Below are 57,671 nucleotides of genomic sequence, written 5' to 3' on the forward strand. Positions count from 1 at the left end.
CCTGAAAAAGAAGCACTCGGTTTCTTTTTAATACCAAGAGAATCTGAAGGTTTATCAATAGCAGAGAATTGGAATATGGTAGGTATGCGTGCTACTGAAAGTCATGATTTAGTGTTAGATGATGTTAAAGTACATGAGAAATACTTAGTAGAAGTTGCGAATGGCCCAAGAGGCAATAATATCAACCCGTGGAATTTACATATTCCAGCAGTATACTTAGGTATTGGCCAAGCAGCACGAGATTATGCTGTTGATTTTGCAAATGAATATAGTCCTGGAAGTATCGATGGCGTAATTGCTGATATTCCAGCTGTTCAACAAAATATTGGTCAGATGGAATTAGAATTAACGACAGCAAGACATTATATATATAGTGTAATCAATAAATATTTAAATCCTTCTATAACAGATGCAGTTATAGATGTTGAATTAGGTGCAGCTAAACATGTTGTTGTGAATCACTCTATTAAAATCATCGATATCGCGATGAGAATTGTAGGTGCGAAAAGCTTACAAATGGAAAGGCCATTGCAACGCTATTATAGAGATATAAGAGCTGGCTTACACAATCCGCCGATGGATGATGTAACCATTACAAAATTAGCTAAAAAAGCTAGAGAAGAAAGAAGTAAACTTAAATAAAAGGATTGGGTTGGGACATAACATCATGTCTCAACCCAATTTTTTATTATAATTGATCTGTTTGTATGACTTTTTTACGTTTTTTACGTCTTGGTTTCATGCCTACTGACATATATAGTACGACAACCAAGATGACAATCATGCCAATAAGTTGCCACAATCCAAATGGTACTTTTAACCATAGAACAGAAGATATAACTGCTGTTACGGGTTCAAGCACACCAAATAATGCAGTTGTTTGTGGGCTAATATACTTCACGCTTTCTAAATACATCCAAAAAGCAAACATCGTTCCGAAAGTGATCACAAAGATGAAATAAATCACACCTTGAACATCTAATAAATGCCAAGGAAATGAGAAGTCTAAGTTGATAATTGAAAGTGCAATACCGCCAATAAACATTGACCAACCGATAACAACAAGAGATGGCCAATTTAAAAATAATTTAACAGCATATACAGTATAAAAAGCAGCTGCACAAGCTGTTAATAATCCCCATACGATTGCATTTGGAGGGACTGATAATGTGGCATAATCACCATTTGTTAATAATAAGCTCGTTCCAAATAGTGAACACACAATAATGATGATATCTGTTATTCTAAATTTGCTTTTTCTAGTGATCAGTAAATATAGTAATATGACGACTGGTGCTAAAAATTGTAACAAAGTAGCGATTGCAACATTACCTTTATCAATTGTCGCCATAAATGTGTATTGCACACCTAACATGCCGAATAAAGCATATATAATCAATTGAAATAATGAATGTTTGACTCTAAATATATTTGTTAAAGGATGTTTCTGAATTAATTTTGCAATGAGCAAAAGGAAAAATCCACTTAATATCAATCTTTCAGCTACAAATAATGAAACAGGTAAATGATATTCTGTAAATAACTTTTCAGTAACTGTTCCACCTAATCCCCAAAAAGTAGCGCCAAGCATCACTAATAAAGTACCTTTTAGTTGTTTGTTTTGCACTTATAAGCCCCTCGATTCTAAAAGATGTTAATTAATTAATTTTAGCATTTGATAAATTATTAAACAATAAGTTGAAATGTTTTACTTGCAATTTTATAATATGCGTTCTTATAATGAACATAATGAGTTAAAAGTGAGGTTTCCGCATGAAATTTGTATTAATATCAGTTGGTATACTTGCTACTATATTAGGATTTGCTGGCGCTGTATTGCCGTTATTACCTACAACACCTTTTATATTATTAGCAGTATTTTGTTTTGCTAAAAGTTCAGATAAATTCCATAGTTGGTTAGTAAGCACAAAAGTTTATAAAGAATATGTAGAAGATTTTCAAAAATATAGAGGGTACACTTTAAAGAAAAAATTCGAACTGCTTATAAGTGTATATATCGTAGTAGGCTTTTCAATTTGGATGGTTGATCATTTTTATATTCGCATAGGTCTTTGCATCATGCTATTCTTCCAAACTGTTGTATTATTCACTTTTGTTAAAACTTTACCAAGTAAAAATAAATCATAATATTAAAATATCGATAAAATGACGTAACGTCTTTTATCGGTATTTTTTTGTTGTATTTGCATACATCATTATTATTGTAAAATAGAATAAAAAAGTTATATAAATTTAAAAATTCTATTGCTATATATATTGAAGGGTTATATAATAGACAAAGATGAAAATGAGAGTCATTATCAATTGGGAGGATAATTATGAAGAAACTTTTAGTGTTTATTATGGCTTTAGCATTAGTTGTTGCTGCTTGTGGCAATAAATCTGATGAGAAAGAGAGCAGCAGTAAAACAAAATCAAGTAAAGAGACAGTAAGTTATAAATTAGACGACGGTAAAAAAATAGATATCCCGAAAAACCCTAAACGTATTGTTGTACTAGCACCATCATACGTTGGTGGCTTATTACACTTAGGTGTTAAACCTGTGGGTGTACCAGCTTCTACAGATCAAACACCAATACTTAAAGATAGAATTAAAGGTATTGAAAAAGTTAGTGAAGACAATGTTGAACAAGTAGCTAAATTAAAACCAGACTTAATCATTACATATAACGCAGATAAAAACTTAAAGAAATATAATAAAATCGCTCCAACAATTCCTTATGACTATGCAAAACACAATTACTTAGACATGCAAGTAGAATTAGGTAAATTAGTTGGTAAAGAAGATAAAGCTAAACAATGGGTAGAAAAATGGAAGAAAGAAACTTCTAAAGACGGGAAAGAAATTAGAGATAAAATCGGCGAAGATACTACAGTATCAGTTATTGAAGCATTCCAAAAAGACATCTATACTTACGGTGAAAACTGGGGTAGAGGAACAGAAGTATTATACCAAGCATTCGGTTTAGCAATGCCAGAAAGCATTGAAAAAGATGTTAAGAAAGACGGTTGGAAAAAAATCTCTCAAGAAGAAATTGAAAAATATTCTGGAGATTACTTATTCTTACCAGTAACAAAAGGACAAGCAAAACCAGAATTCACTAAAACTGAATCATGGAAATCAATTCCAGCAGTTAAAAATGATAAAGTCATCGAAATTGATGCACAAACATTCTGGTATAACGATCCATATTCATTAGAAATGCAACGTAAATACTTAAAAGATGAAATTCTTAAAAAAGCTGAATAATCAATAGCAAATGCTATAACACCGATTCTCATTATCAGAATATAAAAAGCAGGGACGTCAGTCTCTGCTTTTTTATTGTCTTAAAAATTTACATATGTTTAAACATATGTTTTAGTGGTGATATAATATAAGTAAAAAATGAGATAACAATAGAAGTAATATAATAGGAGTGGATGATATGAAATACCATTTTTATGCCTTATTAGAAAAAGAAGATAAATTTTACAATGTTTCATTTCCTGATCTGCCTGGAGCTAATACTTTTGGTGAAAATATAGAGGATGCTATTGATATGGCTTCTGATGCTCTAGGAGGTCATTTATTAGTAATGGAGGATGACCATGATTATATTCCTAATCCTACTAACTATCATGATCTTGCAAGAAATTTAAAAAGTCAGCAACAACTTCAGCTAGTTAAAGTAGACACAAATATTGTGAGGTTACGTGAAGAAAATAAGACGGTAAATAAAATGGTAACTCTCCCTAAATATATGGTAGAGTTAGGCAAAAAAAAGAAAATTAACTTTAGTCAGACTTTACAACGTGCACTTAGAAAGGAATTAGAATTAGGGGAAGGTCATAAAGAAGATTAAAGAACATTATATAAAAAATAAAAAATAAAAAGCAGGGACCCCGATGTCCCTGCTTTTAATATAGTTCATTATTTTGTTTCTTTCACGTATTGATCGTTAATTGTATGAATGGTTAAGCCTACGATATTCTTGTTGTGTTTTGCGAATGGTAAGCTTGCTAAGTAACCTACAATAAATGCGATAAAGAAACCGATAACGGATACTGTAAATGGTGTGATATCTGTTTTTCCTACAAAGTAAGAAACGATTGCTGCGACGATTAGTCCGATGATAACACCATAAGTATTGGCTTTCTTAGTGAATATACCTACTGCAAACACGCCGGCGATTGGTACACCGAATAGTCCTGTTACAAGTAAGAATAAATCCCAAGTTTCGTTTGTTTTTTGATTAATTAAGTATAATGATGCTAATGTACCAAAGACACCTGCAAGAATAATGATGATTCTTGCTAATAATACATCATTTTTAGCGTTATTTGTTTTAGAAAATCTTTGTTTTAAATCGACAACCACACATGCTGAAATTGAGTTCAAGCTTGAAGAAATTGTTGATTGTGCTGCAGCAAATATAGCAGCGATTAATAATCCTCCAACAAATGGTGGAATTTGAGTCAGAATGAAATAAGGTACGATAGCTGATGTATTAAATCCTTCTGGTAAAGATGTAACATTATTATAGAAGGAATACAACACAGTTCCCATTCCATAGAAGATAGGGATTGTAATAAATGCTAATAACCCGTTAGTCCATAACGATTTGTTTGTTGATGATATTGAACCAGTTGTTTGATAACGTTGAACGATATCTTGGCTGGCAGTATATTGGTGTAAGTTATTAAAGATAGAACCAATAAATATAATTGGAATTGCAGCGGCAGCAGTCCCGAATTTCCAGTTATCCACTGAGATAAACTTCTTATCTTGTACAGCTTCATTTAAGACTGTACCGAAGTTTCCATCAATTTGGAAAGCACCTAAGAAGATAACGGCAACAGCACCACCTAATAAGATAATACCTTGAATAACATCGCTCCAAATAACCCCTTCTATACCGCCCATAAACGTATAGATAACACATAATAATCCAACTAACGCTGCGATTAAATATGGGTTAATATCTGAAACGGAAGTGATTGCTAATGTTGGTAAATAAATAACAATCGCAACACGACCAATATGGAATAATGTAAATGCTAGAGATCCAATAACACGCATTGTGATACCAAATCTTTCTTCCAAATATTCATAAGCTGTTGTTACATCAAGCTTTCTGAAGAATGGAATATAGAAATAAATCAGTAATGGAATGATCGCGATAATGGCGATATTTCCAGCTGCATAAGACCAGTCTGTATTAAATGCTCTTTCTGGTGTTCCCATATAAGTAATCGCACTTAAAGTTGTCGCATAAATTGAGAATCCAACTGCCCATGCAGGGACTCTACCTTTTGCTTTGAAGAATGCGTCTGTATCTTGACCAGCTCTTTTTGTAAAATATACACCTACTAATAACGTTGCAATTAAATATAGAATTAATGCAATCCAGTTTCCTGTACCAAATCCTACTTCATTCATAATATGACATCCCCTTTGTACATCAAATAATTATAAATTGTATTTAGAAACAAGTTCTTTAACTTTTTTGAGTGATGCTTCATCTAATGGCGCGAGTGGTCGTTTAGTTGTACCAGCCTCAATACCATTTTCATTTAGTACAGCTTTCAAAGTAGGGTAAATACCTAAAGCTAATACTTGCTCAATAATATCGTTTGTTTCATGTTGAATTTCATATGCTTGTTCAATTTTGCCTTCTTTAGCTAAATTAAAGATTTGTCTAGCACGTTGTCCATTGATGTTATAAGTTGAACCAATCGCACCATCTACACCTGACACAGCAGCTTGAATAAGCATTTCATCAAAGCCAGAAAGTATTAATTTGTCTGGGAATGCTTTTCTAATTCTTTCTAATAAGTAGAAGTCAGCTGCAGTATATTTAATACCGATGATTTTTTCATTTTCGAAAAGTTCTTCAAATTGTTGTATAGATAAGTTAACACCAGTTAATGCTGGAATTGAATAAATAATCATTTCATTTCCAGTAGCTTCAATGATGGCATTGTAGTAATACTTAATCTCTTCGAATTTGAATGGGTAATAAAATGGTGTTACAGCTGATAATGCGTCATAGCCTAATTCTGTAGCATATTTACCTAATTCAATTGATTCGTTTAAATCTAATGCACCAACTTGTGCGATTAATTTAGCGTCTGATCCTACTTCGTCTTTAACAATTTCAAAGACTTTCTTCTTCTGTTCAGTATTCATTAAGAAATTTTCACCAGAACTACCATTTACATATAAACCATCTACTTGTTGTTTATCGATATTTTGGCGAATGATTTGTCTTAAACCTGATTCTAAAATATTGCCTTCCTCATCAAATGGTACGAGTAATGCAGAATATAATCCTTTCATTTAAAAAAACTCCTTTATATTTATTAATTGATAATATTGTCAGACCAATTTATAATCATATTGTAAGCGAATACATATTCTTCTGTCAATCGTTTTATTATTTGATACATCACTTATGATAAAATAAATAATTAAGAGGAGGTAGGTAAAATGATGAAACGAACATCACTCGTTGATGTGGCTGTTGAAAAATTAAAAGAATATATAGCAGAACATCAATTTGGTAATGGAGATAAACTACCTTCAGAGAAAATGCTTGTCGAACAATTAGGGGTGAGTCGCACAGTTGTGAGAGAAGCGATTAGTCGCTTGCAACAAAGTGGTCTCATTCAAGTTAAATCAGGAAGTGGCATGTTTATAACAGAGAAGAATAAACATTTATCAATGCTTTTTGAGTCACATATGAAAGTGCATGGCTTTAAAATTAAAGAATTACTGGAAGTGCGTAAAATATTAGAACTTGGTGCGATACGACTTTTAATAGAAAATAAAATCATAATCGATGCGAATAAACTAAGAGATTTGAATGATATTTATTATGAGTCTTTCAACAAATCTCAAAAATTCGCGCATTATGATTCAGCCTTTCATGAAACGATTATTATCTTTACTGAAAATCAAACATTAATCACGATGAGTAAAGTTATTAAAGAGTATTTCGATAAGAACCAGTTTAATCAAATCGTTGATAAAGAAGATATAGAAAAATCTTACAAAGAACATGCTGATTTAATAGAAGCAATTGAGAAACAAAATTTAACTTTAGCACATGACATTATTAATAAACATCTGTCTAGAGTCGTTGAGTGGATAGAAGAATTGGAGCAAAAATGATGGGTAAATTAGATAAGATTGAAGTCCAAAGTTTGAAGTCGCAAGTATTACAAGAAATTAAACAATATATTTTGGATAAAGGCATGACAGAAGGGGATCGCTTACCGACAGAACGTGCGTTTACTGAAATGTATGGCGTGAGTCGTTCAGTTGTAAGAGAAGCTTTGAGTTATCTCGAACATACAGGTGTGATCGAAACGGTTCAAGGAAGAGGAACGGTAATCAAAGCACCAGATATCTCTAGTTTAGTTGAAGGATTTCTATTTAGTTTTCAAGTCGCAAATGGTTCGAAAAATGATTTACTGTCATTGAGAATTATTTTTGAATGTGCAGCTATTGAAGAGATCGTTAAATTGGATAAGGATATCAGTGAATTAAAAGCAATTGTAAATGAAGATGTTATCAATCATTATGAGAATGATAAGGCATTTCATCAAACGTTATTAAGTACTACAGGAAATGTATTATTCGAACAATTAAGCTCTGTTATTCAGTCTTACTTCTATCATATTGAAGAAGAAGGGAAAGAAATTAATTATATTCAAACGAATGAAATGCATAAGAAAATTATCGAAGCAATTGCCAATAAAGATGTTCAATTAGCTAAAGAACTTATGACGACACATTTGTCTATTTAGGAGGATATTATGAAAATTGCAATTGATATAGGTGGTACATTTATTAAAGCTGGTGCAATTGATGATCACCACACAATACATAGTTATCAAAAAATTGAAACACCACATAATAAAGATGGGGGTATTGTTGAAGCAGTTAAGGGAATCGTTGAATCATATACAAAAGAATTTAACTTAAATAAACCTGAAGTTGGTATTTCTACTGCAGGTGTTGTTGATTCACATAAAGGTGAAATTACATATGCTGGCCCTACGATACCATATTATAATGGTACAAATTTTAAACAATCATTAGCAGATATTGCTGGTAAAGTAGCGGTTAATAATGATGTATCATGCGCGTTACTTGGTGAATTGTTAACGTTTGATAGAGCAGTTCAATCGATATTTTTAATGACAATTGGTACGGGTATAGGTGGCGCATATTATGAAAATCAATTACTAGAAGGTAAAAAGTATAGAGCATGTGAAATAGGCTATTTATTATATGACAAAGAATCGGATACAACATATGAAGATAGAGGCTCAACGACAGCTTTAAAAAAATTAATCAGTGCCAATTACAATGAAGAGGTTCAAGTCGAGAAATTATTTGATTTGGCGTATCAAAATGATGAAAAAGCTCAAGACATCCTTAATCAATGGGCTAAACACGTAGCAGAAGGTATTGCGCAAGTTCAAATTATGTTTGATCCAGAAATAATACTGATTGGCGGAGGTATTTCTAAACAAGAAGAAAGACTACTTTCATTGATTGAACCATTTATCGATGATTATTTACCAACTGATTATGGTCATGCCAAAATTGAAGTCACTTCAAAAGGAAATGATTCAGCTTTATATGGTGCTATTTCATGTTTATAAAATAATTGTTAACCTGTAATTTACATTGGTTAACAATGTGGTATAATATCGTTATCTTATATTAGGAGTGAAGAATTTGAAAACTAAAGATATCGTTATTATAGCAATGTTTACTGCTTTTATTTCAGTATTAGCATTTATACCACCAATTCCATTACCGTTTATGCCGGTACCAATCGTTCTACAAAATATTGGTATCATATTAGCGGGATGTTTATTAGGATATAAAAGAGGTACATTAAGCGTTATTATCTTCTTATTACTTGTTGCAACAGGACTGCCATTATTATCAGGTGGTAGAGGCGGACTAGGTGTATTCTTTGGTCCATCTGCTGGTTACTTATTCGGCTACCCAGTTGTTGCATTTTTAATTGGATTCTTTATAGATAGAAAGTGGAAAGATCTCTCGTTTACATATGCGTTAACAATTAATATTGTCATTGGGGTTCTATTACTCAATTTAATTGGCGGATTTGTGATGGGTGAGTTTATGAATATTTCAATCGCTAAAAGATACATATTAGCAGCAACGTTTTTACCAGGTGATATTGTTAAAGCAATATTAGCAACTGTGTTATTATTTAGCTTGAAGAACGTACCCGAAATAAAACGATTAAGAAATACTTAATGAGGTGAATAACGATGGTTTCATTTAAAGATATAGAAACAGATGGAAAGGTTTTGACTGAAACAAATAGATATATACATTATCAAACATTGGATAAACGTATTCAGTATGATTCTAACAAAATTGTATATAAAGAAATGCCAGACATAGATACGTTTAAAGCAGATGAAGCAATGTTGAAAGAAATCCATGAAAAAAATAATCAGCCTTTTCTTAAATTTGTCTTTCCTGAAAATGAAACAATCGATATTGAATTAAGAGAATATTTAAAATTTCAAGGTTATGAAACAGGTTGGTTAGAATTATATATCAATGCTGAGAAGAACTTTGAAAGTGATGCCAATCAAGACATTGAAGTTGTTCTAACGAATGAGGATAACATTGTTGATTTCTTGAACGTATCATATGAACAAGATGAAGCATATGGCAAAGATTATGCAGAGCTTAAAGTTGAATTAAATAAAAAACAATTACATAGTGATAATCCGATTCAAGTATTATCTTATTATAAAGGTAAGCCTGCAGGTATTTTGCTTATATGGATGAATGAGAAGTATGTAGAATTAGATAGCTTTGGTGTTCGAGAAATATATAGAAGGTTAGGTATAGGAACGAAAATGCAAGCCTTCGTAGCAGAAATCGCTAAAGATAAACCGATAATTCTTGTAGCTGATGGTGAAGATACAGCTAAAGATATGTATAAAAGACAAGGTTATATTTATAGTGGATTTCAATTTGAAACATTAAAAGAATACAAATAAAAACAGGTTGAGGCAGCAATGATGTCTCAACCTGTTTATTTATTGTTAGGATTGGTTTTGTATTCTATTAGCGTGGCTATATACATTAAAGCTGCCATCTCTTATAAATCCAACGGCTGTTATATTTAAATCATGTGCTAATCCAATTGCTAAGTTAGTTGGTGCTGATTTAGACAAGATGATGCCAACACCAATTTTAGATGCTTTGATTAATATTTCCGAGGAAATTCTTCCACTAAAGATGAGTACTTTATTTCTGATTGGAATGTCATGTTCTATACAATAACCATATAATTTATCTAATGCGTTATGTCTACCTATATCGGATCGATGTAAATAGAAGTCATCTCCATCACTTATGGCAGCATTATGCAAACCACCCGTTTCTTTGAAAATCTTACTTTCTTCATGTAGTTTATCCATCATAGTTATAATTTGTTGAGGCGTAATATTTATTTTAGATTGTGACACTTTAGCTGTTACGGCATCGTTATTAAAATAGAATGCTCTACTTTTACCACAACACGACGAAATCATGCGTTGTGTATTTTTTTTGAAATTGATATCAATCTCTTTCGTGAGTTCTACGTGAGCAAAACCTTTAGAATCGTCTATTGAAATAGATTTAATTTCAGATTTCTTCTTTATAACTCCTTCAGAAGCAATAAATCCGAGCACGAGTTCTTCTAAATCTTTAGGTGAACAAACGATTGTTGCAAACTCTTCTCCGTTTATAATAATCGTAATAGGAAATTCTGTTACGTAGCTATCCGTTGTCTCAATAAATTGATCGTTTTGGTATTTTAATATTGGCAGATTGTAAGTCATATTTTGCTTCATAATAATTCCCCATTTAAATAATTGTTTAATAGGTTTATTTTACTTTGTAACCTACTAATAATAAAGTGAAAGCACTTTCAAAATATATTGTGATTTCATATAATAAATATAAGTGAAATCATGGAGGGGTAAAAATGGGTAAGACTAAACATCAAGGTCCTATGAAGAAAGATTTAAAGCCGGCACCAGAATTTTGGGTGAGTCCAATACCTTTTGGACTAGGTAAAGTAAAGCCTAAACATATAAGAGATACAATGAAAATAGTTTGGGATAATAAAGATAATTTAAATTACGCTAAAAATATTATCACTAAAGGTGTCTGTGACGGTTGTGCATTAGGTGTATCTGGATTAAGCGATCAAACTTTAACCGGTCCTCACATGTGTACAACACGATTTAATGTTTTAAGACTCAATACAATGCCAGAAATTAAACCAGAAATTTTACATCAAGATATAGATGAATTGAGAAAATATAATAGCACAGAATTAAGACAATTAGGTCGTATTCCTTATCCAATGATGAGACGAAAAGGCGATCGTAAGTTTATACGTATTTCTTGGGAAGAAGCGATGCAAACAATAGCACAAAAAATGAAATCATTGAATTCGAGAAATTATGCTTTTTATTTAACTTCAAGAGGTATTACGAATGAATCATATTATGTTGCAGGTAAAGTCGCGAGATATTTAGGTGCTAACAATATCGACAATGCTTCTAGAATATGTCATTCACCTAGTAAAACGGCGATGAAACGTTCAGTAGGTGTAGGTGCTTCAACAGCAAATTACCAAGACTGGATAGGTACGGACGTATTACTGTTTTGGGGAAGTGTAGCTTCTAATGCTTCGCCTGTTTCAACTAAATATATGCTTGAAGCAAAGAAAAAAGGAACAAAAATCATCGTTATCAATCCATATAAAGAACCAGCAATGGATAAATATTGGATTCCATCTGTAGCAGAATCAGCATTATTTGGTACAAATGTTGCAGACGAATTCTACCAAGTCAATATTGGTGGTGACATTGCATTTATGCATGGTATTATGAAACACTGGTTTGAAATGGAAGAACAAGCATACGGTTCTGCAATTAACCATAAGTTTGTTCAAGAACATGTTACAAACTATGAAGAACTTAAAGAAACAGTCGAGAAGCAGTCATGGGAAGAGATTGAACAATCAAGTGGTATTTCTAAAAATCAAATTTACAAATTAGCGCTTGAACTTGCCAATGCTCAAAATGCTGTATTTGCCTGGGCACTAGGATTAACGATGCATGAGTTTGCGACGGATAATATATCACAAGTATGTAATTTAGCTTTATTAAGAGGATTCTTAGGTAGAAAACATAGCGGTCTAATGCCGTTTAGAGGACATTCTAGTGTGCAAGGTACTGGAGAAATGGGCTGTGATCCATTTGTATTACCAGGCGGTGCTTTTGATGGAGAAAATAAAAAGCGTATTGAGAAGTTATGGGGATTTGATATCGCGGATTGGCAAGGTGATACGGTTGGTGTAACGTTAGAAAATATAATGTTACCTGATGATCATGAACGTAAAATTAAATGTTATTACATGTCCGGTGGGAATTTCCTAGAAACAATGCCTGACCCAACATTTATACAAAAAGCTTTAGAAAATCTAGAACTTAGAGTACATCAAGATATTATTTTAAATACGTCAACTTTAGTTGATGCGAAAGAAACGGTTATTGTTTTACCTGCCAAGACACGATATGAGCAAGATGGTGGTGGCACGTCTACTTCGACAGAACGCATGGTTTAATACTCACCAGTAATTGAAGGGAATCAAAATAGAATAAAAGAAGCAAGATCAGAGTGGCAAATATATATTGATTTAGCTAAACGTGTTAAACCTGAACAAGCACATTTAATTGATTTTAAAGATGGTCAGTCTATTAGAGAAGAGATTGCTAAAGCAAATCCAGATTATGATGGTATCCAACATTTAAAAAATCAAGGAGATGTCTTCCAGTGGGGTGGCGCTTGGTTATGTGAAGATGGTATTTGTCCAACTGAAGATGGCAAAGGTCATTTAATCAGTGTAGATATTCCAGACTTAAACAGACAACCTGATGATTTCATGTTAACGACAAGAAGAGGTAAACAATTTAACTCAATGGTATATGGTGATTATGAATCCTTTAACCATGGTGGAAGATATGATGTATTAATGAATAAAGAAGATGCTGATAGGTTAAGCATCGCTGAAGGTGAAGGTGTTGTATTGCATAATGGATTCGGCGTATTCCAAGGTGTCGCAAAATATGTCGATATCTTAAAAGGAAACATTGAAGTCTATTTCCCTGAAGGTAACTATTTATTACCTAGAGGTAGATATGAGAAATACGCTAAGATTCCTGATTACAACATAACAGTCAAAGTAGAAAAAGCGGACAGATTTAACGCTAAAAAAGATAGAGACTATTATGAAAAACCGATTAAAGATTTAGAAGAAATACCGATGCAATAATAGGTAGGGAGTAGCCTCAAATAAATAAGGATATTCCCTATAATTACAAATTTCACTATACTTTAAGGATAATTTGTGAAAAAATGTACTTGAGCCTTACAATAGTATAAATAAAGGTGTAAATTAAGTTTGTACATATCTAAAAAGGAAGGAAAGAAGTCATGAAAAGATTTTTAACATTAGTCTTTGCTTTGTTACTTGTATTAGCTGGTTGTAGCACAGAATCTAACCAAGATAAAGCTAAAAAAGAAACTGAAAGCAAGACATTAACAGTATCAGCAGCAGCAAGTTTGACAGATGTATCTAAAGCACTAGAAAAAGAATTTAAGAAGAAGCATCCGAATACGAATATTAAATTCAATTACGGTGGTTCAGGTAGTTTACGTAAACAAGTAGAAGCTGGCGCAGATGTAGACGTATTAATGTCTGCAAACACTTCTGATGTTGATAAATTACAAGATAGTAAAAAAGTTAAAGAAGTTTATGATTACGCTAAAAATAAATTAATTATCATTAAATACGAAAACTCTAGCATCAAAAATATTAAAGATGTTAGTGCGCCTAACAAAGTCGCAATTGGTGAAGAAAAAAGTGTACCAGCAGGTCGTTACGCTGTAGAATATTTGAAAAAAGAAGATCTATATAACGGCATGACAAGTACATTTGTTTTCGCAAAAGATGTTAAACAAGTATTAAACTATGTTCAAAAAGAAAATGCAGAAGCAGGATTTGTATACGCAACAGATATGTATAAAGGTAAAGATAAAAAAGTCGATAACGTCGTTAAATTAGCGGATGCACCTTTAGATCATCCAATTACTTATAGAGCTGGTCTTGTTACTGACAAGAAAGAAGCTAAAGAATGGTTTGAATTCTTAAAATCAAAAGAAGCTAAAGAAATTCTTAAAGAATATCACTTTGAAGGATAGGAGATAAAGCTATGCCAGACTTAACACCACTATGGATATCAATTAAAGTAACAATTATCAGTACTATCATTGTGTGTATCCTAGGTATTATTCTGGCAAAGTTGATGCTCAATTATAAAGGTAAATTAAAGCCTGTAGTTGAAAGCATTATTATGCTTCCAATCGTATTACCACCGACAGTTATGGGTTTTATACTCCTTATTATCTTCGGTAAGAATAAATTTTTCGGTCAATTTTTATCTGATGTATTGCATATCAATGTGATTTTTACGTGGGTAGGTGCAGTGATAGCAGCGATTATTGTTAGTTTACCGCTTATGTATCAACATGTAATGAATGGATTTCAATCTATTAATCCAAAGATGCTTAACTCAGCAAGAACGATGGGTGCTAGTGAAGGGAAAATTTTTAGAACGATTATTTTACCGTTATCTAAACGTTCCATTTTCTCTGGTGTTGTGATGAGTTTTGCTAGAGGGTTAGGAGAATTTGGTGCAACGCTTATGATTGCTGGCTATATTCCTGGTTTAACGAACACATTGCCATTAGAAATTTATTTCTTAGTGCAAGCTGGTGAGGAACACAAAGCATGGTTATGGGTTATTGTACTGATCGCATTTGCAGTTTGTGTGATTAGCTCACTTAATATATTAAATCAAAAGAATCATAAATGGGAGTAGATATGGATGATTGATATATCAATTAAAAAGTTAATTAAAGACAGAACGATATCATTAAATATCCAAGCTGACACTCCGAAAATTTATGCGATAGTTGGGCGATCAGGTATAGGTAAATCCACATTATTAAACATTATTGCAGGTCTTACAGAAGCGGAAACTTGCAGAATAGAAATTAATCAAAAAGTGCTCAGTGATCAAAAGCATGTGATTAAAGTGCAAGATAGAAATATTGGTTATTTGTTTCAAGATTATCAACTTTTTCCACATAAGACAGTTCATGAAAATATTCATTACATGATTGAGCCTAATAAAGAGACAGAGCAATTGATTAAACATTTACGTATAGAAAATTGTTTAAATCAATATCCATCTACGTTATCTGGTGGAGAGTCACAAAGAGTTGCATTATGTAGAGTATTAAGTGTCAAACCTAACTTATTACTTTTAGATGAACCATTTTCAAGTTTAGATGATGAAACAAAAGATGAAGGTATGGCGTTAGTAAAGTCCATTTTCAAGACTTGGCAAATACCGATTATACTTGTGTCTCATTCTAAAAAAGAAGTTCAAATTTTAGCAGATGAAGTTATCGAAATTAGTTAACAGTTCATTGTAAGGTGAAAAATAAATAATATGTTCGAAGCCTCAAACAAAGTTAAACACTTTGTTTGAGGCTTTTTTGCGCAAATAAAAGAATGTAGGGAATTCGTCATGTTGTATAGGTAATCCCCTAATACATAAACATTGTGAAAAAAATTACAATTGATATAGATAATTAAGGGCAAATAATAGGAGGTTCTAACTATGTCTAAGTTAGGTTTGAAATTCTTTAAGCCAACCGAAAAATTTAATGGGAATTGGTCTATATTAGAAGAAAAAAGTAGAGAATGGGAGAAAATGTACAGAGAAAGATGGAGTCACGATAAAGTTGTCAGAACGACTCATGGTGTGAACTGTACAGGTTCTTGTTCATGGAAAGTATTCGTGAAAAATGGTGTGATTACATGGGAAAATCAACAAATTGATTATCCTTCTTGTGGACCTGATATGCCTGAGTTTGAACCTAGAGGATGTCCGCGTGGTGCTTCATTTTCATGGTATGAATATAGTCCATTACGTGTGAAATTCCCTTATGTTAGAGGTAAGTTATGGAAACTTTGGAAAGCTGCATTAAGTGAATATGAAGATCCTGTTGTCGCTTGGGCATCCATTGTTGAAGATGAGCAGAAAGCTGAAATTTATAAAAGTGCGCGCGGTAAAGGTGGACATGTTCGCGTCAATTGGAGAGATGTTACACAACTCATCGCAGCACAAATTATATATACTGTGAAAAAATATGGTCCAGATAGAATTGCTGGATTTACACCTATACCGGCTATGTCCATGATTAGCTATGCTTCAGGTGCGCGTTTTATATCGTTATTAGGTGGGGAAATGCTTAGTTTTTATGATTGGTATGCTGACTTACCACCCGCTTCACCACAAATCTGGGGTGAACAAACGGATGTTCCTGAATCAAGTGATTGGTATAACGCCGGTTATATTATTATGTGGGGATCAAATGTACCTTTAACACGTACACCAGATGCGCATTTTATGACAGAAGTTAGATACAAAGGTACTAAAGTCGTATCTGTCGCACCAGACTATGCTGAAAATGTAAAATTTGCTGATAACTGGTTAGCACCAAATCCTGGTACAGATGCAGCATTAGCACAAGCTATGACGCATGTCATTCTTCAAGAATATTATGAAGATAAACAAGAAGAGATGTTTATCAACTATGCTAAACAATACACGGATATGCCTTTTATTATACAACTTGATAAACATGGAGAAGGCTATAAAGCAGGTCGTTTCTTAAGATCTAGTGATTTAGGTATGGAAACAGAACATGCAGAATGGAAACCAGTTGTTTACGATCAAAATAGTGAACAATTTGTCATACCTAATGGAACGATGGGACAAAGATATGAAGAAGGCGTTAAATGGAACTTAAATTTAGTAGGTGAAGATGGTAAAGAAATAGATCCAGCTTTATCTTTTAAAGACCATGAATCAAAAGTGATGACAATTCAATTTCCGTATTTTGATAATGATGGTAATGGTATTTTTGAAAGACCTATTATCGTTAAAGAAATCGAAAATAAAGACGGAGAAACAATTTATATCGCGACAATATACGACTTAATGACAAGTCAATATGGTGTTAGAAGATTAAATCATCCACTAGAAGCAACTAGTTATGAAGATGAAAATTCTATGTATTCGCCTAAATGGCAAGAAAAAGTAACAGGTGTTAAATCTTCAATAGTGACGCAAGTGGCAAGAGAATTAGCGCAAAATGCAGTTGATACAAATGGTCGCTCAATGATTATTATGGGGGCAGGTATCAATCACTGGTTTAACTCTGATACGATCTATCGCTCTATATTAAACCTTGTTATATTATGCGGATGCCAAGGTGTAAATGGTGGCGGATGGGCGCATTACGTTGGTCAAGAAAAATGTCGTCCAATAGAAGGTTGGTCAACAATTGCTTTTGCGAAGGATTGGCAAGGACCACCTAGACTTCAAAATGCTACAAGTTGGTTCTATTTTGCAACGGATCAATGGAAATATGAAGAGTCTGGTGTTGATAAATTACAGTCACCATTATCAAATGAATTGAAACATCAACATCCAGCTGATTATAACGTATTAGCTGCTCGATTAGGATGGCTACCATCTTATCCGCAATTTGATTGTAATAGCTTATTGTTTGGAGAAGAAGCGAAAGATGCAGGAGATGACTCAAATGAAGCGATTCTTAAAAGGGCAGTTGAATCTGTAAAATCTAAAAAGACTAAATTTGCTATAGAAGATCCAGATGCAAAGAAAAATCATCCAAAAACATTGTTCGTATGGCGTTCAAATTTAATCTCTAGTTCTGCAAAAGGACAAGAGTACTTTATGAAACATTTATTAGGTACTAAATCAGGTCTATTAGCAAATCCTAATGAAACAGATAAACCAGAAGAAATTGTTTGGCGAGAAGAAACAACCGGCAAATTAGATTTATTAGTTGCGCTAGATTTTAGAATGACAGCAACACCATTGTATGCAGATGTCGTATTACCAGCAGCAACATGGTATGAAAAACATGATATATCTTCTACTGATATGCATCCATTCATACATCCGTTTAACCCTGCAGTTGACCCATTATGGGAATCAAAATCAGACTGGGATATTTATAAAACGTTAGCAAAATCTGTTTCTGATTTAGCGAAGACACATATGAAAGGCACATTTAAAGATGTTGTAACAACGCCTTTAGCACATGATTCTAAACAAGAAATTTCAACACCTTACGGAATTGTTAAAGATTGGTCTAAAGGTGAAATTGATGCAATACCTGGTAAAACGATGCCTGGTTTCGCAGTTGTAGAAAGGGATTATACAGCTATATACGACAAATATGTATCAGTTGGACCATTATTAGAAAAAGGTAAAGTCGGTGCTCATGGGGTAAGTTTCTCAGTTAAAGAGCAATACGATGAATTAAAGATTATGTTAGATACGTGGGAAGATGACACTGTTAAAAATGGTCTCCCTAGAATGGATACAGCACGTAAAGTAGCAGATGTCATATTGAATGTTTCGTCAGCTTCAAATGGTAAAGTCTCACAAAAATCTTACGATGATTTAGAAGAACAAACAGGTATGACATTGAAAGATATTTCTAGTGAACGTGCATCAGAAAAAATAACGTTCCAAAATATAACAGCACAACCGAGAGAAGTTATACCGACAGCAGTATTCCCTGGTTCAAATAAATTAGGCAGAAGATATTCGCCATTTACGACAAATATCGAACGTCTTGTACCTTTTAGAACGTTAACAGGTAGACAAAGTTATTATATTGATCATGAAGTATTCTTACAGTTTGGTGAGAACTTACCTATCTATAAACCAACATTGCCGCCAATGGTATTTGGTACGAAAGATAAAAACATAAAAGGGGGCGTTGATACATTAGTCTTACGATATTTAACGCCGCATGGTAAGTGGAATATTCATTCAACATATCAAGATAATTTGCATATGTTGACGTTATTTAGAGGTGGTCCAACTGTTTGGATTGCGAAAGAAGACGCAATGGCGAATGACATTAAAGATAATGATTGGTTAGAAGTATATAACAGAAATGGTGTTGTTACAGCAAGAGCGGTTGTATCGCATAGAATGCCTAGAGGTACGATGTTTATGTATCATGCACAGGATAAACATATTGAGACACCTGGATCAGAAATTACAGATACTCGTGGTGGTTCACATAATGCACCTACACGTATTCACTTGAAGCCTACGCAATTAGTAGGCGGTTATGCACAAATAAGTTATGGCTTTAATTACTATGGGCCAATTGGGAACCAAAGAGATGTATATGTTGCCATCAGAAAAATGAAGGAGGTAGATTGGCTTGAAGATTAAAGCGCAAGTAGCTATGGTTATGAATTTAGATAAATGTATAGGATGCCATACATGTAGTGTCACATGTAAAAGTACATGGACAAATAGACCAGGCGCTGAATATATATGGTTTAATAATGTCGAAACGAAACCTGGTATCGGTTATCCGAAACGTTGGGAAGACCAAGAAACTTATAAAGGTGGTTGGGTACTCAACAAAAAAGGAAAATTAGAATTAAAATCAGGTAGTAAACTATCTAAAATTGCATTAGGTAAGATTTTCTATAATCCTGATATGCCAGAAATGAAAGATTATTATGAACCTTGGACATATAATTATAAACATTTAACAACAGCTAAAGAAGGAAACCATTCTCCAGTAGCAAAAGCTGAATCTGTTATTTCAGGTAGAAAATTAGATATCAAATGGGGACCAAACTGGGAAGATGATTTAGCGGGTGCTCATGTAACTGGACCCACTGATCCAAACATTCAAAAAATCGAAGAAGAAATTAAATTTAACTTCGACCAAACATTTATGATGTATTTACCAAGATTGTGTGAACATTGCTTAAACCCAAGCTGTGTTGCATCATGTCCATCTGGTGCAATGTATAAAAGGGATGAAGATGGTATTGTACTTGTCGACCAAGATGCATGTCGTGGTTGGAGATATTGTATGACAGGTTGTCCTTATAAGAAAGTATATTTCAACTGGAAAACAAACAAAGCAGAAAAATGTACATTCTGTTTTCCTAGAGTTGAAGCAGGTTTACCTACAGTATGTTCTGAAACATGTACAGGTCGTATGAGATATTTAGGTGTATTACTTTATGATGCAGACAAAGTTCAAGAAGCAGCTTCTGCAGAAAATGAAAAAGACTTATATCAAAAACAACTTGATCTATTTTTAGATCCATTTGATGAAGACATTATTCAACAAGCTGAAAAAGATGGTATTTCACATGATTGGATTGAAGCGGCACAAAATTCACCAGTATATAAATTGGCAATAGAATATAAATTAGCATTTCCTTTACACCCTGAATATCGAACATTGCCAATGGTATGGTATTGTCCACCATTAAGTCCGATTATGAATTACTTTGAAGGTAAAGATTCTATTAGAAATCCAGATATGATTTTCCCAGCAATAGAAGAAATGAGATTACCTGTTCAATATTTAGCAAATATGCTAACAGCAGGTGATACGAAGACAGTTAAAGAAGCATTGCAAAAAATGGCGATGATGCGTAGTTATATGAGAGCTAAATCAAGTGGTAAAGACTTTGATATTTCAAGACTTGAACGCGTAGGACTTACGGAAAGACAAACGAAATCGATGTATAGATTACTCGCGATTGCTAAACATGAAGATCGTTTTGTTGTACCGACATCCCATAAAGAAGGTTACATGGATACTTACAGAGCACAAGGTAGCCAAGGATATGGTGGCGAAATGTTTGGCTCAAATTGTGATGGTTGTGGTGTTCAAGGATTATCAGAGCAAAAATCCGGACAAGAAATATATAATGAGAACTTCTATGGAGGGATTTTCCGTGATTAATTTAGATGCATTATATCAACTTAAAGAAAGCTTTGGGTTTTTTAGTAACCAGTTAACTTATCCAGAAAAGCTCGATTTTCATCCTAAAGCATTTGATAAAGCTTTTGATACCAATCATCCGGCTTATCGTGACATTAAGCAATATTGGGAAAATATGCATGATATATCTTTAGATGATATTCAAGAAGTATATACAAGAACGTTTGATTTTGAAAAAAAGACGACGTTATATATGACGTACAATAAACTAACGGAACAAAAAGAACGTGGTCAAATGCTAGCAAGATTAAAAGTACTTTATGAAATGTTCGGGCTAGAAATGCCTCAAAATGAACTGTCAGATTTTTTACCACTTATGCTTGAATTCTTATATGTTGCAGAGTGGAGAGGTGACGATCGTGCACAAGAAAGTTTAACGCTAGTTGTGATGGTCATTGAAGATGGGACATATGGATTGCTTCAAGCTTTAGGTAAACAAAACAGTCCGTATTTTCATCTGATTAAAGCAATTAGAGAAACGTTAAAATCATGTGTAGTAGAGCAAGAGAAGGTGATCAACGGTGATTAATCAATTTATATGGGTTATCTATCCTTATTTATGTATCGCTATTTTTATTATTGGTCATTTATTCAGATTTAAATATGATCAATTTTCATGGACAGCAAAGTCTAGTGAGTTTATTGAGAAGAAACAATTGATGTGGGGAAGTATTTTATTTCACTTAGGTATTATTCCAGTTATATTTGGACATATAGTTGGTTTAGGCATACCTGCAGAATGGTTAAGTAGTGTCGGCGTTAATAATCATTTATATCATATCGGTGCAGTTTATATTGGAAGTATTTTCGGTATTGTGACATTAATCGGTATGGTTCTGTTAACAGCTAGAAGAATTACGAAACAAAATGTAAGAAGGCTAAGTTCAGCTTCGGACATTATAGTAAATATATTATTGTTAGTGATCGTATTGATGGGGTGTATTTCAACGTTATGGACGAACGCGACAACACCAGACTTTGATTATAGACAAACAATTTCTGTTTGGTTTAGAGGTTTATTAATCTTTAAACCGGATGTTGCTTTAATGAATGACGTACCTTTAACATTTAAGACGCATATTATTTTAGGATTTTTAATTACAAGTTTATGGCCATTTACGAGATTGGTACATGTTTGGAGTGTGCCACTTAATTACTTCAGTAGAAGTTACATTATTTACAGAAAACATAAAACGAATTAAACTATAAGTAAAAAAGTCGAGGTGTTTAAAATGTCTAATGATTTTAATTTTCAGGAACATTTGGATCTTATTCGTAGTACTTATGGTGTTGATTTTGTCGGATTAGCTATGACTTCTGAAGACGCTGCTCACTTTCATATTAAGTGGCAATATGTATCTGGAAATTTAAATCATAGATATCAAAACATTGTTTTAAGAAGCGGAAGAGGGATAGCAGGGATTGTGATTAAAAGTGGTAAACCTATTGAAATTCGTGATTTGAAAGAAAGTCCTTATCATGATCAACCCTTTAACTATCCGATTGTTCAAAGTGAACAATTAACATCATTACTTGCAATTCCATTATGGAAAAAGTATCGAGTATGTGGTGTGCTCTTGCTTGGACAACGTGATGAAAAACAATTTCCTGAAATAGATATAAATGATTTTAATCGCTTTGGACCATTTTATGGAAAGGATATGATGAATGCATGAGTTCAGAAGATGCTTCAATATTAATGGATATATTAAAACAATACTATGAAAAAACGAGTGAAATGATTGTGTTTTTAAATAGTAAAGGACAGGTAATTAATATGAATGAAGCTGCCCGAAGAGTAATCTCTGAAGACAATCAATCATCATTGACACATGCCATTTGTAGTAGATGTGAAGGTTATTCAAATGAATATGCCTTACAATCATGTAGAGACTGCTTTTTAGAGTCTTCAAAAATTGGCAACACTAGTTTTCAAGTGTTTATGCAGACAAATAGTGGGACTGTTGAACCTTTTACAGCGACTTATCAAACGATTAGTCAAGAAGACGATGTTAAAGTGTATACATTACAAAATGTATCGCCACAAATTGAAAGACAACAGAAATTACATCAACAAACGATGATCCAAAAAACAATATCCGCACAAGAAAACGAGCGTAAAAGAATTTCTAGAGAGTTACACGATGGTGTTGTTCAAGAATTGCTTAATGTCAGTGTTGAACTTAGATTATTGAAATATCAGAATGATATTGACGAATTGAAGCAGCAGTCTCAACATATTGAAACGTTAATGTCTCGATTAATCGATGATATTAGAAACTTATCTTTAGAACTAAGACCTTCATCATTAGATGACCTTGGATTAGACGCAGCATTTAAGTCATATTTTAAACAGCTTGAGAAAAATTTCGGTTTCCATGTTCACTATCATTATGATTCGTCTATTAAACGTTTTAATACGGAGATTGAAACGGTCGTATATAGAATTGTACAAGAAGCGGTGTTTAATGCATTGAAGTATGCTAATGTGGATAGTGTTGATGTTCATATGTCTTGTGATGGCAATGAAATAGAAGTTGAAATTGCTGACCAAGGGAATGGATTTGTATTAGGTAGTCAGCCAAAAGGTTCAGGACTTGGTATATATGGTATGAAAGAACGTGCTGAAATTGTTGGCGGTAAAATCAATATCGAAAGTAAACTTAAAAAAGGTACAAATATTAAATTGAATGTACCAATAGCATAAATGGTGGGTGGTATATATGAAAATCGTAATAGCAGATGATCATGCAGTGGTGAGAACAGGCTTTTCAATGATTTTGAATTATCAAGAAGACATGGAAGTTGTTGCGACAGCTGCAGATGGTATAGAAGCATATCAAATGGTTGCAAAACATTCACCAGATGTATTGATCATGGATTTAAGTATGCCACCTGGTGAATCAGGATTAATCGCAACTGGTAAAATAGCAGAAGACTTTAAGCAAACTAAAATATTAATATTAACGATGTTTGATGATGAAGAATATTTATTTCATGTATTAAGAAGTGGTGCTAAAGGATATATTTTAAAAAATGCACCAGATGAAGAGTTAATACATGCTGTAAGAACGATATATAGAGGCGATATGTATATTGATTCTAAAGTTACAAGTTCACTCGTAAATGAACTCTTTAATCATCAAGATAACAATGAGCAAAGTACTTCTGATCCATTTAAAATATTGTCTCAAAGAGAACTAGAAATCTTACCTTTAATCGCAAAGGGCTATGGTAATAAAGAAATTGCGGAGAAATTATTTGTTTCTGTCAAAACGATTGAAGCACATAAAGCGCGAATTATGGATAAACTCGGTTTAAAATCGCGTCCAGAATTAGTTGAATATGCTATGAAGAAAAAATTATTAGATTTCTAAAATGAAACTGACCTGATAAATTGCGGCTTAAAAACCTTAGTTTATCAGGTCTTTTTATGTTTTTTATTGGATTAATTTTTATAAATGAATATAGGGATTTTCCATGTTTCAATAAGGGGATATCCTTATGTGCACTTTTTCACAAATAACCTACAATAATATTGGAAAGATTATACATAAAGATTAATTTCGAAGGGTGAAAAACATGAGAAACAACTTAGGAAAAGTTCAACTACCACTTCAAACCTTTAGTTTAATGGCAGGATTTATGGTTTGGAGTATACTGGCACCTTTAATGCCTTATATTACACAAGATATAAGTGTAGAAGAAGGTCAGAAAGCTATTATTTTAGCAATACCCGTTATTTTAGGATCGATTTTAAGAATACCAATTGGCTACTATACGAACTTATTAGGTTCTAGACTTGTATTTTTAGTGAGTTTTATTATTTTATTATTTCCAGTATTTTATTTAAGCCAAGCACATTCAACTACAGGATTGATGATTGCAGGATTCTTTATAGGTCTCGGTGGTGCAATCTTTTCAGTAGGTGTTACTTCTATTCCTAAATATTTTCCAAAAGAAAAGCATGGTTTTGCGAATGGTATTTATGGAATGGGTAATTTAGGGACAGCTGTATCATCATTTTTAGCGCCTCCAATAGCAGGCATTATCGGATGGCAACATACTGTACAACTTTATTTAATCGTATTACTTATCTTCGCAGTATTAATGTTTATCTTTGGAGATAAAGAAGAACCTAAAGTAAAAATTCCAATGATTTCACAAACGAAGCAAGTCATCAATAACTATAAACTTTACTATTTTAGTTTCTGGTATTTTATTACGTTTGGTGCATTTGTTGCATTTGGTTTATTCTTGCCGAACTTTTTAGTGAGTCATTTTGAAATTGATAAAGTAGATGCTGGTATTAGAACAGGTATCTTTATTGCAATCGCAACATTACTTAGACCAATTGGTGGTATGTTAGGAGATAAATTTAATGCTTTAAACGTATTGAAAATATTCTTTATCGGCTTAATAGCGGGCGCAATCGTCCTTTCAATATCACATCATCTCATCTTGTTTACAATTGGATGTTTGACGGTAAGTGTTTGTGCAGGTATTGGTAATGGACTTGTATTTAAACTTGTGCCGACATACTTCACAAAAGAAGCAGGTGTTGTAAACGGAATCGTATCTATGATGGGTGGTCTCGGCGGATTCTTCCCACCATTAATGATAACGTTAGTAACGAGTTTGACTGGTTCAAATCATTTAGCATTCTTTATGCTTGCTATATTTGGTGTGCTTGCACTCATTACAATGATGCATATGACTAAAATAGAAAGAAAGCATGTTTAGTTGTTTGTCTTAAAAAATTAAAAAGGCTGAGGCAATGTTTTGCCTCAGCCTTACAATTAATTGAGGATAAAAGCGTTTAACTCTATAATAGAGTTAAAGAGATTCGTGAAAGGTTGATATAAATGAACGAACGTTATTCTCGTCAAATTTTATTCGATAAAATTGGAGAACAAGGTCAAGAAAGAATTGAACAAGCGAGTGTCACTATTGTAGGCATGGGTGCACTTGGTACACATGTTGCTGAACAGTTGACTAGGTCGGGTATAAAGAGACTCAATATTATTGATCGAGATTATGTTGAATCGTCAAACTTACAAAGACAAACATTATTTATAGAGAATGATATTAAAGAAATGCTACCTAAAGTTGTAGCAGCAGAAAGACATTTAAAGAAAATTCGTGAAGACATTACAATAAAATCTTATATTGCGCAATGTGATGCAAAGTTATTACATGAAGTTGCGCGTTACTCAAACATTATTATTGATGCGACAGATAATTTTAATACAAGACAAATTATTAATGATTTTGCGTACAAGATGAATATTCCGTGGATATATGGCGCATGCTTAGAATCTACATATGTTCAAGCGACTTTTGTGCCTAAAGAAACACCTTGCTTCAACTGTGTATTACCACAATTGCCAGTGATTAATAGAACTTGTGATACAGTAGGCGTGATAAATCCGGCAGTAACAATGGCAGCAAGTTTACAAGTTGCAGATGCACTTAAAATATTGGCTGGTTATTCATTTACACCTAAAATTACGTACGGTGACGTTTGGTTCGGTGAACATCAATCATTTGGATTTGAACAAATGAAACGAGACGATTGTGAGACTTGTGGAGCAGAACCAACTTATTCCAAATTATCAAATTCAGACAAACAACTAACTGAATTATGTGGCCGTCATACTGTTCAATATATAAACGAGAAACTTAATCGACCAGCTATTGAAAAGTTTGTTGCTCAAAATGGATTATTGCATCGTTCTAATGCGTATATGATTCAGTATTTATACGATGACCATCGTGTCGTAGCATTTAATAATGGTAGGTTATTAATTCATGATTTGGATTCTGTAGAAGAAGGCAGACAGTTTGTTGAGAATATGTTTGGATAGGAGTTAAATCGATGAGTGTAGTTAATAGAATAGATCGTCTTATAAATGTGGCAGTTTTAACCGTAAGTGATACGAGAACGAAAGAAACAGATAAAGGTGGACAACTTGTTCAACAATATTTGAAAGATCTCAATGTTGAAATTAAAGAAGGGCATTATCAAATTGTTAAAGATGATGTCACCGAAATTCAAACGCAAGTGAATGAGTGGTTAAGTAAAGATGTTGACGCCATTATTACAACTGGCGGTACAGGTATTAGTCAAAGAGATGTGACAATTGAGGCGATTAAACCTTTACTAGATAAAGAAATAGAAGGATTCGGTGAGATATTTAGATATTTAAGTTATACAGAAGATGTAGGTACTAGAGCGATACTTTCTAGAGCAATTGCAGGTACAGTCGGGCATCAAGTTATTATTTCAATACCGGGTTCTACAGGTGCAGTTAAATTAGCAATGGAAAAGCTCATAACTAAAGAATTGAATCATTTAGTACATGAGCTTAATAAATAACTATTGGCGTTTGAAGTCGCCATTTTTGCCACCAGTCTTATAAGATAAATATGTTTCACCTATAACCATGCCTTTATCAACGGCTTTACACATATCATATATTGTTAAAGCTGTAACACTTGCAGCAGTTAAAGCTTCCATTTCTACACCCGTTTGACCTTTCGTCTTAACGGTTGCTGAAATATTTATTGTGCATGGTTCATCTTTATCCCATTCATAAGAGATATCGATGCCTGTTAATTGAAGTGGGTGACACATAGGTATCAATTGGCTTGTATTCTTAGCAGCCATAATGCCAGCAATTTGTGCTGTACCAAGTACATCGCCTTTTTTATTTGTTGCATTTTTTATTTGATCATAGATTGTTTGATTTACTTTAATACTTGAGTTTGCAATTGCGATACGTGTGCTTGTTTCTTTATCTGAGACATCGACCATTTTTGCATGGCCTTGCTCATTAAAATGTGTAAATTCAGACAAAATCATCATCCTTTCTAAAGATATTATAACATGTAAGTTTAAATAAATTGATAGGGAGTGTAGACAATTGACAGTTGAAATGAGAACACCTATACCAGTGAAGGAAGCAATTGAACGTGTTATTAAAGTAGTAAAGCAGTTAGAGACAGAAACAGTATCAATAAATGAAAGTTTAAACTATATACTTGCTGAAGATATTAAAGCAACTTACGATATTCCTCGATTTGATAAATCACCTTATGATGGATTTGCAATTAAAAGTGCTGATTCTAAAGGGGCATCAGGAGATAATAGAATATCATTTAAAGTTGTAGATCATATCGGTGCTGGAACAGCTTCAAGCGTGACTTTAAATAGTGGAGAAGCGGTACGTATTATGACTGGCGCACCTATACCAGAAGGTGCAGATGCAGTTGTAATGTTTGAACAAACAGTAGAAACAGAAACAGGATTTACCATTCGTAAACCATTTACGGAAGGCGAAAATGTCGCGTTTCAAGGAGAAGAATGTAAAGAAAATGAATACGTCTTACTTAAAGGTCAACGTATTAACAGTGGTGTTATTGCAGTGTTGGCAACATTTGGCTACGAAACTGTTAAAGTATCCAAAAAGCCAACCGTTGCCGTCATCGCAACAGGTAGCGAGTTAGTAGGACCAAATGATCCATTAGAAACAGGTAAGATTAGAAATTCAAATGGTCCAATGATTGAATCGTTATGTAAAGAAGTTGATATCGAAGCTACTACATATAACATTCAAGAAGATAACTTACAAGGGTGCATTGATATTGTTGAAAAAGCAATGTCTGAACATGATATCGTGATTACAACAGGTGGGGTATCAGTTGGAGACTTTGACTATTTACCGAAAGTGTATGATGCAATTGGTGCAACAGTACTGTTTAATAAAGTGCAAATGAGACCGGGTAGCGTAACAACGGTTGCTTACAAAGGTGAGAAGATGTTGTTTGGTTTATCAGGCAATCCATCAGCTTGTTACTCAGGATTTCATTTATTTACTAAGCCAACCATTCAAAAAATGATGTCTGCAGATGCTATATACCCGGTCATTATAGATGCGAAGTTGAATGAAGACTTTAAAAAAGCCAACCCATTTACGAGATTTATAAGAGGTAAATTATCATTCACTTCACAAGGTGTTTATGCTGAGCCTTCAGGATTTAATAAATCAAATGCGGTTGTCGCAATTGCTAAAAGTAATGGTATGATTATTTTACCTGGTGGAACAAGAGGCTACCAAAAAGATGATGATGTGAAAGTTCTATTAACGGATCATCAGTCATATGAAAGTAAATTAACACTATGAAGATATTACAAATAGTTGGTTATAAAAATAGTGGTAAAACAACATTAATAAATGAATTAATTAAAGAATGTCGCAGTCAGCAATTAACAGTATCTACAATTAAACATCATGGGCATGGTGCAGACGAAATTTCTTTAAATCATAAAGAAGTAGACAGTTTAACGTTTATTAATAGCGGTGCTAAAGAAAGTATCGTGTTGGGTAAACAATTAATAGAGAGAGTAACGTATGAAGAGAAGTCGTTGCAGCAAATAATAGATGAAGATTTGTCTGTTGAGCCTGATGTGCTATTAATTGAAGGATTTAAGCATGATCATTTTCCAAAAGTACTTTTGACGAAGCAGTCTGAAGATTTAGCACAAACATTACAAAATATTGTATATCAGTTTGATGCGTTTAATCTTGAAGAAAAGAAAGACTTTATAGTTTGGTTTGAAAATTGGTTGAAAAAGTAGGTGTAGAAGTGAAACAATTTGAAATCGTCAATGATCCAATAAATCCTGAACAATACAGAAACTGGACACTCAATGAAAAGCAAGGTGCAGTTGTTGTCTTTACAGGCCATGTGAGAGAATGGACAAAAGGCATTAAAACAGAGTACTTAGCTTATGAGGCATACATCCCAATGGCAGAGAAGAAATTAGCTCAAATAGGTGATGAAATTAAAGAAAAATGGCCAGGTACAATAGTTGCAATTGCACATAGAATTGGTGAATTACAAATTTCAGATATAGCTGTTGTTATCAGTGTATCTTCACCGCATAGAAAAGATGCTTATAAAGCGAATGAATATGCGATTGAGAGGATTAAAGAAATCGTACCAATCTGGAAAAAAGAAATATGGGAAGATGGGGAAGAATGGCAAGGCAGTCAAAAACAATACCATTCTTCTATTCAAATGGAGGGTGAATAATGAAAGTATTGTATTTTGCTCATTTAAAAGAAATAATAAACATAAATGAAGAGCAAATAACTCTTAACCAAGACTACTCTGTGTTAAACTTTAAGCAATATTTAGTTGAGAAGCATCCAGAGTTAAAGGATGAAACTTTTCAAGTTGCTGTAAATGAGGAATTTGTGCAAGATTCAAGTGTTATAACAGACCAAGATGTTGTTGCATTGATTCCACCAGTTAGTGGAGGGTAAAGAGAAAATGATAGCAATAGTTCTAGCTGGCGGTAAGTCCAGTAGATTCGGTTCACCAAAAGCGTTAGCGACAATTAATGGAGAAGTTTTTTATGAAAAAATCATTCAAACTTTAAATCAAACGAATTTATTTGAAAAAGTTGTGATTAGTACGAGTGAAGAATTGAAAGATTCATTCAATCACCATGATGTTGTCGTAGATTTATCAAAGTACAAAAATAATGGTCCTTTAGGTGGGATTTATAGCGTGATGCAAAAACATGATTCGGAATGTTATTTTGTGATTGCTTGCGATACACCTAAAATTACCGAAAAAGCGATTAGTCATTTATATCAATTTTTTATTTCGCGTGTAATGGAAGAACAGCTAGACATTGCTGGATACGAAGCAAATGGTAAAAAAATGCCGACGTTAGCATTTTATAGTCATCGTGTTGAAGCGGACATTAAAGAAGCGTTAGACCATGAAGCTTTTAGAATGAAAGAAATATATGAAAAGAAACCTTCACAGTGGTTAGATGTATCAAATGTGAAAGATTCAACTAATTGGTACCAAAATATAAATTACATTGAAGATTTAGAAAAAGCCGAGTCTTAACGATTGTATAGGTAGAGGGGGCGTTACGATGCATCAACCTATCAAAGATAAATTAGGAAGACCAATTAGAGATTTAAGAATATCCGTTACCGACCGATGTAATTTTCGTTGTGATTACTGTATGCCTAAAGAAATTTTTGGGGATGATTACGTCTTCTTACCTAAAGAAGAATTATTGAGTTTTGAAGAAATTACGAGATTATCGAAGTTATACAGCTCACTTGGTGTAAAGAAAATTAGAATTACAGGCGGAGAGCCACTTCTAAGACGAAATCTATATGAGCTTGTAGAAGCCTTGAACAAGATAGAAGGTATCGAAGACATCGGACTAACAACAAATGGTATGTTGTTAAAAAAACATGGATTGAATTTATACAATGCAGGACTACGAAGAGTGAATGTAAGTATAGATGCAATGGATGATGAATTATTTAAATCGATTAATAATCGTCAAATATCCGCTTCTCATATACTCGATCAAATAGATTATGCAGTAAGCATAGGTTTAAAAGTTAAAGTGAATGTCGTAATCCAAAAAGGGGTGAACGACCAAGAAATACTACCACTTGTTGAGCATTTTAAAGAGAAAAACATTATCGTAAGATTTATAGAATTTATGGATGTAGGTAATGATAACGGGTGGAATTTTGATAAAGTCGTCACTAAGAAAGAAATGTTAAATATCATTTCTTCAGCCTATGATGTAGAACCAGTGGACGCCAATTATTTTGGAGAAGTTGCAACATACTATCGCCATAAAGATAACGGCGCACAATTTGGTTTGATCACGAGTGTGTCAGCATCATTTTGTTCATCATGTACACGAGCAAGAATTTCATCTGACGGTAAATTTTATGGCTGTTTATTTGCTGAAAAAAATGGCTATGATATAAAATCAGAGCTAAGAAGCGGCAAGACAGACGAAGAATTATTAAGCACATTAAAGTATTTATGGAATATAAGAGATGACAGATACTCAGATGAACGAACAGCAGCTACAGTAGCAAGACGAAAGAAAAATAAAATTAATATGAACTATATAGGTGGTTAGATTAGAAGTTAGGGACAGAATTCAGAGAAATGTCTCTAAGAGATGTCGTTAGGGACAGAATTCTGAGAAGTGTCCGTAAGAGGTGCTGTTAGGGACAGAATTCTGAGAAATGTCCGTAAGAAGTGTCGTTAGGGACAGAATTCCGAGAAGTGTCCGTAAATGAGCGCCCATCTAATTACCACAATTCAGAATAATGGAAGTTACAGCGTTCTAATTACCACAATTCGGAATAATGGAAGTTAGCACATTCTAATATAACTAAAACAAGCTAGGATATTCTCATTATCCTAGCTTGTTTTACTATTTCATAAAATATTTTCCGATAATCATATCTAACGTTTCATTTGAAAGTACGAGTGTTTGTTCGTTAGCTTTTTTGAGCATTTCTTCCGTATTCTCATCATTAAATTTGATAGATTTAGAGAAGTAAGGTGCGAATACATCTATAAAACTATTCAGCACTCTTTCTTCATCTGTTATTGTGTTTATTTCACTCATTGGTGCAACTTCTAATTGATGGAAGTCTAAGTGTTTCTTAATTGTCTCAAATATAAAGTCATTTGATGGTGGGTTCTGATTGGTTGCGTGATAAATCTTATGATTTTCTGCATAATCACATGCTACTGTGAGTACTTGTACAACATAATCAACGGGTACGAAATTTGACGTATGACTTGCATCTCCAAATAGTCTATATATTGAATGATCTTTCTTTTTTTCTACACGTCTTTTGAAGACTTTTAATGCTTTCATAAAGCCGTACAGCGTAAAGTTTGAATCAGCTTCTCCTGTTACGGAATCACCTATTATGATTGCTGGACGAATAATTGAAGTTTCCATTGTTTTTCTTTGCATCACGATATGTTCAGCTTTAATTTTAGTCGCTTCATAAGGATTATTTGTAGGCGAATCGATTGAATGAAGTACTTCATTACCGAGTTCTTGTTCACCAACCGTATAGGCTGTTGAAACATATAAAAAATGCTTTGTTTGTATTTGTTCTGCTAAGTCCAAAGCATGTTGTGTACCGATATAATTGATTTGATAAAGATCATCTGCAAGTTCGAAATTAAATTTGACGAGTGCAGCTAAATGATAAAATTTATCTATTTGAGGTATCGTTTCAATATCACTTTCAGACACGCCACATAATGTTTCTGTAATGTCTCCATTAATAAAGTGAATTCTTGAATGATACGATGGTTTTAATTTTTTGAGCAATTGATCTTTCTTCTGCTCACTCCTGTATAATACATAAAATTGCTTTTGTGCATCTTTTGCAAGTGATTGTATTAACTCTGCACCTACAAATCCCGTAGCACCTGTTAAAAAAATGTTCATGTTTCCACTCCGATTCTAAGTTTCTGACTATATTTTGAACGATGACTATCTGAAAGTAAAGTATTTTAATAAGTGTTCACATATAACATTGCTATTTGAAAATTGTTAAGCAATAATATTAGGTAATAGATATAAAAGGAGCGTATTTCATGAACGAACAAAAGATGGCTAAGCCTTCATTATTTTTAATCGTCATTCTCGGTTTATTAACCGCATTTGGACCATTTTCAATAGATATGTATTTACCAGCATTACCAGAAATTAGTCGTGATTTTGATACTACAACGTCAAATACACAATTGACGCTCACACTCTTTATGGTTGGTTTAGCAGTTGGACAAGTATTTGTCGGGCCACTATCTGACTTTATAGGACGTAAACGACCACTCATGGTTGCATTGATTGTATATACAGTAGCTTCAATATTATGCGTATTTGCACCTAATATATACGTCATGATGGCATTACGATTTGTACAAGGTTTTACTGGTGGGGCAGGGGCAGTTATTTCCCGGGCAATTTCCAGTGATTTATATAAAGGTAAAGCTTTAACGAAATTCTTAGCGATATTAATGCTTGTTAATGGTGTAGCACCTATTTTAGCACCTGTATTGGGTGGTATTATATTATCATTTTCAACTTGGAAAGTAGTCTTTATTTTATTAACGATATTCGGCTTTATTATGTTTAGTTTATCTTCAGTAAAATTGACAGAATCATTACCTGTAGAAGAACGTTCATCAGGTAGAATCAGTGAAGTGCTAACAGACTTTAAAAATTTACTCAAAAGTCCAAAATTTTTAATGCCTTTATTTATACAAGGTTGTACATACGCGTTGTTATTTAGTTACATATCCGCTTCATCATTCATAACGCAATCTGTCTATCATATTTCACCATTAGCTTTTAGTTGTATGTTTGCTTTTAATGGTCTTGGATTAATATTGTCAGGTCAAATTATTAATAAATTAGTCGACTATTATGATGAACATGTACTTATGCGTTTATTCGGAATGATTCAAATTATAGGTGTGATTATCGTTTCAATCACATTAATGAATGGTTTATCAATTTGGATATTAATGATTGGATTCTTTATACTCGTTAGTCCAGTATCTGCAATTGGTACGACAGGTTTTTCCATTGCGATGGCTAACAATAAAGGTGGCGCAGGAAGTGCTGCGAGTTTATTAGGATTATCTCAATTTCTATTCGGTGGTATCGTTTCGCCATTAGTGGGTATAAAAGGAGAACATGAAGTATATCCATATGTCCTGACGATTATTATCGTTTCAATATTGTTGATTATTTTATTCTTCGTTAATAGTAAAGTGTTTAAAAGAGCAGCTTAAAAGTAGGAGGGTATGAACATGAATTTAAAATTTGATCATATTATTCATTATGTAGATGGTATAGAATCAATTGAATTTCCACATCAATATATACAAGCCATCCAAGGTGGTAAACATACGCAATTAGGAACCTACAATCAATTAAGTTATATAGATTTACATTATATAGAGTGGATTGATGTCTTTGATGCAGATTTAGCACGTTCATATGCTCAAACAGAAGAAGGCAGATTAAGCTTTGCGAATACATTTAAAGATGCGCATGTACAAGAAGGATTTAAAAGAATCTGCCTTAGAACACAAAATATCGATAACGTGAAGACTCATCTAGAGCAATTTGATATAGATATAGTAGGTCCAATTGAAATGTCGAGAACGAAACCGGATGGCACTATGATACAATGGCAATTACTATATTTAGATGATAAGCAAGATTTAAATTTACCATTCATCATTCAGTGGGGAGAAAGTGATGAACAAAGAGCAGCATCTTTAAAAGCTCATTTTCATGATGATTTATCGATCGATGAAGTGACGATTCAAGTGAAGAATCTTCATGAATCGAGTCAAAATTGGCAATCTTGGTATGGTTTGAAAGAGCTTGAGAAAAGCGAAGAATATGTTAAGTTAAGCTTTAAAGAAGATGATGTTGTCATTAAACTTACAGAGGATGTAGAGGAGAAATATACAACATTATCACTCTCATCAACAAATATAAAAAAAGACACGCGCATTTTATTTAAAGGCGCGTGTTACGAATTCAAAGCTAATTAGCATAAACACTGAGATAGACGCTTTGAACAATAATGCCTAAATGTACGAGTGCAATTAAGGCGCTTATAATGGCTATAAATAATATAGATTTGCGTGCGTTCTCAAGAATAAAGACGATGCTTAGTAGCAAGGTGAAGGCAACAGTTATGATACGATAGCTTAAATAATTAATTGTGCTATCAAAATTTAGACTGACCGCAATCAGTATGATATTTATAATAATAAAAAGCGTTAGAACAAGTTGTCTCATATATTTCAATCCTAACTGTATGTTTTATATGACAAGTATAACAAATATTGGTCTTTTGCGTGAAATTATAGTACGTTTCATTGTATAATTAAAAGACGAATTGATAAAAAGGAGATTTATAAATGACGATAAAGAAAATGAATATCACTCATGAGCAACATGATGAATTTGTAAAGCAACATCCAAATGGTGATATGTTGCAACTTACAAAGTGGGCAGAATCCAAAAAGCTTACAGGTTGGTATTCTCGTCGTATAGCAGTGGGCGATGGTGAAAAGATAACAGGTGTAGCACAACTTTTATTTAAGAAAGTGCCAAAGCTACCATATACATTATGTTACATATCTAGAGGTTTTGTTGTTGATTATAAAGACGAAACATCTGTTAAAGTACTTTTTGAATTATCTAAAGAAATCGCACGTAATGAGAAAAGTTATGCCATTAAAATTGACCCAGATATAGAAGTGGATCAATCTGAAGGTGTTCTTGAATATTTAACTTCATTAGGATTTGAACATAAAGGTTTTGAAGATGGATTAAGTAAGAAATATATCCAACCTAGAATGACGATGATCACAAAAATCGATCAACCTGAAGAAGACTTAATGCAAAGCTTTGATAAACGAAACCGCTCACGTGTTAGAAACTCTTTAAAAAGAGGTACTGAATTAGTTATTGGTAACCGTGATGACTTAAAAATCTTTGCAAAAATCATGGAAGAAACAGGCGAGAGAGACAATTTCTTAACAAGAGATGTTTCATACTTTGAGAATATTTATGATCATTTACATCCAGATGGCGACTGTGAATTATTCTTAGTTAAAGTTGTGCCAGATACAGTCTTAAAAGACTTATTTAAAGAACGTGATGCACTACTTGAAGAAAAAGAAAAATTAGCAAATAGAAGACAAACTAAGAAAGTCGTTAATCAGTTAAATGATGCTGATGAAAAATTAGGTAACTTTGAAAAACGAATTCAAGAAATGGAAGAGTTAAAAAGTAAAAAACCAGATGGCGTGTATTTATCTGGTGGTATCTTAATCTTCTCAGGTAAGAAATCGTATTATTTATATGGTGCGTCATCAAATGAATATCGTGAATTTTTACCAAATCACCGCATGATTATTGAAATGATGCGTTTTGCTAAAGAAAAAGGCGCTACTAAGTTCGACTTCGGTGGTACGGATAATAACCCAGACCAAGACCATGAACATTATGGATTATGGGCTTTCAAGAGAGTTTGGGGCACTTATTTAAGTGAGAAAATTGGTGAATTTGATTATGTGTTAAATAAACCACTTTATACTGCAATCGAGAAAGTTAAGCCAGCAGTAGTTACTTATAAAAGAAAAATCGAAAAGAAAATCAAAAGAAACTAGACATAAGATTAAGGCACTAAAACTTTAAATTATTAAAATTTTAGTGCTTTCTTTATGTATAAGGTATGTTTTAGCGTTAAATTATTATACAATTATTTACAAATCATAAATTAGGGGGAAATTGAGTGGTTCAAAAAATGATCAAGTTCTCGCTGAATAATAAATTTGCTATTTTGCTTATGACGATTATTATTTTGCTTGGCGGCATATATTCAGCGTTTAAAATGAAACTAGAGTTATTACCGGATATTACAACACCTGTTATAACAATTACGACACCATATCCAGGTGCAACACCTGAAAGTGTTCTAGAAAATGTAACAGAACCAGTTGAAAAAGAAGTTCAAAATCTAGAAGGCGTACAAAATGTCACAAGTCAGTCTTTAGAAAATGCTTCAGCAATTACATTAGAATATACATATCAAACAGACATGGATGAAGCTGAGACTGAATTAAGAAAGAAATTAGAAGCGTTAGATTTACCTGACGGTGTTCAAGATCCGGATATGAGTAGAATGTCTATGTACTCATTCCCAGTTGTGAGTTATTCAATTTCTGATAAAGATGACGATCTTGAAAAAGTAACAAAACAAATGCAATCAGATTTAATACCTAAACTTGAAAAAGTAGACGGCGTACAAAATGTATCATTGTCAGGTCAAACATTAGAAGAAGTTAATTTAGAATTTGACCAAAATGAATTAACGAAACGTGGTATGAGTGAAGATGAAGTACTTCAATACATCGACGGTGCTACGAAAGAATCACCTTTAGGTTTATATACATTTGGTGATGATTTGAAATCAATTGTTGTAGATGGAAGATTCACTTCAATAAAAGCACTGAAAGATTTAGAAATACCTATGACAGGTGGCGCTTCAAGTGGTGGAGGGCAAAGTGCAGCAAGTCAATCACAACAAGGCCAGCAAGCTCAACAAGGTCAAGAGGGTTCTGAATCAAGCGATAGTAGCGCATCTCAAAGTATCCCATCTGTAAAATTATCTGATATCGCAGATGTTAAACAAGAGAAGAAACGAGATTCAATTTCTAAAACAAATGGTAAAGATGCTTTAGCGCTTCAAGTAACGAAATCTACAGATGCCAATTTAGTAGATGTCGTTGATAATGTAGACAAAGAACTTGAAGCTTATAAGAAAGATCATAAGAACATAGAATCTGTACAATTGATGGAAACAGCATCAACAATTAAAGACTCAGTATCGACAATGGTTGAGAAAGCTTTAATCGGTTCTATCGTTGCAGTGATTATCATTATGTTCTTCTTAAGAGATATTAAATCAACTATTATCGCGATGGTTTCTATTCCAATGTCATTATTAATGGCACTCATTGGTCTAAAAGCGATGGATGTTTCATTAAATATCTTAACTTTAGGGGCATTAACAGTTGCAATTGGACGTGTTATTGATGACTCCATTGTTGTTATAGAGAATATTTATCGACGCATGTCGGATAAAGGTGAAGAACTGAAAGGTAGTAAACTGATTACAAGTGCGACGAAAGAAATGTTTATTCCAATCATGTCTTCAACAATCGTTACAATTGTCGTGTTCTTACCGTTAGCTTTTGTAACTGGTCAAATTGGAGAAATGTTTAGACCATTTGCTTTAGCAGTAGCATTTAGTTTATTAGCTTCACTACTTATCGCATTAACAATTGTGCCAGTTCTTTCACACATCTTCTTTAGAAATGGAATTAAGAAAGCTAAGAAAGAAAGAGGACATTGGTTAGCAAATAAATACAAAGGCATTTTAAAATGGAATTTAAATCATAAATGGCTTGTTATTGTATTAAGTATCGTGCTTGTTATCGCAAGTATTGCACTTGTATTTACGCCATATATCGGTAAGTCGTTTATCGATACAGGTGAAGATAAAATGTTAGCACTAACTTATAAACCTTCACCAGGTGAAAAAGAAGATCAAGTTGTTAAAAACGGTGAACAAGCTGAGAAATATTTATCAAAAGATAAAAACGTAGAATTCGTTCAATATAGTGTAGGTGGCGAAAATCCATTTAATCCTTCTGCCAAAAATGACATGGCTTTAATGGTTAAATACGATAAAGATACACCTAACTGGGATAATGTCGGTAAAGAAGTTATGGATCATATCGGTAAATTCAACCATAAAGGTGAATGGAAACAACAAGATTTCTCTACTGGCGGTACAGCGAACGAAGTATCTGTAAAAGTATCAGGTCCATCAACTGAAGCAATAGAAGGTACAGTTAAAGACGTAGAGAAAGAAATGAAGAAAGTTAAAGGTGTAGAAAACGTAAGTTCGAACCTTTCTAAATCTTATGAGCAATACGATGTGAAAGTCGATCAAAATAAAGCGAGCAAATTAGGACTTTCAGCTGGTCAAATTGCTATGACGCTTAATCAAACTACACAAGAAAAAGTTGTTACTAAATTAAATGATGATGGTAAATCTATCGATGTTAAACTGACTAAGAAAGAAGAAACAGATTGGTCAGAGAAGAAATTAGAAGATACTAAGATTACATCTCCATTAGGTAAAGATGTGAAACTAAGTGATATTGCGACATTGAAGAAAACAACTTCACCAGATACAATTACAAGAGAAAATGACAAAATTTCTGTTTCTGTAGATGCGAAAATCACTGCAGACGATGTTGCTAAAGTAACAACAGATGTTAATCAAAAAGTTTCTAAAATTGATACACCAACAGATGTTGAATTAAATGTTGGCGGTACAAATGATGACATCAACGAAGCAATAGAACAGCTGTTGCTTGCAATGGGTGCAGCAATTCTAATCGTATATTTAGTAATCGTATTAACATTCAAAGGTGGATTAGCACCATTTACAATATTATTCTCATTACCAGTATCTATTATTGGTGTAATCGCAGGACTGTTAATTACACAAGAAACGATATCCGTACCAAGTATGATTGGTATGTTAATGTTGATTGGTATTGTTGTAACGAATGCGATTGTATTAATAGATAGAGTGATTAATATGGAAGAGGCGGGCATGACTACAAGAGAAGCATTAATAGAAGCAGCAGGCACGCGTTTAAGACCTATCTTAATGACAGCTATTGCGACAATCGGAGCATTAGTACCACTATTATTTGGTGGCGGAAGTTCTGTTCTTATTTCAAAAGCATTAGCAATTACAGTAATAGGTGGATTAATTTCTTCAACATTATTAACACTATTAGTTGTGCCAATTTCATATGAAATCATTATGAAATTTAAGCGAGCAATATTTAAAAGACCAAAAGAACGTATAGAATAGATGATTAACCCCTCCATGTCTGTGAGACAAGGAGGGGTTTTTGTATGTAGTAAATATATATTGGTTAAGTTAGTAACAAAAGTCGTGAGAATTGTAACTAAGAGCTGCCTATCCTAATAAAAGCAACCTGAGTAACCATTCCATATACCTATTATGATTTATTTCTTAGTAATTTAATAAGAAAATACTTGTTCGTGTTTCATACTTTGATAGAATATATTCATATACAAAAAATAGTCTGAAGAATTTTATTTCGAGGAGTCGTTATTGTGCCAATATCAAAACTATTATCAGAAATACCAGACAGTTACTTTGGAAAGACAATGGGTCGTAAGGTTGAACATGGTCCGTTACCGTTAATTAATATGGCGGTTGGCATCCCTGATGGTGAGACGCCAAAAGTTATCGTAGATGAATTTATTAAAGCTGTACAAAAGCCAGAAAATCAGAAATATGGTGCTTTTCATGGTAAAGATACGTTTAAACAAGCGATTGTAGATTTTTATAAGAGGCAATATGATGTGGATTTAGATAAAGAAGAGGAAGTTTGTATTTTATATGGTACAAAAAATGGTTTGGTCGGTTTACCGATTTGTGTTGTAGAACCTAATGACTATGTATTATTACCGAATCCAGGCTATACAGATTATTTAGCAGGTGTTCTACTCGCTCGTGCTAAACCATATTCTTTAGAATTAACGCCTGAACATCAATACTTACCACAGTGGGATGACATAGAACCTGAAATCTTAGATAAGACAAAATTAATTTATTTAACTTATCCAAATAATCCAACTGGATCTGTTGCAAATACAGAGTTTTTTGATGAAACGATTGCTAAATTTAAAGATACACAAACAAATATCATACATGACTTTGCATACAGTGCTTTCGGATTTGATCAGAAGAATCCGAGTATTCTCCAATCGGAAGGTGCTAAAGAAACAGCTGTAGAGATATTTTCCTTATCGAAAGGGTATAACATGTCTGGTTACAGAGTAGGCTTTGCAGTCGGTAACAAAGAAATGATTGCTGCTTTAAAGAAATATCAAACGCACACACATGCTGGTATGTTTGGTGCATTACAAGATGCGAGTACTGTCGCTTTAAATGAATGCGATGATTTTCTTATTAAACAAAATGAAATATTTAAGACGAGAAGAGATCAATTTGAAGCGTCATTAAGAGAAGTAGGTATACCATTTGAACCAATGAAAGGTGGTATATTCCTTTGGTTACAAACACCTCCAGATTATGATGGAGAAGCATTTGTAGAATACTTATTACAAGAGGTTTCTATATTAGTTGCTCCAGGAGTACCATTCGGCGATAATGGTCAAAATTATGTCAGAATCTCATTAGCGTTAAGTGATGACGAACTATTGGAAGGTGCTAAGAGGTTACAAGGTCTAGCTCACTTATATAAATAAAAAGAGCTGAGAAATAATTTTCTCAGCTTTTTCATATAAATGAGATTTTGTAGATATGCATTAGGGTATTAAAACACTATAAATAATAAAATCACAAATATGATTAATATAAAGATCGACATATAATTGAGTAGTTGAATTGCTTTTTGGTCTTTAATGCGATATTTAAATGCTGTGATTTCAACATTGATAACGAGACAAACCAATACAGCTAATATCCACCAAGTTTGCATTGCAAAACTAAATACAATACTGCCTAAAAAGACAATAAGCATAAGCCCCATTATAAATCTTAAAGCTTGCGTAAGCATCGTATGTAGTTGGTATATACTTAAGTAACTAATAATAAGATAAATAATGGTAAATAATAAAAGTATGAGAATTAACATAGTCATTTCCTTTCGTTAATCTTGATCAAGTTGAGCGCGAACTTTACTGATTTCTTCTTCGATTTTGACAAGTTGTTTTTCAAGTAAGTCGGTTGCTTGACCAGTAGATTCTCTCTTTTCTAGGTCATTTTGTATACGTATGTAATCATATTTAAGTTCAGAAAGTTGTTGGTTTAAATCCATTTTAAACACTCCTTTTTATAAAATAGCTATGAAGTAGGTGATAAATTGAAAAAAGTTAAAACCAATGCGATGCGCATCTTAGATCAATATAATATATTTTATCATACTCATGAATTTAAAATAGGAAAAGATCATTTAGATGGTCATGAAGTTGCGCAATTAATTCAGAAACCAGAACATCAAGTGTATAAGACGCTTGTATTAACAAATGGGAATCGTGAATATTTCATCTTTGTTATTCCAGTCGTTGAACATCTTGATATGAAAAAAGCTAGTAAAGCTGTTGGTCAGAAAAAATTAGAACTCTTACCACTTGATCAACTCACCAAAGTTACAGGTTATGTAAGAGGTGGTTGTTCTCCAATTGGTATGAAAAAAACATATCAAACCGTAATAGATATCAATGCTGAATCATTATCTACGTTTATCGTCAGTGCAGGTAAACGTGGCTATCAGATTGAACTTGATCCAGCAGATTTAGCCAAAGTGATTGATGTAAGATTTGATGATATTATTAAATATAACTAAACTAATTTTAGTATAATTTATTAATATTTCAAACAAAAAGTGTGCATAGAAGTTAAACTGTTGTTAATATAGATAAATGTGAGTTTAATGAGAGAAGTGATAAAGTGACAGAAAAATTTATAATGATTATTTTATTAATTGCTTTAGGATACGTTCTAAAGAAGCTTAAATTCTTTAAAGCTTCTGATGGTAATGTACTTGCAACACTTGTACTAAATGTTACTTTGCCTTCATTAGTGATTGTAAATTTAAATGGATCTGATTTAGATTTATCTTTAGGATGGCTTCCTATATTAATGCTATTATACGGCATTATAGCAAAGCTACTAATCATATGGTTATTCAAGAAAAAATATAATAATCAAATAAGAGGTACTGTGGGCATGATGGCCGCTTCAGTTAATATTGGACTGTTTGCATATCCATTAGTCGCACAAATTTGGCCTAAAAATGGTTTATTATACTTTGGTATGTTAGACATTGGTACAGCTATCATTATGTTCGGTGTAACATATTTTGTTGGTAGTTACTTCAATGATGGTGGCGATCAATTTGACTTTAAACGAATGGGTTTAAATTTATTAAAGACCGTACCACTTATGACATATATGATTATGTTTATCTTAAATATAATGAGCATTAAAGTACCTGACAAAGCGATAGATTTCTTTGAAATTATTGCAAATGCGAATATGCCATTATCCATGATCTTATTAGGTTTATTCTTGAATTTTAAAATCGAAAAAGCATACTTACCGATTGTTGTTAAATACTTAGCATTTCATTATGGCTTTGGTTTATTAATGGGATTAATTGTTCATTTCTTCTTACCTGTTGATGACCCAATGATCAAAACGACGTTACTTATTGGTTGGTTATTACCTATAGGTGTTTCAGTACTGTCTTATGCCATTACATTTAAATATAAGACTTTACCTATAGTGGGTATGGCTACTAATTTAAGTATTGTCATATCAATCGTCATTTTATATGTATATCAATTTTTCTTTGTTTAATAAAACAAAAAAAGCGTTTGGATTTCGCATCCAAACGCTTTTTGTAATCTATTAACCTTTACCGCCCATGAAAGCAGGGTAGTTTGTCATTCCGCCATCAACATATATTGTTGTACCGTGAATGTAACTTGCTTGTTCTGAAGCTAGGAATGCATTAATATTTGCAACTTGATCCGCTTCACCAATTTCATGTAGTGGAATCATTTCTAATGTTTCTTCGCGTGTTGCTGGGTCAGAGAATTTTTCGCGAGTATGTTCTGTAACAATAGCCCCTGGAGAAACATTATTAATTCTTATACCATTTTTACCGTATTCCATAGATAAAGTTTCCATCATCAATTTTAAGCCGCCTTTACTTGCTGCGTAATTGACGTAGTTTGGCCAAGGAATAACATCGTGCACACTTGCAGTATTGATGATTTGACCTTTAATATCATGCTCTAAATAGTAATTAATGACTTCTCTACTACCAATAAAAGCACCTGTTAAGTTGATATCGATAACTTTAGACCATTCTTCTAAACTCATTTCATGAGATGGAATTGGTTTTTCGAAACCAGCATTATTGATTAACACATCTATACGACCAAATGTTTCATGTGTTTGTTGAATCAAGTTCTTGATATCTGCTTCTACTGAAACGTCTGCTTTAATAGCAACCGCGTCAGCACCAGAATCTTTAATAGATTGAACGATTTTTTCAGCTTCTTCAACGTGATCTAAATATCCAATAACAACTTTTGATCCTTCTTTACCAAATCGTTCAGCAGTTGCTTTACCAATACCACTGTTACCACCAGTGACAATCACAACTTTATCTTTTAAATCTTCATACATATTAAACACTCCTATTTTTATATATTGAGTTTACCCTTTAGCTGCACCAATAATGAATGCTGCAATAATGATTAACACGATACCTATCCAAATAAATGTCATTTGGCGTTTTGTTTTTTGTTCGCCTAATAGGTAAATACCACCTAGAGTAGAAACGATTACTAACATTTGTGAAAATGAAAAGCTCGTTCCGACACCAACTTTTGGTTGTGAAATGAATAGGAACATATTACCTAATGCCCATACAATCCCTGGCAATAAGTTGAGTGTCGTATGTTTAACAGTAGGTTTATGTTTGAATGATAAAATGATACCCCCAATTACCATACCTATAGATTGTGGAAATAATGCATCCCAACCTTCAACACCGAATACTTGGCCGATTACAACGTATACGACATAACCGACAGTAGAGATGAGTAATATTGGAATAGCTTTACCAAGCTTTTTAGTATTTCCGCTATTTCCAGAACCTTTTTTCTGAACAGATGTAAATATCACACCGATAATCAGTAACACTAAACCTGATAGGCCAAGTGCAACTTGCGTACCTGTTGACCATTCTCCTAAAAATGCAGCACTGAATAATGTTGTTCCAAGTAATTGTAAGCCTGTAGATATAGGCATCGTTATTGAAACGCCAATTAAGTCTACACTTCTAAGTTGAAATCCTTGTCCAAGTGCCCAGAAAGCACCAGAAATCATACCGATAATAATTGTAGTGAATGTAAAGTGCACATCACCAAAGAAGAATAGACATAAACCGATGATGAAAGCCCCGATTGTTGTACCTAAAATTTGGTTATAAGGACCTCCACCAACTTTAACATTGATTAATACGACGCTTCCCCAGAACAATGCTGGTAATAGCGCTATAAGGTATTCCATACACAAGACTCGCTTTCTCTATTTATTTGTATTATTTAAACTACCCAAGTATTATACGCCCGAAACTTTTTTATTGTAAAACATATAGCTCACAATGTAATTTTACTATTAAAAAAGACCCATGAGCGCTTATTAAGCATTCATGAGCCTTAGTTTAAATATTATACATCGTATGGTCTCACATATTTAAAATGATGTGTTTCATTGACGATGTGGAAACCGACTTTTTCATATAATAATTGTATTTGTTCATGCTTTTTACTATCTACATAAATACGAACTGTTTCGACATCTTGATGATTAAATGCTTCTGTCGTCGCGAAATGAATCATTTGAAACGCGATGCCTTGTTTTCTGTAATCATGGTGAGAAGCTAAATTAGGAATTGTGGCTAATTTCTCAGGTATATCTATGGATAGATAGATGTATCCTTTAACAAGACCTTCAGCTATATATAAATAAAGCGCATGATTGTCATCTAGTGAATCTATAATATCATCAGCACTTATATCACTATGTTTGAAACTATTGGAATGTAATTTGTTAAAGGCATAGTAATAAGGTTTGCTGTATGGCGTCATTTGGTGTTGCTTATCAATTGGTAAAGGTGGTTGTTGAATTTCTAAAGTATATTGCGTTTCTACATATCCCGCATGTAGTCTTTTCAGTTTACTATTATTTAAAATGTGATCTTTATGTAGCGAAATGTGGCAATATTTAATGTTTGGATGATTATTTAAAAGTGTTTCCCATATTTCTTTTAAGGCGTTTAACGTTTCTTCATTTGTATTATTAACGATTGGTCCCCATACATTTGCAGTCTCATCATCTACACGCTCAAATCCTAATATCCCGGTAATTGTGTCATTGTCTTCTATATAGTAGAAGGTGGTTTCATCAAATTTATGGCTTAAGTCATTCTTAATCTCTTCTATTGACTGAGGTATATGTGTCACGTAGTTTGTTTCTTGCCTGTTTTTTTCGTGTAAATAAGAAGCTATCGGATCGATTTCTTTAAGAGGCAGTATTTGCATGATAGTCACTCCTTTAATATTCAACGATTATTTTATTCCATTATACGATTAATCGAAAATTTATAAAAGTTTTTCATGCCTTTAGAACACTTTTTATTCATGTTATAATAGTACGAATGTAAAAAAGAATGGGTGAAAAGAAATGAAAGCATTAGTTCTTGCAGAAAAACCTTCAGTAGGTCGTGACATCGCTAAAGCATTAGGTATTCATGATCAGAAGAAAGGTTACTTTGAAAATAAAAATTATATCGTTACTTGGGCATTAGGACATCTTGTAACGAATGCTACGCCTGAAGAATACGATAAGAAATTTAAAGAATGGAATTTAAATGTCTTACCAATAATTCCTGATTATATGAAACATGTTGTAATTAAGAAAACAAGAAGCCAATTTAATACAGTTCAACATTTGATGAAACGAGACGATGTAAATTCAATTATTATTGCGACAGATGCTGGTAGGGAAGGTGAACTTGTTGCAAGGTTAATTATTGAAAAAGCAAAAGTTAAAAAGCAAATTAAGCGACTATGGATCAGTTCAGTTACTGAAAAAGCAATTAAAGCAGGCTTTCAAAATTTAAAACCTGGTGAAGCATACAACAATTTATATCAAGCAGCATTATGTAGAAGTGAAGCGGATTGGATTGTCGGTATAAATGCGACTAGAGCTTTAACAACGAAATATGACGCACAATTATCATGTGGTCGTGTTCAAACACCAACTTTAAATCTTGTACAAATGAGACAACAAGAAATTCAATCATTTAAACCTGAAAAGTATTATCAGATGAATATTGAAGTAGAAGGTTATAAATTTAAATGGTTGAGTAAGAGCGGAGATAAAACATTTGATTCTGATTTAATAGAACAAGTTAAACAACAAGTTCAAAATAAAAAGGGTATTATCCAAAATATCTCGAAGAAGAAAAAAACAAAGTATCCTCAAAAGTTATACGATCTTACAAGTTTGCAACAAACAGCGTATCAACGATATAAAATGAGTGCGAAAGAAACGTTGAATACAATGCAAGCATTGTACGAACAACATAAAGTATAGACTTATCCAAGAACAGATTCTAACTATTTAACAGATGATATGGTTTCTTCTCTGAAAGAACGAGTATCATCATTAAGCGCTACACCACTTAAATCACATGCTGTACCATTGCTTAAAAAACCAATTAGAGCGGGTAAACATTTTGTTGATAATAAGAAAGTATCAGACCACCATGCGATTGTACCAACAGAAGTGAGACCTAACTTTGATCAGTTATCTCCTAGAGAACAGAAAATTTATATGCTAGTGGCAGAAAGATTTTTAGAAGTATTATTACCACCATATCAATATGAAGAAACAACTGTGACATTAACATGTGAAGGGGAAATTTTTAAACTGACACAAGAAGTAGCAGTTGAATTAGGCTTTAAAGAACTATATGAAGAAAAGACGCATGTGAAAGCTTTGCCTTTTAAAGAACAGCAGCATGTGAACATACAAAAAGTGAATGTCGTTAGTAAAGATACAGAACCGCCTGCATACTTCAATGAAGGAACTTTACTTAAAGCGATGGAATCACCACATCATTTCTTTAAACTTAAAGATAAGAAAATGGCTCAAACTTTAAATGAAACAGGTGGTATCGGAACAGTTGCGACAAGAGCGGATATCATCGAGAAGTTATATAGTTCTAATGTAATAGAAGCGGTGCAAGGTAAAATTAAGATAACGCCTAAAGGAAAACAATTATTAAACTTAGCGCCTGAACAACTAACATCACCAGAATTAACGGCAGATTGGGAAATGAAGTTAACGCAAATCGAAAAAGGAAATTATTCTAAAAATAAATTCATGAATGAAATGAGAAACTTCACGAGAGAAATCATTGCGGATATTAAAGAAAGTGATGATAAATTCAAGCATGATAATATCACAACGACTGAGTGTCCGACTTGTGGTAAATTTATGCTTAAAGTTAAAACGAAAAATGGTCAAATGCTCGTCTGTCAAGATCCAACATGTAAGACTAAGAAGAATCAACAAAGAAAAACGAATGCCAGATGTCCAAACTGTAAGAAGAAACTAACACTGTATGGAACAGGTAAAAAAGCGACATATAGATGTGTATGTGGTCATACAGAAACACAAGAGCATATGGACGAAAGACTTAAAAACAGAAAATCAGGCAAAATAGGTAAAAAAGAAATGAAGAAATATATGCAAACTGAAGAAGTAGAAAACAATCCGTTTAAAGACGCTTTAAAAGGATTGAAGTTCTAATTTAATATGAAAAGAGACTGGGGCATCGTGTGATGTCTCAGTTTTTTTAATCTATTAGTAGCAATTGAGTTGGCTAGAAGCGTATTGTCAGGGGTTATAATGTGTGAAAACCGAACTATAACACGAACATAAATAAAATTAATTATATAAATGTTCGTAAAAAGTATTGATTTTTGATGTTCCCAGTAATACAATGTACAGTGTTGAAATTAATAAAGGAGTCTTATGATGAAACGTTACTTTAAGTTTGATGAATTGGGAACAAATTATAAAAGAGAAATTCTTGGTGGTTTAACGACATTCTTATCTATGGCATACATATTAGCCGTTAACCCATCAATGTTAAGTTTGGCAAGTGTTGAAAATGTACCTGATTCAATGAGAATGGACCAAGGTTCTGTGTTTGTTGCTACAGCGTTAGCAGCATTAGTTGGTTGTTTATTTATGGGTATCATAGCGAAATACCCGATAGCTTTAGCACCAGGTATGGGATTAAATGCATTTTTCGCGTTTACAGTTGTGCTTACAATGGGTATTCCATGGCAAACTGGTTTAACGGGCGTACTATTCTCAGGTGTTATATTTGCGATATTAACGATGAGTGGTTTACGAGAGGTTATTATCAATGCAATACCATTTGAATTAAAGATGGCTGTATCTGCCGGTATAGGTTTGTTTATTACCTTTGTAGGTCTACAAGGAGCAGGTATTGTTAAAAAAGAAGATTCAACTTTAGTTACTCTTGGAACAATGCATAACCCAGAAGTACTATTAGCAGTATTTGGTATTATCATTACTATTATATTAATGGCTAAAAAATTACCAGGAGCAATTTTCATCGGAATGGTCTTAACAGCTATTGCGGGATTAATTACAGGTTTAATTGCAATGCCAGATAGTATAGTAGGGAAGGTACCAAGTGTATCACCAACATTTGGTGCAGCATTCGAAGCGTTTGGTGATTTATCTACTATATTTAATGTACAATTCTTAATTGTCGTTTTAACTTTCTTATTTATAGATTTCTTTGATACTGCAGGAACGTTAGTTGCGGTTGCAAACCAAGCTGGTTTAATGAAAGATAATAAATTACCTAGAGCAGGTAAAGCATTATTCTCTGATTCATTAGCAACAATTGTAGGTGCAATATTTGGTACTTCAACTACAACAAGTTATATAGAATCTAGTGCAGGTGTTGCAGTTGGTGCACGTACAGGGTTCGCAAGTGTTGTAACAGGTATTTGTTTCTTAGCAGCATTATTATTCTCTCCATTAATGGCAGTTGTTACAAGTGCGGTTACAGCACCAGCGCTTGTTATAGTAGGTGTATTGATGGTTAGTAACTTAGGTAAAATTGATTGGCAAAAATTTGAGATAGCAGTACCAGCTTTCTTAACAATGATTATGATGCCTTTAACATATTCAATTGCAACAGGTATTGCGTGTGGATTTATCTTCTATCCAATCACAATGATCGTAGCAAAAAGACATAAAGAAATTCACCCAATTATGTACGGTTTATTCTTCGTCTTTGTCGCTTACTTTGTATTTGTACATGCATAATAAAAAAAGCCACGAGATTTCATTTAATGAAGTCTCGTGGCTTTCTATTTATATATTAACTTTTATAAGTAGTCTTGTAATATTTAGATGGGATATATACTGGGGCAATTATAATCGTAAATAAGAAGATGATCATTAAAACGACCATTACGATATGTAATAACCAGCCAATAATAGGAATGATTGCAACAAAGCTAGCGATTAGTCCGATTAATGGAATGACAAATATTACTTTAACAGAATTCTGGTTATCTATTAATAGGATAAGTGTCGTAATAAAGTATAACGTTCCATTAAGTACCAAAGCATTATAACCAGTTGATAGAACAATTCCTCCACCTAAAAATGGAATGGCTAATAATAACTCAGATACAACTAATATAATAGAAAGAACTAGCAACACTGATTTAATTCCTCTTTTCATGATTTCACCACCTAGTTAAAATTGCTTGTTATATTATAACATTTTGATTACAAATTATCTATTTAAATTTTACCTATTGAAAAAGAACGCATAATCCGTTATAATACTTGGGTATGTGTTAGATGAAATTAGAAAAAATATATGGTTATCTATTGATTAATAGAAATAAATCATGTATCATATCTAATGTTGGACTTTAAGAAGCGATGAAGCGAGAGGTTACTGACACACCCGGCCGCTTTGCCATGGCGGTGTGTGAGAGAGTTTTCGTGGAGAAGTCTATCACTATAAAGTAGACGAACAAGGAGGGAAAATTATGGCAAAACAAAAAATTCGTATCCGTTTAAAAGCGTATGATCACCGCATGATCGATCAATCAGCAGAGAAAATTGTTGAAACAGCTAAACGTTCAGGAGCTCAAGTGTCTGGTCCGATTCCATTACCAACTGAGAAATCAGTTTATACTGTAATCCGTGCCGTTCATAAGTACAAAGACTCACGTGAACAATTCGAACAACGTACGCATAAACGTTTAATCGACATTCTTAACCCTACACCAAAAACAGTTGATGCTCTTATGGGCTTAAACTTACCATCAGGTGTAGACATCGAAATCAAATTATAATTCATTAAAATAACAGGAGGTGCGACTTTCGATGACCAAAGGAATCTTAGGAAGAAAAATTGGAATGACTCAAGTATTCGCAGAAAACGGTGAATTAATACCAGTTACTGTAGTAGAAGCTAGTCAAAACGTAGTATTACAAACTAAAACTGAAGAAGTAGACGGCTACAACGCTGTTCAAATCGGTTTTGAAGACAAACAAGCATATAAAAAAGATCGTAAATCTAACAAATATGCTACTAAAGCTGCTGAAGGCCATGCTAAAAAAGCAGGTACAGCACCTAAGCGCTTCACTCGTGAATTCAGAAACATTGATGTTTCAGCATACGAGGTAGGTCAAGAAGTCACTGTAGATACTTTCCAAGCAGGAGACATTATTGATGCAACAGGCGTTTCAAAAGGTAAAGGTTTCCAAGGCTCTATTAAACGCCACGGTTTCTCTCGTGGACCAATGAGTCATGGTTCTCGTTACCACAGAGGCTCTGGTTCAATGGGTATGGCTTCAGATGCTTCTAAAGTATTTAAAGGTAAAGAATTACCAGGCCGTATGGGCGGAAACACAGTTACTATGCAAAACTTAGAAGTAGTTAAAGTTGATGCAGAAAATAACGTAATTTTAGTTAAAGGTAATGTGCCGGGTCCTAAAAAAGGTTTAGTAAAACTTACAACTTCAATTAAAAAAGGTAATAAATAATTATTTAGGTGAAAGGAGGAAACAACATTATGGCTAATATTGATGTATTAAAAGTAGATGGATCAAAATCAGGTTCTATCGAATTAAATGATAGTGTATTTGGTATCGAACCAAACCAACACGTATTATTCGAAGCAGTCAACTTACAACGTGCTTCATTACGCCAAGGTACTCACGCAGTTAAAAATCGTTCAGCAGTTCGTGGTGGTGGACGTAAACCTTGGAAACAAAAAGGTACAGGTCGTGCTCGTCAAGGTACAATCCGTGCGCCACAATGGCGTGGTGGTGGTATCGTATTCGGTCCTACACCAAGAAGTTATTCTTACAAAATGCCTAAGAAAATGCGTCGTTTAGCATTACGTTCTGCATTATCTTCAAAAGTAAGTGGTAACGAATTAACAGTTTTAGAAGCATTCAACTTTGATGCACCTAAAACAAAAGAATTCAAAAATGTAATGAGCAACTTAGAACTTTCTAAGAAAGTTTTATTCATCGTTGATACTGTAGACAGCAACGTTGAATTATCAGCTCGTAACATTCCAGGTGTTAAAGTTATCGACGCTCAAAGCTTAAACGTATTAGATATCTTAGATTCTAGTAAAGTCGTAATAACTAAAGCAGCAGTGGATAAAGTAGAGGAGGTGCTCGCATAATGGAAGCAAGAGATGTTATTAAGCGCCCCGTAATCACAGAAAAATCTTCATCAGATATGGCTTTAGATAAATACACATTTGATGTAGATACACGTGCAAACAAAACACAAGTAAAAATCGCAATCGAAGAAATTTTCGACGTGAAAGTTGATACAGTAAATATCATGAACGTTAAAGCAAAAGCTAAACGTGTTGGTCGTTACAATGGTTTCACTAACAAACGTCGTAAAGCAATCGTAACTCTAAAAGAAGGTTCTTCAATAGACCTATTTAACTAAAAACAATTACCATTAAGGAGGTAAAACGACAATGGCTCTTAAAAAGTATAAGCCAATTACAAATGGTCGTCGTAATATGACATCTTCAGATTTCGCTGAAATTACATCAACGACTCCTGAAAAGTCTTTATTACAACCGCTTCCGAGAAAAGCGGGACGTAACAACCAAGGTAAATTGACAGTTCGTCACAGAGGTGGCGGTCATAAACGTCAATACCGTGTAATTGATTTCAAACGTAACAAAGATGGAATTCCTGCTAAAGTAGCAACTATCGAGTATGATCCAAACCGTTCAGCTAATATCGCATTATTAGTATACGCAGATGGTGAAAAAAGATATATCATTGCTCCTAAAGGATTAAAAGTAGGACAAGAAGTATTCAATGGTCCAGATGCAGATATCAAAGTAGGTAATGCATTAGCATTAACTGATATCCCAGTTGGTACTACAATTCACAATATCGAATTAAAACCAGGTAAAGGTGGACAATTAGTCCGTTCAGCTGGTACAAGTGCACAAGTACTTGGTAAAGAAGGTAAATACGTACTAGTTCGTCTTAAATCAGGTGAAGTTCGTATGATCTTATCTACTTGTCGTGCAACAATCGGTCAAGTTGGTAACGAACAACACGAATTAATCACAATTGGTAAAGCTGGTCGTTCTAGATGGATGGGTAAACGTCCTACAGTTCGTGGTTCTGTAATGAACCCTAACGATCACCCTCACGGTGGTGGTGAAGGTCGTACACCAATCGGTCTTAAATCACCAATGTCTCCATGGGGCAAACCAACACTTGGTAAGAAAACTCGTAAACAAAACCAACGTTCATCTAAATTTATCGTTCGTGGTCGTAAGAAAAAATAATAATACCTTATTTACGTGTGCGGCTTAGATGCCGCGCGCATTAAATAAGAAGGGAGGCGCCATAATGGCTCGTAGTCTTAAAAAAGGACCTTTCGTTGATGATCATTTAATGAAAAAAGTTGAAGCTCAAAACGAAGGTGAAAAAAAATCAGTTATTAAAACATGGTCTCGTCGTTCAACAGTATTTCCTAACTTCATCGGACATACAATAGCAGTATATGATGGTCGTAAACATGTGCCAGTTTTCATTACTGAAGATATGGTTGGACATAAATTAGGAGAGTTTGCACCTACACGTACTTATAAAGGTCATGCTGCAGACGACAAAAAGACTAAACGCTAATTTCTAAAAAGAGGAGGAAGTCACAATGGAAGCAAAAGCGGTTGCTAGAACAATAAGAATCGCACCTCGTAAAGTGAGATTAGTTTTAGATCTTATTAGAGGTAAAGAAGTGGCAGAAGCAATTGCCATCTTAAAATTAACAAACAAAGCAACATCACCTGTTGTTGAAAAATTATTAATGTCAGCATTAGCAAATGCAGAACATAACTATGATTTAAATCCTGACACATTAGTAGTAAAAGAAGCTTACGCTAATGAAGGACCTACATTGAAACGTTTCCGTCCACGTGCACAAGGTCGTGCAAGTGCGATTAACAAACGTACTAGCCACATTACAATCGTAGTTGGCGAAAAAGAAGCTAAAGAAGTTAAAGAAGCATAATTAACTAAATCATTAAGGAGGGAATATAGTGGGTCAAAAAATTAATCCAATCGGACTTCGTGTCGGTGTAATTCGTGACTGGGAAGCAAAGTGGTATGCAGGTAAAGACTTCGCAACACTTTTACATGAAGACTTAAAAGTTCGTAAATATATCGCAGAAGCATTAAAAGAAGCTTCAGTTTCAAGTGTTGAAATTGAACGTGCAGCAAACCGTATCAATATCGCTATCCACACTGGTAAACCAGGTATGGTTATTGGTAAAGGCGGTTCAGAAATTGAAAAATTACGTAACAAATTAAACGCATTGACTAACAAAAAAGTACACATCAACGTTATCGAAATCAAAAAAGTTGATTTAGATGCAACATTGGTAGCAAATAACATTGCTCGTCAATTAGAAAACCGTGTATCTTTCCGTCGTGCTCAAAAACAAGCTATCCAACGTGCTATGAAATTGGGAGCTAAAGGTATCAAAACTCAAGTATCTGGTCGTTTAGGTGGCGCAGATATCGCTCGTGCAGAACAATATTCAGAAGGAACTGTTCCACTTCATACATTACGTGCAGACATTGATTTCGCACATGAAGAAGCCGACACTACTTACGGTAAATTAGGTGTTAAAGTATGGATCTACCGTGGAGAAGTTCTTCCTACAAAGAAGTCTAGTGAAGGAGGAAAATAATAATGTTATTACCAAAGCGTGTTAAATTCCGTCGTCAACATCGTCCAAAAACAACTGGTCGTTCAAAAGGAGGAAATGAAGTAACATTTGGTGAGTACGGTTTACAAGCTCAAACAGCAGCTTGGATTACTTCTCGTCAAATCGAATCAGCTCGTATCGCAATGACACGTTACATGAAACGTGGCGGAAAAGTATGGATCAAAATATTCCCACATACACCATATACTAAAAAACCTTTAGAAGTACGTATGGGTTCAGGTAAAGGTGCAGTTGAAGGATGGGTAGCAGTAGTTAAACCAGGACGTATCTTGTTCGAAGTTGCAGGTGTTCAAGAAGAAGTTGCACGTGAAGCATTACGTCTTGCAGCACACAAACTTCCAGTTAAATCTAAGTTTGTAAAACGTGAAGAATTGGGTGGTGACACAAATGAAAGCTAAGGATATCAGAAATTTAACCACTACTGAAATTGAAAAAGAAATCAAAGAAGCTAAAGAGCAATTATTCAACTTACGCTTTCAGTTAGCAACTGGTCAACTTGAAGAGACTGCTAACATTCGAAAAGTTAAAAAGACGATTGCACGTCTAAAAACAATCGTTCGCGAAAGAGAAATCGAAGAAGAGAAAGCAGCAGATAATAAATAATCAAGTAGAGGAGGTTCATTACTGTGAGTGAAAGAAATGACCGCAAAGTTTACGTTGGTAAAGTAGTTTCAGATAAAATGGATAAAACTATTACAGTAGTTGTTGAAACATACAAAACTCATAAATTATATGGTAAACGCGTAAAATATTCAAAAAAATATAAAACGCATGATGAAAACAATTCAGCAAAAATGGGCGATATCGTTAAGATTGCAGAAACACGCCCTTTATCATCAACTAAACGTTTCCGTCTAGTTGAAATCGTTGAAGAATCAGTAATTATTTAATAGAAGTATAAAGATAAGGGAGGTCAAACAAAGATGATCCAACAAGAAACACGTTTAAAAGTAGCAGACAACTCTGGTGCTCGTGAAGTATTAACAATTAAAGTTTTAGGCGGATCTGGTCGTAAGACAGCTAACATTGGTGATGTAATCGTCGTTACTGTTAAAAATGCTACACCAGGTGGCGTTGTTAAAAAAGGTGAAGTTGTTAAAGCTGTTGTTGTACGTACTAAATCAGGTGTACGTCGTGAAGATGGCTCTTACATCAAATTTGACGAAAATGCATGTGTAATCATCCGTGATGACAAAGGTCCACGTGGTACACGTATATTCGGTCCTGTAGCGCGTGAATTACGTGAAGGTAACTTCATGAAGATCGTTTCTCTAGCGCCAGAGGTACTTTAATCTATAATGATAAAAAACAAAATTCCTAAGGAGGTGCCTACACATGCACGTACGTAAAGGTGACAACGTAATCGTTATCTCAGGTAAAGATAAAGGTAAAACTGGTAAAGTTTTAGAAGCATTACCTAAGAAAGAACGCGTAGTTGTAGAAGGTGTTAACATCATTAAAAAACACCAAAAACCAACTCAGTTCAATCCAGAAGGTGGTATCTTAGAAACAGAAGGTACTATCCACGTATCAAACGTTCAATTACTTGATCCTAAGACAAATGAACCAACTCGCGTTGGATACAAAGTAGTAGATGGTAAAAAAGTTCGTATCGCTAAAAAATCTGGCGAAGAAATCAAATCATCAAACGAATAATTATTAAGTGAAAGGAGGATCCACTTTGACACGTTTAAAAGAAAAGTTTAATAATGAAATTTCTGCTGAGTTAGTTAAGAAATTTAACTATAGTTCAGTTATGGAAGTACCAAAAATCGAAAAAATAGTTGTAAACATGGGTATCGGTGATGCAGTTCAAAACTCTAAAGTTTTAGACTCTGCAGTTGAAGAACTTCAAGCAATCACTGGTCAAAAACCATTAGTAACTAAAGCTAAAAAATCTATTGCGACTTTCCGTCTTCGTGAAGGTATGCCAATCGGTGCAAAAGTTACATTACGTGGAGAAAGAATGTATGAATTCTTTGATAAATTAATCTCAGTTTCATTACCACGTGTACGTGACTTCCGTGGTATCTCTAAAAAAGCATTCGACGGTCGTGGAAATTACACTTTAGGTGTTAAGGAACAATTAATTTTCC

The 57,671-nt window shown here is 33.6% G+C and carries 62 protein-coding genes and 2 pseudogenes (2 of these 64 cut by a window edge); 52 read left to right on the plus strand and 12 right to left on the minus strand.

Features of this window, described 5'->3' with window-relative positions:
* A protein-coding gene (locus LQ673_RS08345; RefSeq protein ID WP_037589062.1) for an acyl-CoA dehydrogenase family protein crosses the window boundary here: on the plus strand, positions 1–642 show its 3' portion. It extends 528 nt beyond the left edge of the window; only the last 642 of its 1,170 coding nucleotides appear in the window; the start codon falls outside the window, past its left edge; its stop codon occupies positions 640–642.
* A 46-nt stretch (positions 643–688) separates the two neighbouring features.
* Here the strand turns inward: LQ673_RS08345 and LQ673_RS08350 are convergent, their stop codons facing one another.
* Positions 689–1,627: a DMT family transporter gene (locus LQ673_RS08350; protein ID WP_037589061.1), complete on the minus strand. Its 939-nt coding sequence runs from the start codon at positions 1,625–1,627 to the stop codon at positions 689–691.
* A 146-nt stretch (positions 1,628–1,773) separates the two neighbouring features.
* Here LQ673_RS08350 and LQ673_RS08355 point away from each other — a divergent pair, with 146 nt between their 5' ends.
* The 3 genes from LQ673_RS08355 to LQ673_RS08365 all read left to right on the plus strand — a co-directional run bounded on the left by LQ673_RS08355 (position 1,774) and on the right by LQ673_RS08365 (position 3,867).
* A complete protein-coding gene (locus tag LQ673_RS08355) occupies positions 1,774–2,148 on the plus strand; it encodes a YbaN family protein (protein WP_025906841.1) in 375 nt (124 codons plus the stop codon).
* A 191-nt stretch (positions 2,149–2,339) separates the two neighbouring features.
* Complete coding sequence (locus LQ673_RS08360) at positions 2,340–3,272, plus strand: ABC transporter substrate-binding protein (RefSeq protein ID WP_037589060.1); 933 nt, start codon at positions 2,340–2,342, stop codon at positions 3,270–3,272.
* A 178-nt stretch (positions 3,273–3,450) separates the two neighbouring features.
* Positions 3,451–3,867 (plus strand): type II toxin-antitoxin system HicB family antitoxin, encoded by a 417-nt coding sequence (locus tag LQ673_RS08365; protein ID WP_191836509.1) that lies wholly within the window; start codon positions 3,451–3,453, stop codon positions 3,865–3,867.
* 68 nt (positions 3,868–3,935) lie between these two features.
* Here LQ673_RS08365 and LQ673_RS08370 read toward each other — a convergent pair whose 3' ends face one another.
* A complete protein-coding gene (locus LQ673_RS08370; protein WP_191836508.1) occupies positions 3,936–5,444 on the minus strand; it encodes a sodium:solute symporter family protein in 1,509 nt (502 codons plus the stop codon).
* A gap of 30 nt (positions 5,445–5,474) precedes the next feature.
* Entirely contained in the window at positions 5,475–6,344 is an 870-nt protein-coding gene (locus tag LQ673_RS08375) for an N-acetylneuraminate lyase (protein ID WP_191836507.1), read from the minus strand.
* Positions 6,345–6,494: 150 nt separating this feature from the next.
* Here LQ673_RS08375 and LQ673_RS08380 point away from each other — a divergent pair, with 150 nt between their 5' ends.
* The 5 genes from LQ673_RS08380 (at position 6,495) to LQ673_RS08400 (ending at position 10,069) form a co-directional block, all read left to right on the plus strand.
* Complete coding sequence (locus LQ673_RS08380; RefSeq protein WP_191836506.1) at positions 6,495–7,178, plus strand: FadR/GntR family transcriptional regulator; 684 nt, start codon at positions 6,495–6,497, stop codon at positions 7,176–7,178.
* Entirely contained in the window at positions 7,178–7,816 is a 639-nt protein-coding gene (locus tag LQ673_RS08385; RefSeq protein WP_159315494.1) for a FadR/GntR family transcriptional regulator, read from the plus strand. The genes LQ673_RS08380 and LQ673_RS08385 overlap by 1 nt, the downstream gene beginning before the upstream one ends.
* Positions 7,817–7,825: 9 nt before the next feature.
* Positions 7,826–8,680 (plus strand): ROK family protein, encoded by an 855-nt coding sequence (locus tag LQ673_RS08390; protein WP_191836505.1) that lies wholly within the window; start codon positions 7,826–7,828, stop codon positions 8,678–8,680.
* A 76-nt stretch (positions 8,681–8,756) separates the two neighbouring features.
* A complete protein-coding gene (locus LQ673_RS08395; protein WP_191836504.1) occupies positions 8,757–9,308 on the plus strand; it encodes a biotin transporter BioY in 552 nt (183 codons plus the stop codon).
* A gap of 14 nt (positions 9,309–9,322) precedes the next feature.
* On the plus strand, positions 9,323–10,069 hold the full coding sequence (locus LQ673_RS08400) for a GNAT family N-acetyltransferase (protein ID WP_191836503.1): 747 nt from the start codon (positions 9,323–9,325) through the stop codon (positions 10,067–10,069).
* 45 nt (positions 10,070–10,114) lie between these two features.
* Here the strand turns inward: LQ673_RS08400 and fdhD are convergent, their stop codons facing one another.
* Complete coding sequence (gene fdhD, locus LQ673_RS08405; protein ID WP_191836502.1) at positions 10,115–10,909, minus strand: formate dehydrogenase accessory sulfurtransferase FdhD; 795 nt, start codon at positions 10,907–10,909, stop codon at positions 10,115–10,117.
* A gap of 134 nt (positions 10,910–11,043) precedes the next feature.
* Here fdhD and LQ673_RS08410 point away from each other — a divergent pair.
* From LQ673_RS08410 to LQ673_RS08475, 14 genes and pseudogenes are all read left to right on the plus strand, one after another.
* A pseudogene (locus LQ673_RS08410) lies at positions 11,044–13,404 on the plus strand (FdhF/YdeP family oxidoreductase).
* 161 nt (positions 13,405–13,565) lie between these two features.
* Positions 13,566–14,333: a molybdate ABC transporter substrate-binding protein gene (modA, locus tag LQ673_RS08415; protein WP_037589049.1), complete on the plus strand. Its 768-nt coding sequence runs from the start codon at positions 13,566–13,568 to the stop codon at positions 14,331–14,333.
* Positions 14,334–14,344: 11 nt separating this feature from the next.
* Complete coding sequence (modB, locus tag LQ673_RS08420; protein ID WP_191836500.1) at positions 14,345–15,013, plus strand: molybdate ABC transporter permease subunit; 669 nt, start codon at positions 14,345–14,347, stop codon at positions 15,011–15,013.
* A 6-nt stretch (positions 15,014–15,019) separates the two neighbouring features.
* Positions 15,020–15,619, plus strand: a complete 600-nt coding sequence (locus LQ673_RS08425) for an ATP-binding cassette domain-containing protein (protein ID WP_037589046.1) — start codon at positions 15,020–15,022, stop codon at positions 15,617–15,619.
* 201 nt (positions 15,620–15,820) lie between these two features.
* A complete protein-coding gene (locus tag LQ673_RS08430) occupies positions 15,821–19,492 on the plus strand; it encodes a nitrate reductase subunit alpha (protein WP_191836499.1) in 3,672 nt (1,223 codons plus the stop codon).
* Entirely contained in the window at positions 19,482–21,038 is a 1,557-nt protein-coding gene (narH, locus tag LQ673_RS08435) for a nitrate reductase subunit beta (RefSeq protein WP_025906825.1), read from the plus strand. Before LQ673_RS08430 ends, narH begins: the two co-directional genes overlap by 11 nt.
* On the plus strand, positions 21,031–21,606 hold the full coding sequence (narJ, locus tag LQ673_RS08440; RefSeq protein ID WP_191836498.1) for a nitrate reductase molybdenum cofactor assembly chaperone: 576 nt from the start codon (positions 21,031–21,033) through the stop codon (positions 21,604–21,606). The genes narH and narJ overlap by 8 nt, the downstream gene beginning before the upstream one ends.
* On the plus strand, positions 21,599–22,279 hold the full coding sequence (narI, locus tag LQ673_RS08445) for a respiratory nitrate reductase subunit gamma (protein WP_191836497.1): 681 nt from the start codon (positions 21,599–21,601) through the stop codon (positions 22,277–22,279). Before narJ ends, narI begins: the two co-directional genes overlap by 8 nt.
* Before the next feature lie 30 nt (positions 22,280–22,309).
* Positions 22,310–22,753, plus strand: coding sequence for a nitrate respiration regulation accessory nitrate sensor NreA (nreA, locus tag LQ673_RS08450; protein WP_126477756.1), 444 nt, complete (start codon positions 22,310–22,312; stop codon positions 22,751–22,753).
* Positions 22,750–23,784, plus strand: coding sequence for a sensor histidine kinase (locus LQ673_RS08455; protein WP_025906821.1), 1,035 nt, complete (start codon positions 22,750–22,752; stop codon positions 23,782–23,784). The genes nreA and LQ673_RS08455 overlap by 4 nt, the downstream gene beginning before the upstream one ends.
* A gap of 16 nt (positions 23,785–23,800) precedes the next feature.
* Positions 23,801–24,454: a nitrate respiration regulation response regulator NreC gene (gene nreC, locus LQ673_RS08460; protein ID WP_025906820.1), complete on the plus strand. Its 654-nt coding sequence runs from the start codon at positions 23,801–23,803 to the stop codon at positions 24,452–24,454.
* A gap of 205 nt (positions 24,455–24,659) precedes the next feature.
* A complete protein-coding gene (locus tag LQ673_RS08465; protein WP_191836496.1) occupies positions 24,660–25,820 on the plus strand; it encodes a nitrate/nitrite transporter in 1,161 nt (386 codons plus the stop codon).
* Between the two features lie 122 nt (positions 25,821–25,942).
* Positions 25,943–26,944, plus strand: coding sequence for a ThiF family adenylyltransferase (locus LQ673_RS08470; protein WP_025906818.1), 1,002 nt, complete (start codon positions 25,943–25,945; stop codon positions 26,942–26,944).
* Positions 26,945–26,955: 11 nt separating this feature from the next.
* Positions 26,956–27,456 (plus strand): MogA/MoaB family molybdenum cofactor biosynthesis protein, encoded by a 501-nt coding sequence (locus LQ673_RS08475; protein WP_269669477.1) that lies wholly within the window; start codon positions 26,956–26,958, stop codon positions 27,454–27,456.
* Here LQ673_RS08475 and moaC read toward each other — a convergent pair whose 3' ends face one another.
* Positions 27,457–27,936: a cyclic pyranopterin monophosphate synthase MoaC gene (gene moaC, locus LQ673_RS08480; protein WP_191836494.1), complete on the minus strand. Its 480-nt coding sequence runs from the start codon at positions 27,934–27,936 to the stop codon at positions 27,457–27,459.
* 67 nt (positions 27,937–28,003) lie between these two features.
* Between moaC and LQ673_RS08485 the strand changes: the two genes are divergently transcribed.
* From LQ673_RS08485 to moaA, 6 genes are read left to right on the plus strand one after another with little or no spacing between them, the layout of a single operon-like run.
* Entirely contained in the window at positions 28,004–29,263 is a 1,260-nt protein-coding gene (locus LQ673_RS08485) for a molybdopterin molybdotransferase MoeA (protein ID WP_191836493.1), read from the plus strand.
* On the plus strand, positions 29,260–29,718 hold the full coding sequence (gene mobB / locus LQ673_RS08490) for a molybdopterin-guanine dinucleotide biosynthesis protein B (RefSeq protein ID WP_126477758.1): 459 nt from the start codon (positions 29,260–29,262) through the stop codon (positions 29,716–29,718). The genes LQ673_RS08485 and mobB overlap by 4 nt, the downstream gene beginning before the upstream one ends.
* A gap of 8 nt (positions 29,719–29,726) precedes the next feature.
* Entirely contained in the window at positions 29,727–30,176 is a 450-nt protein-coding gene (locus LQ673_RS08495) for a molybdenum cofactor biosynthesis protein MoaE (RefSeq protein WP_126477759.1), read from the plus strand.
* A complete protein-coding gene (gene moaD, locus LQ673_RS08500; protein ID WP_048541098.1) occupies positions 30,176–30,409 on the plus strand; it encodes a molybdopterin converting factor subunit 1 in 234 nt (77 codons plus the stop codon). Before LQ673_RS08495 ends, moaD begins: the two co-directional genes overlap by 1 nt.
* A gap of 7 nt (positions 30,410–30,416) precedes the next feature.
* Complete coding sequence (mobA, locus tag LQ673_RS08505) at positions 30,417–31,007, plus strand: molybdenum cofactor guanylyltransferase MobA (protein ID WP_048541095.1); 591 nt, start codon at positions 30,417–30,419, stop codon at positions 31,005–31,007.
* A gap of 28 nt (positions 31,008–31,035) precedes the next feature.
* Entirely contained in the window at positions 31,036–32,058 is a 1,023-nt protein-coding gene (moaA, locus tag LQ673_RS08510; protein WP_191836492.1) for a GTP 3',8-cyclase MoaA, read from the plus strand.
* A gap of 300 nt (positions 32,059–32,358) precedes the next feature.
* On the opposite strand, the gene LQ673_RS08515 is transcribed toward moaA, so the two are convergent.
* A complete protein-coding gene (locus tag LQ673_RS08515) occupies positions 32,359–33,399 on the minus strand; it encodes an SDR family oxidoreductase (protein WP_191836491.1) in 1,041 nt (346 codons plus the stop codon).
* A gap of 149 nt (positions 33,400–33,548) precedes the next feature.
* Between LQ673_RS08515 and LQ673_RS08520 the strand changes: the two genes are divergently transcribed.
* From LQ673_RS08520 to LQ673_RS08540, 5 genes are all read left to right on the plus strand, one after another.
* Positions 33,549–34,751: a putative multidrug effflux MFS transporter TcaB gene (locus LQ673_RS08520; RefSeq protein ID WP_049320023.1), complete on the plus strand. Its 1,203-nt coding sequence runs from the start codon at positions 33,549–33,551 to the stop codon at positions 34,749–34,751.
* 18 nt (positions 34,752–34,769) lie between these two features.
* Entirely contained in the window at positions 34,770–35,525 is a 756-nt protein-coding gene (locus LQ673_RS08525; protein ID WP_185805839.1) for a VOC family protein, read from the plus strand.
* A gap of 378 nt (positions 35,526–35,903) precedes the next feature.
* Positions 35,904–37,154 (plus strand): lipid II:glycine glycyltransferase FemX, encoded by a 1,251-nt coding sequence (locus LQ673_RS08530; RefSeq protein WP_048541317.1) that lies wholly within the window; start codon positions 35,904–35,906, stop codon positions 37,152–37,154.
* 125 nt (positions 37,155–37,279) lie between these two features.
* Positions 37,280–40,444, plus strand: a complete 3,165-nt coding sequence (locus LQ673_RS08535) for an efflux RND transporter permease subunit (RefSeq protein WP_191836490.1) — start codon at positions 37,280–37,282, stop codon at positions 40,442–40,444.
* Positions 40,445–40,713: 269 nt separating this feature from the next.
* Entirely contained in the window at positions 40,714–41,874 is a 1,161-nt protein-coding gene (locus tag LQ673_RS08540; RefSeq protein ID WP_191836489.1) for an aminotransferase class I/II-fold pyridoxal phosphate-dependent enzyme, read from the plus strand.
* A gap of 68 nt (positions 41,875–41,942) precedes the next feature.
* On the opposite strand, the gene mspA is transcribed toward LQ673_RS08540, so the two are convergent.
* A complete protein-coding gene (gene mspA, locus LQ673_RS08545) occupies positions 41,943–42,263 on the minus strand; it encodes a membrane stabilizing protein MspA (protein ID WP_025906805.1) in 321 nt (106 codons plus the stop codon).
* Positions 42,264–42,278: 15 nt separating this feature from the next.
* Positions 42,279–42,446, minus strand: a complete 168-nt coding sequence (locus tag LQ673_RS08550) for an SE1832 family protein (protein ID WP_049320027.1) — start codon at positions 42,444–42,446, stop codon at positions 42,279–42,281.
* A 45-nt stretch (positions 42,447–42,491) separates the two neighbouring features.
* Between LQ673_RS08550 and ybaK the strand changes: the two genes are divergently transcribed.
* Positions 42,492–42,974 (plus strand): Cys-tRNA(Pro) deacylase, encoded by a 483-nt coding sequence (gene ybaK / locus LQ673_RS08555; protein WP_185805840.1) that lies wholly within the window; start codon positions 42,492–42,494, stop codon positions 42,972–42,974.
* A gap of 104 nt (positions 42,975–43,078) precedes the next feature.
* Positions 43,079–43,990 carry an AEC family transporter gene (locus tag LQ673_RS08560; RefSeq protein WP_037589023.1) on the plus strand — a complete coding sequence of 304 codons (912 nt, stop codon included), beginning with the start codon at positions 43,079–43,081 and terminating at the stop codon, positions 43,988–43,990.
* Between the two features lie 51 nt (positions 43,991–44,041).
* Here LQ673_RS08560 and LQ673_RS08565 read toward each other — a convergent pair whose 3' ends face one another.
* From LQ673_RS08565 to LQ673_RS08575, 3 genes are all read right to left on the minus strand, one after another.
* Positions 44,042–44,827: a glucose 1-dehydrogenase gene (locus LQ673_RS08565; RefSeq protein WP_037589022.1), complete on the minus strand. Its 786-nt coding sequence runs from the start codon at positions 44,825–44,827 to the stop codon at positions 44,042–44,044.
* A 30-nt stretch (positions 44,828–44,857) separates the two neighbouring features.
* Positions 44,858–45,715, minus strand: coding sequence for a GRP family sugar transporter (locus LQ673_RS08570; protein ID WP_037589021.1), 858 nt, complete (start codon positions 45,713–45,715; stop codon positions 44,858–44,860).
* A gap of 161 nt (positions 45,716–45,876) precedes the next feature.
* Entirely contained in the window at positions 45,877–46,749 is an 873-nt protein-coding gene (locus tag LQ673_RS08575; RefSeq protein WP_191836488.1) for a GNAT family N-acetyltransferase, read from the minus strand.
* A 142-nt stretch (positions 46,750–46,891) separates the two neighbouring features.
* Here LQ673_RS08575 and LQ673_RS08580 point away from each other — a divergent pair.
* Both LQ673_RS08580 and LQ673_RS08585 read left to right on the plus strand, forming a co-directional pair.
* A pseudogene (locus tag LQ673_RS08580) lies at positions 46,892–49,027 on the plus strand (DNA topoisomerase III).
* 228 nt (positions 49,028–49,255) lie between these two features.
* Positions 49,256–50,590, plus strand: coding sequence for an NCS2 family permease (locus LQ673_RS08585; protein WP_025906798.1), 1,335 nt, complete (start codon positions 49,256–49,258; stop codon positions 50,588–50,590).
* A gap of 55 nt (positions 50,591–50,645) precedes the next feature.
* On the opposite strand, the gene LQ673_RS08590 is transcribed toward LQ673_RS08585, so the two are convergent.
* The gene (locus LQ673_RS08590; RefSeq protein WP_025906797.1) at positions 50,646–51,014 is read right to left on the minus strand and encodes a hypothetical protein; all 369 of its coding nucleotides are present in this window, start codon (positions 51,012–51,014) and stop codon (positions 50,646–50,648) included.
* A 316-nt stretch (positions 51,015–51,330) separates the two neighbouring features.
* Here LQ673_RS08590 and rpsJ point away from each other — a divergent pair, with 316 nt between their 5' ends.
* From rpsJ to rplE, 14 genes are all read left to right on the plus strand, one after another.
* Complete coding sequence (rpsJ, locus tag LQ673_RS08595) at positions 51,331–51,639, plus strand: 30S ribosomal protein S10 (protein ID WP_016998799.1); 309 nt, start codon at positions 51,331–51,333, stop codon at positions 51,637–51,639.
* A gap of 31 nt (positions 51,640–51,670) precedes the next feature.
* The gene (gene rplC, locus LQ673_RS08600) at positions 51,671–52,333 is read left to right on the plus strand and encodes a 50S ribosomal protein L3 (RefSeq protein WP_025906796.1); all 663 of its coding nucleotides are present in this window, start codon (positions 51,671–51,673) and stop codon (positions 52,331–52,333) included.
* 29 nt (positions 52,334–52,362) lie between these two features.
* Positions 52,363–52,986 carry a 50S ribosomal protein L4 gene (gene rplD, locus LQ673_RS08605; RefSeq protein ID WP_025906795.1) on the plus strand — a complete coding sequence of 208 codons (624 nt, stop codon included), beginning with the start codon at positions 52,363–52,365 and terminating at the stop codon, positions 52,984–52,986.
* Positions 52,986–53,264, plus strand: coding sequence for a 50S ribosomal protein L23 (gene rplW, locus LQ673_RS08610; RefSeq protein ID WP_025906794.1), 279 nt, complete (start codon positions 52,986–52,988; stop codon positions 53,262–53,264). Before rplD ends, rplW begins: the two co-directional genes overlap by 1 nt.
* 31 nt (positions 53,265–53,295) lie before the next feature.
* Positions 53,296–54,129: a 50S ribosomal protein L2 gene (gene rplB, locus LQ673_RS08615; protein WP_025906793.1), complete on the plus strand. Its 834-nt coding sequence runs from the start codon at positions 53,296–53,298 to the stop codon at positions 54,127–54,129.
* 64 nt (positions 54,130–54,193) lie between these two features.
* Positions 54,194–54,472: a 30S ribosomal protein S19 gene (gene rpsS, locus LQ673_RS08620; RefSeq protein WP_025906792.1), complete on the plus strand. Its 279-nt coding sequence runs from the start codon at positions 54,194–54,196 to the stop codon at positions 54,470–54,472.
* 25 nt (positions 54,473–54,497) lie between these two features.
* Complete coding sequence (gene rplV / locus LQ673_RS08625) at positions 54,498–54,854, plus strand: 50S ribosomal protein L22 (RefSeq protein ID WP_025906791.1); 357 nt, start codon at positions 54,498–54,500, stop codon at positions 54,852–54,854.
* A 28-nt stretch (positions 54,855–54,882) separates the two neighbouring features.
* Positions 54,883–55,536: a 30S ribosomal protein S3 gene (gene rpsC / locus LQ673_RS08630; RefSeq protein ID WP_025906790.1), complete on the plus strand. Its 654-nt coding sequence runs from the start codon at positions 54,883–54,885 to the stop codon at positions 55,534–55,536.
* 2 nt (positions 55,537–55,538) lie between these two features.
* Complete coding sequence (gene rplP, locus LQ673_RS08635) at positions 55,539–55,973, plus strand: 50S ribosomal protein L16 (RefSeq protein ID WP_016998807.1); 435 nt, start codon at positions 55,539–55,541, stop codon at positions 55,971–55,973.
* Positions 55,963–56,178, plus strand: a complete 216-nt coding sequence (rpmC, locus tag LQ673_RS08640) for a 50S ribosomal protein L29 (protein WP_016998808.1) — start codon at positions 55,963–55,965, stop codon at positions 56,176–56,178. Before rplP ends, rpmC begins: the two co-directional genes overlap by 11 nt.
* Before the next feature lie 23 nt (positions 56,179–56,201).
* Positions 56,202–56,465, plus strand: coding sequence for a 30S ribosomal protein S17 (rpsQ, locus tag LQ673_RS08645; protein WP_016911101.1), 264 nt, complete (start codon positions 56,202–56,204; stop codon positions 56,463–56,465).
* Positions 56,466–56,498: 33 nt separating this feature from the next.
* Entirely contained in the window at positions 56,499–56,867 is a 369-nt protein-coding gene (rplN, locus tag LQ673_RS08650; protein ID WP_016911102.1) for a 50S ribosomal protein L14, read from the plus strand.
* 43 nt (positions 56,868–56,910) lie between these two features.
* A complete protein-coding gene (gene rplX / locus LQ673_RS08655; RefSeq protein WP_037589018.1) occupies positions 56,911–57,231 on the plus strand; it encodes a 50S ribosomal protein L24 in 321 nt (106 codons plus the stop codon).
* A 25-nt stretch (positions 57,232–57,256) separates the two neighbouring features.
* Positions 57,257–57,671, plus strand: the 5' portion of a protein-coding gene (gene rplE, locus LQ673_RS08660; RefSeq protein ID WP_025906788.1) for a 50S ribosomal protein L5. 125 nt of this gene lie beyond the right edge of the window; 415 of the gene's 540 nt are visible here — the first part of the coding sequence; its start codon is at positions 57,257–57,259; the stop codon falls past the right edge of the window.

This window comes from Mammaliicoccus sp. O-M54 (assembly GCF_022386035.1).
Lineage (GTDB): Bacteria > Bacillota > Bacilli > Staphylococcales > Staphylococcaceae > Mammaliicoccus > Mammaliicoccus sciuri_A.

Excerpts from the sequence above, each read along its gene's own strand:
- rplD (WP_025906795.1), top strand. The coding sequence starts at position 52,363 with ATGGCTAATATTGATGTATTAAAAGTAGATGGATCAAAATCAGGTTCT.
- LQ673_RS08400 (WP_191836503.1), top strand. The coding sequence starts at position 9,323 with ATGGTTTCATTTAAAGATATAGAAACAGATGGAAAGGTTTTGACTGAA.
- rplB (WP_025906793.1), top strand. The coding sequence starts at position 53,296 with ATGGCTCTTAAAAAGTATAAGCCAATTACAAATGGTCGTCGTAATATG.
- LQ673_RS08465 (WP_191836496.1), top strand. The coding sequence starts at position 24,660 with ATGAGAAACAACTTAGGAAAAGTTCAACTACCACTTCAAACCTTTAGT.
- LQ673_RS08475 (WP_269669477.1), top strand. The coding sequence starts at position 26,956 with ATGAGTGTAGTTAATAGAATAGATCGTCTTATAAATGTGGCAGTTTTA.
- rplX (WP_037589018.1), top strand. The coding sequence starts at position 56,911 with ATGCACGTACGTAAAGGTGACAACGTAATCGTTATCTCAGGTAAAGAT.
- LQ673_RS08585 (WP_025906798.1), top strand. The coding sequence starts at position 49,256 with ATGAAACGTTACTTTAAGTTTGATGAATTGGGAACAAATTATAAAAGA.
- nreA (WP_126477756.1), top strand. The coding sequence starts at position 22,310 with ATGTCTAATGATTTTAATTTTCAGGAACATTTGGATCTTATTCGTAGT.
- LQ673_RS08565 (WP_037589022.1), bottom strand. The coding sequence starts at position 44,827 with ATGTATGAAGATTTAAAAGATAAAGTTGTGATTGTCACTGGTGGTAAC.
- LQ673_RS08390 (WP_191836505.1), top strand. The coding sequence starts at position 7,826 with ATGAAAATTGCAATTGATATAGGTGGTACATTTATTAAAGCTGGTGCA.
- fdhD (WP_191836502.1), bottom strand. The coding sequence starts at position 10,909 with ATGAAGCAAAATATGACTTACAATCTGCCAATATTAAAATACCAAAAC.
- rplC (WP_025906796.1), top strand. The coding sequence starts at position 51,671 with ATGACCAAAGGAATCTTAGGAAGAAAAATTGGAATGACTCAAGTATTC.
- LQ673_RS08370 (WP_191836508.1), bottom strand. The coding sequence starts at position 5,444 with ATGAATGAAGTAGGATTTGGTACAGGAAACTGGATTGCATTAATTCTA.
- LQ673_RS08430 (WP_191836499.1), top strand. The coding sequence starts at position 15,821 with ATGTCTAAGTTAGGTTTGAAATTCTTTAAGCCAACCGAAAAATTTAAT.
- modB (WP_191836500.1), top strand. The coding sequence starts at position 14,345 with ATGCCAGACTTAACACCACTATGGATATCAATTAAAGTAACAATTATC.
- LQ673_RS08455 (WP_025906821.1), top strand. The coding sequence starts at position 22,750 with ATGAGTTCAGAAGATGCTTCAATATTAATGGATATATTAAAACAATAC.
- LQ673_RS08355 (WP_025906841.1), top strand. The coding sequence starts at position 1,774 with ATGAAATTTGTATTAATATCAGTTGGTATACTTGCTACTATATTAGGA.
- LQ673_RS08570 (WP_037589021.1), bottom strand. The coding sequence starts at position 45,715 with ATGGAATACCTTATAGCGCTATTACCAGCATTGTTCTGGGGAAGCGTC.
- rpmC (WP_016998808.1), top strand. The coding sequence starts at position 55,963 with ATGAAAGCTAAGGATATCAGAAATTTAACCACTACTGAAATTGAAAAA.
- LQ673_RS08575 (WP_191836488.1), bottom strand. The coding sequence starts at position 46,749 with ATGCAAATACTGCCTCTTAAAGAAATCGATCCGATAGCTTCTTATTTA.
- mobB (WP_126477758.1), top strand. The coding sequence starts at position 29,260 with ATGAAGATATTACAAATAGTTGGTTATAAAAATAGTGGTAAAACAACA.
- rplV (WP_025906791.1), top strand. The coding sequence starts at position 54,498 with ATGGAAGCAAAAGCGGTTGCTAGAACAATAAGAATCGCACCTCGTAAA.
- LQ673_RS08380 (WP_191836506.1), top strand. The coding sequence starts at position 6,495 with ATGATGAAACGAACATCACTCGTTGATGTGGCTGTTGAAAAATTAAAA.
- nreC (WP_025906820.1), top strand. The coding sequence starts at position 23,801 with ATGAAAATCGTAATAGCAGATGATCATGCAGTGGTGAGAACAGGCTTT.
- LQ673_RS08470 (WP_025906818.1), top strand. The coding sequence starts at position 25,943 with ATGAACGAACGTTATTCTCGTCAAATTTTATTCGATAAAATTGGAGAA.
- mobA (WP_048541095.1), top strand. The coding sequence starts at position 30,417 with ATGATAGCAATAGTTCTAGCTGGCGGTAAGTCCAGTAGATTCGGTTCA.
- LQ673_RS08590 (WP_025906797.1), bottom strand. The coding sequence starts at position 51,014 with ATGAAAAGAGGAATTAAATCAGTGTTGCTAGTTCTTTCTATTATATTA.
- rpsS (WP_025906792.1), top strand. The coding sequence starts at position 54,194 with ATGGCTCGTAGTCTTAAAAAAGGACCTTTCGTTGATGATCATTTAATG.
- rpsJ (WP_016998799.1), top strand. The coding sequence starts at position 51,331 with ATGGCAAAACAAAAAATTCGTATCCGTTTAAAAGCGTATGATCACCGC.
- LQ673_RS08365 (WP_191836509.1), top strand. The coding sequence starts at position 3,451 with ATGAAATACCATTTTTATGCCTTATTAGAAAAAGAAGATAAATTTTAC.
- LQ673_RS08550 (WP_049320027.1), bottom strand. The coding sequence starts at position 42,446 with ATGGATTTAAACCAACAACTTTCTGAACTTAAATATGATTACATACGT.
- LQ673_RS08515 (WP_191836491.1), bottom strand. The coding sequence starts at position 33,399 with ATGAACATTTTTTTAACAGGTGCTACGGGATTTGTAGGTGCAGAGTTA.
- LQ673_RS08525 (WP_185805839.1), top strand. The coding sequence starts at position 34,770 with ATGAATTTAAAATTTGATCATATTATTCATTATGTAGATGGTATAGAA.
- modA (WP_037589049.1), top strand. The coding sequence starts at position 13,566 with ATGAAAAGATTTTTAACATTAGTCTTTGCTTTGTTACTTGTATTAGCT.
- LQ673_RS08520 (WP_049320023.1), top strand. The coding sequence starts at position 33,549 with ATGAACGAACAAAAGATGGCTAAGCCTTCATTATTTTTAATCGTCATT.
- LQ673_RS08375 (WP_191836507.1), bottom strand. The coding sequence starts at position 6,344 with ATGAAAGGATTATATTCTGCATTACTCGTACCATTTGATGAGGAAGGC.
- rplP (WP_016998807.1), top strand. The coding sequence starts at position 55,539 with ATGTTATTACCAAAGCGTGTTAAATTCCGTCGTCAACATCGTCCAAAA.
- LQ673_RS08360 (WP_037589060.1), top strand. The coding sequence starts at position 2,340 with ATGAAGAAACTTTTAGTGTTTATTATGGCTTTAGCATTAGTTGTTGCT.
- rplW (WP_025906794.1), top strand. The coding sequence starts at position 52,986 with ATGGAAGCAAGAGATGTTATTAAGCGCCCCGTAATCACAGAAAAATCT.
- LQ673_RS08425 (WP_037589046.1), top strand. The coding sequence starts at position 15,020 with ATGATTGATATATCAATTAAAAAGTTAATTAAAGACAGAACGATATCA.
- LQ673_RS08385 (WP_159315494.1), top strand. The coding sequence starts at position 7,178 with ATGGGTAAATTAGATAAGATTGAAGTCCAAAGTTTGAAGTCGCAAGTA.
- mspA (WP_025906805.1), bottom strand. The coding sequence starts at position 42,263 with ATGTTAATTCTCATACTTTTATTATTTACCATTATTTATCTTATTATT.
- moaA (WP_191836492.1), top strand. The coding sequence starts at position 31,036 with ATGCATCAACCTATCAAAGATAAATTAGGAAGACCAATTAGAGATTTA.
- rplN (WP_016911102.1), top strand. The coding sequence starts at position 56,499 with ATGATCCAACAAGAAACACGTTTAAAAGTAGCAGACAACTCTGGTGCT.
- moaD (WP_048541098.1), top strand. The coding sequence starts at position 30,176 with ATGAAAGTATTGTATTTTGCTCATTTAAAAGAAATAATAAACATAAAT.